The sequence below is a fragment of the Streptomyces sp. NPDC007164 genome, assembly GCF_040634135.1.
Taxonomy (GTDB): Bacteria; Actinomycetota; Actinomycetes; order Streptomycetales; family Streptomycetaceae; genus Streptomyces; species Streptomyces sanglieri.
Map to the genome: position 1 here is coordinate 114358 of NZ_JBEYFB010000008.1, position 56124 is coordinate 170481.

The following is a 56124-nucleotide window of genomic DNA, read 5'->3' on the forward strand; positions in this document are numbered from 1 at the left end:
CGCTTGATGCCCTCGGCATCGGCTACGGAGGAGCCTCCGTACTTCTGCACGACAAGGCCCACGTGCGCTCCTCGCTCAGTCCATTACTGCGGTCGGCTCAGTTTAACGAGCAGTCCGGAATCGCCCCGCTGATACCACATGGTGAGATGTCCCGCTCAGCACGTGATCATCGGCGTGTCGCTCCGGACCGCTCGTACAGGTGTGCTGCCCGCCGAATCGGCTCGCATGCCGTATGTGGTCCAGCCCACACGCCTGGCGGTCCGGCTCCACGATTCACCGGCCCCGCACCTCTAGCGTGAACCGGAACCCGACCATCCGCCCACCGGAGGCCCGCCATGCGCAAGCCGCTGCGCGCACTGCCCCTGTTCCTGGCCCTCGCCGCGCTCCCCCTGACCGCGTCCCCCGCCCATGCGGGCACCACCTGCTTCGCCACCCACGCCGACGCCCCGGTCTACGCGGGCGCCAACCCTGTCCCGACACCGTCCGACATCGTCGGCTACCTGGACCCGGGCATCCCGGTGAACGCCACCCGCCAGGGCGCGGACGAGCTGTGGCGCGTATCGCGCACGGACAACGGCGCGCCGCTGGGCTTCATGCGCGACGGCGACCTGCGGTGCGACGGGGGCTGAGCAGCCGTCCCGCGCTACTGCACCGGCCGCAGCCCCAGCGGTCCCGCGATCTCCTCGGCCATCACCCGGCCGGCCTCCTCGGCGAGGTCGTCGTCGAGGGTCTCCGTGTCGGTGTCCAGGCCGTCCAGCTCCTGGAGGGGCTGGTTGAGCCGGATGTGGGCGATCAGGGACTGGAGGGCGCGCAGGGTGGCGGAGGCGGTGGAGCCCCAGTTGGAGAAGTAGGAGAACTGCCACCACCACAGGGCCTCGGTGGTGCGGTCCTCCTCGTAGTGGGCCAGGCCGTGGCGCAGGTCGGTGACCAGGTCGGCCAGGTCGTCGGAGATCCGGGCCGGGACCGGGGCCTTGCGGGGCTCGTACGGGTCGAAGACCTCGGAGTAGACATCGATCGGCTCCAGCAGGGCGGCGAACCGCTCGCGCAGCCCGTCGGCGTCCGGCTCCGCGCCCAGGTCCGGCTCGTAGCGCTCGTCGGGGACGATGTCCTCGTACGCGCCGAGCCGGCCGCCCGCCAGCAGGAGCTGGGAGACCTGGAGCAGCAGGACGGGGACGGCCTCCTCCGGCTCCTCGACCTTGGACACCTCGGTCACCGCGACGATGAACGTCTTGATCTGATCGGCGATCTGGACGGCGAAGTCGTCCGGGTCCTGCGTGACGGAGTTCAGCGTGGCGTCAGACATCGAGGGGACCTCCCGTGGGCACGGTCGCGAACGGTGAGTAGAACATAGCGTCGCTGAACGTAAAGCCGCCGTGAGTCGCGAGAACGGTCCTCGAAACGGTCACGGGAAGAACATCGGAAGACGTAAAGGCGTCACACATCAAGCAGGCGTCACACATCGAGCAGGCGCCTCCCCTCGAAGGCGCGGCCCAGGGTGACCTCGTCCGCGTACTCCAGGTCGCCGCCGACCGGCAGACCGCTGGCCAGCCTGGTGACCCGCAGGCCCATCGGCTTGACCATCCGCGCCAGGTACGTCGCGGTGGCCTCGCCCTCCAGGTTGGGGTCGGTCGCCAGGATCAGTTCCGTGATCGAGCCGTCGGCGAGGCGGGCGAGCAGCTCGCGGATGCGCAGATCGTCCGGGCCGACGCCCTCGATCGGGCTGATCGCGCCGCCGAGCACGTGGTACCGGCCCCGGAACTCACGGGTCCGCTCGATCGCGACGACGTCCTTGGGCTCCTCGACGACGCAGATCACCGAGTGGTCCCGGCGCGTGTCCCGGCAGATGTTGCACTGCTCCTGCTGAGCGACGTTGCCGCAGACCGAGCAGAACCGGACCTTGTCCTTGACCTCCAGGAGGGCATGGGCGAGGCGGCGCACATCGGTCGGCTCGGCCTGCAGGATGTGGAAGGCGATCCGCTGCGCGCTCTTGGGACCGACGCCGGGCAGCCTGCCCAACTCGTCGATGAGGTCCTGAACCACGCCTTCGTACAACGGGAACGCCTTCCTTTCCTGTCCTTGGGAGCCGAGCCGGCCCTGTCCTTGGGAGCCGAGCCGGAGGATTCAGCGGGTCAGAAGGGGAGGCCGGGCATGCCGCCCAGGCCCTGGGCCAGCGGGCCCAGCTTCTGCTGCTGGAGCTGCTGCGCGTTCTCGTTCGCGGCCTGGACGGCGGCGACGACGAGGTCCGCGAGCGTCTCGGTGTCCTCCGGGTCGACGGCCTTCGGGTCGATCACCAGATTGCGGAGCTCGCCGGAACCGGTCACGGTCGCCTTCACGAGACCGCCACCCGCCTGACCCTCGACCTCGGTCCTGGCCAGTTCCTCCTGGGCCGCGGCGAGGTCCTGCTGCATCTTCTGGGCCTGCTGAAGCAGTTGCTGCATATTGGGCTGACCACCACCGGGAATCACGGTCACTCCTGGCAATTCGACGACAAAATGTTTCGGTACGCCGAGCCTACGTGGTCACCGGGCAGCTCGCCCCACCCACTGGCGGGCAACTCTTTCGAGTGAGTTTCAGGCAGCCCTTGCCGGCCTCCTATACCTGATCACAGGCCCTGCGCACCCGGGAATACCGCGTTTTCTACCCCATGGCCCACCATTCGGCGGTAGGAAGGGCGTGCACATCAGGTCACACAGGCGCACCGGTCGTCACGCAAGGTTACCTACGCGGGACTGTCGGCCACGCCGGAGAGCAGTGAGCACCCCGCCGTCGAAACACATCGCCGTTTCAGGCATCGCTACGCAGAATGCAGAGGAGTACCCGGTGAGTCAGCCGGAGATGCAGCCCGAGGGGCCGCCCCGCAACGAGCCCGGTCCGGCCGGCTCGACCGGTTCCTCCGGTTCGGACTCCGCCGCACGCGGCCGGGATACCCGGGGCGGGGGCGGCCGGGGCGGGGATCTGACCGGTAGGCCGTTCCCGCTCGGCGACTGGGGCGAACCCGCCGACCGCCTCGACGAGCTGTACCGCTGGGTCGAGGCCGACGCGCTGCGCACCGCCGACTGGTACCTGAACGACCGGGTGCGCAAGCGCCGCGGCGCCAGGGCGCTGCGGATCGGCACCGCGATCGGGACGGTCGCGGGCACCGCGCTGCCGTTGCTCGATCTGACCGGGGCGCTGCCCGGGGCGGCGGGCTGGGGCTATCTGTCGCTGCTGCTGGGCGCCGCGTGCATGGCGTGCGACCGGTACTTCGGTCTCACCTCCGGCTGGATAAGGAATCTCGCCACCGCCCAGGCCATCCAGCGGCGTCTCCAGGTGCTGCAGTTCGACTGGGCGTCGGAGTGCGTACGGGAGATGCTCGGCCCGACCGAGGGGACGGCCAGCGAGGCGGCCGAGCGGTGCCTGGGGGTGCTGCGGCGGTTCTCGGAGGACGTCACGGAGCTGGTGCGCACCGAGACCGCGGACTGGATGGTGGAGTTCCGGGCCGGGCCCGCGCCGATGGGGATGCAGGCGCTGTCCTCGGGCACCGGGAACAGCGGGCGTTCGGATCAGGGGGTGCTGTCGGGGCGGTTCCCGCTCCAGACGATGACCCGGCCGAACATGCCGCGCCAGCGCCCGCCGGAGTCACCGCGATGACCGCCGGGGCCGCCGCGATATCCGCCGGGGCCGCCGCGACGACCCCGGCGGACGCCGGTCGGACAGGACCGGGGCCGCGTCGGCCCCGGGACCTCAGCTGAAGATGATCATTGAGCCCTGGGCGAGGCTGCGGGTGGCCGCCGCGTGCAGGCCCAGCCAGACGTGGCGCTCGCGGGCGAACGGACTGTGGTCGTACGGGATCGGCGCCGCCGGTTCCTCCAGGGAGGTCGGTGCGGCGGGCGGCAGCGGGGCGGCCGGCGGGTTCGCCGGGTCGATTCCGATGGACGGGGCGACGTACTCCAGCTCCCGCAGCAGCCCGTGCGAGGAGCCGAGCGGGCCGCCGCCCGCGAGCAGGTCGTCGTTGGAGAGCGGGGCGGCGAAGTCCAGCGGGACGTACGCCCCGGCGTGGTCGTAGTGCCAGACCAGGTGGGACTGCTGGGCCGACGCCTCGAACATCTCCAGCAACTGCTCGTAGTCCCCGCCCAGTTCGCCGACCGGCGTGACGGCCAGTCCGCTGAGCTGGAGCAGGAAGGCGCGGCGCAGGAAGTGCAGGGCGTCGTAGTCGAAGCCCGCGACCGGGGCGACGTCGCCCGTGAGGCCCGGCATGTAGGCGTACACGGGGACGGGCGGCAGTCCGGCCTCGCCCAACGCCTTGTCGTAGACGGCGATTTCTTCGGCGAACGGGTTGTCGGGGCTGTGGCACAGCACATCGACGAGGGGGACCAGCCACAGGTCACAGGCCACGAATTCTCGCTCTCCCCTGGGTGTGCGTGGAACGTTCGGGATGGTCGGGACAGCGTAATGCGGTGGGCGCGTTGCGCACAGTGGCCGGTACGGACGAGGGGTGCAGGGGCGGGCTACGACTCCGGCGCCCCGGGGTCCGGCTCCTGTCCGCCGCGCCCCGGATGTTCGATCTCGCCGGCCGCGAGCCGGTCCGCCCAGTTCAGCGCGTGGGCGCTGTAGTCGTCCAGCACCGCGCGCACCGCGTCGTGGTCGCCGAGGGCGACCGCCGCGACCAGATCCGGATGACCGTGCCAGAGCCAGTCCCGGGCCCGCTCGTCGTGGCGCAGGTACGGCACCGCGAACACCCAGGCCTGGACACGCAGTCGGTGCAGGAAGTCGTTGATGTAGGCGTTGCCCACCAGGGTGCCCAGTTCGCGCCAGAACCGCAGGTCGTAGCCGATGAGGATGTCGAGGTCGCCGCCGCGCGCCGCGCGTGCGGCCTCTTGGGCCCTGCGGCGCACGGGGACCAGACAGTCGCGGTACCCCGTCAGCTGCGCGGTCGAGAGCGAGGGGCCGAAGAAGATGCCGCGGACGACTCCGTCGATGACCAGGCTGCGGGCCTCGACCAGTGACCGGTAGTCGGCCACCGTGAATTCCCGTACCCGGAAGCCGCGGTGCTGGTCTGATTCCAGCAGTCCCTGCGCGGAGAGGTCGAAGAGCGCCTCGCGCACCGGGGTCGCCGATACGCCGTACTGCTCGGCGATCTGCTTGACCGTGAAATCCCGGCCCGGTTGCAGACGCCCGGCAAGCACTTCGTCACGCAGCGCGTCCGCGATCTGCTGCCGCAGCGTACTGCGGGTCACAGCTCCGCTCGCGCCCATGGCGCCCCTCCCCGGTTTTTCGCTTCCGGTCACCTTAAGCCAGGGCCGCTGTGCCCGGATCCGGGCAGGGGAGGGGCGTCGTGCCGCGTGCGGGTGCTAAGCAGCCTGCGGCGTCCGGGTCACGCTGTGTGCTCGTCCGCGACCGAGAGCGCCGCGTCGAGGGCCGCGAGGCCCTCCTTGGCCTCGGCCTCGGTGATGTTGCAGGCCGGGACGGCGTGTGTGCGGTTCATGTTGATGAAGGGCCACAGGCCGTTCTTCTTGGCCGCGGCGCCGAAGGCCGCCATCGGTGCGTTGGCCTCGCCCGCCGCGTTGTACGGGACCAGCGGCTCGCGGGTCTCCTTGTTGCGGACCAGATCCAGCGCCCAGAACGCGCCGAGGCCGCGGACCTCGCCGACCGACGGGTGGCGCTCGGCGAGCTCGCGCAGGCCGGGGCCGAGGACCGTCTCACCGATGTGCGCGGCGTTCTCGATGACCTTCTCGTCCTCCATCACATGGATGGTGGCGACGGCGGCGGCGCAGGCCAGCGGGTGACCGGAGTACGTGAGTCCGCCCGGATAGGCGCGGGTCTCGAAGGTCGCGGCGATCTCGGCACAGATCGCGACACCGCCGAGCGGCACATAACCGGAGTTGACGCCCTTGGCGAAGGTCATCAGGTCCGGCACCACGTCGAAGTGGTCGGCGGCGAACCACTTGCCGGTGCGGCCGAAGCCGGCCATGACCTCGTCGAGGACGAAGACGATGCCGTACCGGTCGCAGATCTCCCGGACGCCCGCGAGGTAGCCGGGCGGCGGCGTCATGATGCCCGCGGTGCCGGGGATGGTCTCCAGGATGATCGCGGCGATCGTGCCGGCGCCCTCGAAGGCGAGGGTGTCCTCCAGGTGCTGGAGCGCGCGGGCGCACTCCTCGGCCTCGGTCTCCGCGTGGAACGGCGAGCGGTAGAGGAACGGCGCCCAGAAGCGGACGACGCCCGCCGAGCCGTTGTCGGACGGCCAGCGGCGCGGGTCACCGGTCAGGTTGATCGCGGTGGAGGTGGCGCCGTGGTACGAGCGGTAGGCGGAGAGCACCTTCGTACGGCCGGTGTGCAGCCGGGCCATCCGGACGGCGTTCTCGACGGCCTCGGCCCCGCCGTTGGTGAAGAAGATCTTGTCCAGGTCTCCGGGGGTGCGCTCGGCGATGAGGCGTGCGGCCTCGGAGCGCGCCTCGATCGCGAACGCGGGGGCGAAGGTGGCGAGCTTGCCCGCCTGCTCCTGGATCGCGGCGACGACGGTGGGGTGCTGGTAGCCGATGTTGGTGTAGACGAGGCCGCTGGTGAAGTCCAGGTAGCGGTTGCCGTCGTAGTCCCAGAAATACGCCCCCTCGGCGCCGGCGACGGCGAGCGGGTCGATCAGGCCCTGGGCGGACCAGGAGTGGAACACGTGCGCGCGGTCGGCGGCCTTCACGGCCGCGCCGGCAGCGGGGTCGACATGCGGGGCATGCGGGGCATGAGGGGTCATGCGGCGAGCGTAGGACGTGCCGGGAGCCGCCCGACATGGCCACCTTGTATGGCATGGGGCGCTCCGCTGGGCAGGGTGTCGGGTTCCCGGCATACGGGGCAGGCCCGGCCAAAGCCCGGGGCGGGGGGACGGGGCGGCGTGCGCGCGTTCCCGGCCGAAGCCCGCAACCGGCCCCGCCACGTGCTGCGTGGATCCCTATGATCGAGCGAGCCACGCCAGGCATCGCTCAGTTCGAACCCCGGGGAAGGACGTTCAGCGCCATGCAGAGCCTGACGCCACAGGATCCGCGTGCCATCGGCGCGTACCGGCTGCTGGGCCGTGTCGGCGCCGGCGGCATGGGCCAGGTCTATCTGGCCCGGTCCGACCGCGGCCGCACCGTAGCGATCAAGCTGGTACGGGGTGAACTCGCCGAACAGCAGGAGTTCCGCGACCGTTTCCGCCACGAGGTACGGGCCGCCCGGCAGGTCGGATCCGCCTGGACCGCCCCCGTGCTGGACGCCGACACCGAGGCCGCCGTGCCCTGGGTCGCCACCGGCTACGTCGCCGGGCCCTCCCTGCAGGCCACCGTCACCGGCCCGCGCACCCCCGCGGGGGCGGCCCCCGGAGCGTACGGTCCCCTCCCCGAGCGTTCGGTCCACATCCTGGGCTCCGGTCTCACCCATGCCCTCCAGGCGATCCACTCCGCCGGGCTCGTCCACCGCGACCTCAAGCCCTCCAACATCCTGCTGACGATCGACGGGCCGCGCGTCATCGACTTCGGCATCGCGCGGGCGCTGCACACCGTCTCCGACGGCGGAGTCACCCGCACCGGGGCCCTGGTCGGTTCGCCCGGCTTCATGTCGCCCGAGCAGGTGCGGGGCGAGCGGGTGACCCCGGCGTGCGACGTGTTCTGTCTCGGCTCGGTACTGGCGTACGCCTCGACCGGCCGGCTTCCGTTCGGTACGTCCGACAGCGGTGCGCACGCGCAGATGTTCCGGATCGCGCAGGAGGACCCGGACCTGACCGGTGTCCCCGTGGGCCTCGTGGAGCTGATCAGCGACTGCCTGCGGAAGGACCCGGCCGCCCGCCCGACGACGGACGAGCTCCTGGAGCGCCTGGCCGGCAGCGACACGGCGGAACCCTGGCTCCCCGGCGCCCTCATAGCCCAACTGGGCCGACACGCGGTCGAGTTGCTGGACTCGGAGGACCCGGAAGACCCGGAGGACTACCGGATCGCCCCGGCGCAGGCGGCGCCCGTACCGGACCCGACTCCCCCGGCGCCCACGACGGCCGCCACGACCGCCACACCCCCCACGGCCCCGCCCACGCACGTGCCCGCACCGGCACCCGGCTACGGCTACCCGCCCCACCCCGGCCAGGGCTTCGGCGCCCAGCAGCCCCCCGCACCCGCCGCCTACGGCTACCCGCAGCAGCCGTACCAGCCGCAGCAACACCAGCACCAGCAACCGGGATTCGGCCCCACGCCCCCGTACGGCCCGGCCTACCCCACCACCCCGCAGCAGCCCGGACCCGAACCGGCCCGCCGCCGACGAGGCTCCACCATCGCGCTGGTCGTCGTCGCCGTGCTCGTGGCCATAGGCGCGGGCGGCTCCGTGTACGCGCTCATGAACGGCAAGCCGCCGGGCTCCACACCGGGCCCCACCGGCTCCCCGTCCACCAAGGACACCTCGAAGGACTCCCCCACGGCCGACGACCCGTCCTCGCCGGACCCCTCCTCCACCGAGGACAAGCAGAACGGCGACGGCCCCGTCCCGTCCGGCTACCTCGGCACCTGGTCGGGCTCCATCGAGAACGCGTCCGGCCGCTCCACCCGCAAACTCGTCATCCAGCAGGGCACGGTCGGCCAGAACGTCCTCACCCTCACCGCCGACGGGCCGCTCGACACCGGCGGCTCGTACCACTGCGTCTTCCAGGCCGATCTGACCGCGGAGCCGTCCTCGGGCGGCCCCATGGAGATCGGCCCCTCCACGGTCACGGTCGGCGAGCCCATGACGTCCTGCACCGCGGGCGGGGCCACCACGCTGACCCTGCTCCCGGACGGCTCGCTGCGCCGCACGAACAACGACAGCGGCGACCAGCTCACGTACACGAAGGACGACTGACCACGCGCGATCAGCCCAGCAGGGCGGTCGCGGCATGCAGCAGCAGAAGCGTGTGGACGAACCGGCCCGGTGTCGTGGGCGGAAAGTGCCAGGCCAGCGGCCAGGTCCGGCCGCACAGCGCGGGGATCGGTACGTAACTGATCCGGCCCGCCGTCGCGTTGAGCGGCGTCGCTCCCGCCGGCCACGGTCTGCCCTCCGTGCTCCCGTCCGGGACGAGGAAGTACACCGCCCGCCGCCCGTTCGCCTCGGTGACGACGGGGCCGGGCTCGCCTCCCGTGAGCGCCTCCATCAGCCCGGCCAGCCGACGCCCTTCGTCCCCGTCCACGCGTACGGCGTCGAATTGCACGCCGGCTCTGCGCAGTTGAAATCCGGAGTACGGAATCCATTGGAGGTTCATTTCACTTTTCGACGCATTCACAGGACCAGTCTGGCCCTTGTTGGTTACCGTTCTACGTGACTGACGAGGGGCGTCGCATACCCGTTGACCTGCGCGAACTCCCCTGAAACTCAGTTGAGTTCGGCGGGGCTGGGTAGTGACCGGTTGAGACCGGTTGAGTCGAAAAGAGATCGCAATGGCGCGAGCGGAGAACAAGGAATCGGCGAGTCCGACGGCCAAGTTGGTTGCTGATGTGGCCAAGAGGGCACGGCTGCGGAAAAGGATGACTCAGGATCAGCTCGGAAAGCTCATCGGCTTCTCGGCCGCGGCGGTGAGCGCCATGGAGACGTGTGCGCAACCCGCGAGCGACGACATGCTGGTGGGACTGGAGCGGGTGCTCGGGGACAGCATGGGCATCTTCGAGCGGGCGCGGCTGTACATGCGGATGGAGGCATATCCGCCGCAGTTCAAGAACTACGCGCTGCTTGAACAAAACGCGGTCAGGCTTGAGCTGTACGCCGCGTTCGTGGTCCATGGGCTCTTCCAGACGGAGGCGTACGCGCGGGCGCTGATCGGGGGCGGCTACCCGGCGCTGTCCGACTCTCGGGTTGAGGAGCTGGTCGAGGCGCGGACAGCCCGCCGGGCACTGTTCGACCGAGAGCCGACGGCGCTGATCGAGTTGGTCCTGGAGGAGTCCGTCCTGACTCGGGGCATCGGCAGCGAAGAGATCATGCGGGACCAGATGCGGCACCTCGCGAAGTGCGCGCAACGCCGCAACGTCACGCTTCAGGTACTGCCGCTGGACTGCGGACTGAGCGGGGAGCACGCTGGAGACCGAGGAGACATCAACCTGGTCGAGACCCCGAATCACGAACGCCTGCTTTTTCTGGAAGTTCAGGACGAAAGCCTGCTGATCAGCGACCCCGCCGAGGTGAGCACGCGCGCCCAGCGGTGTGCGAAGATCCGGTCACAGGCCCTGGGCCCTCGTGAATCGCTGGGCCTCATCAAGCGGTTGGCAGGAGACGAGGAATGAGCGACACCCTTATGTGGTTCAAGTCCAGCTACAGCGACAGTGGCGGCGGCAACTGCATCGAAGTGGCCTTCGACTGGCGCAAGTCCTCGTACAGCAGTGACAGCGGAGGTCAGTGCATCGAGGTGTCCACCTGCCCCCACTCCGTTCACATCCGGGACTCCAAGGTGCCCGGAGGCCCCACCTTCGCGGTCGCTCCCGATGCCTGGACCACGTTCCTCACCTGGGCGGACTGACGTTTCGGCGGGCCGGGGAGGCGTCCTGCCCCGGCCCGGCAAATGTGTAGGAACTGTGGACGCCATGGCATACCCTGCGTTCGTGGGCCGCACCCCTCTCATCTCGGGTGCCACGGCCCTCTCTTACCGTGGGGGTACATCATTTTGCGTACGCGCAGAATCTCGGCCGCGACCTCGCTCGCGGTCCTCTTCAGCTCAGTGGTTCTGGTCGGCGGGGCGGCGAATCCGGCCGCCGCCGACTCCAGCAAGGTCCTTCCCGCCGCGTCGGTCGGCGACATCGTCGCGGACGGTGTGCACAAGCGGGTCTTCATCAGTGACCCGACCGGCGGCAAGGTGCTCGTCACCGACTACAACGGCGCCGTCGTCGGCACCATCGCCTCTCTGCCGGGTGTGACCGGCCTCGAACTCTCCGCCGACTCCGGCACGCTGTACGCCGCCGTGCCGGGCGCCGACGCGATCGTCACCATCGACACGGCCGGGCTCAAGGAGTCCGCCCGGTACGCGACCGGCGAGGGCACCGACCCGAAGCACCCGGCGCTGGCGGGCGGCAAGCTCTGGTTCGGTTACGGGGCGGCGGGCGAGGGCAACATCGGATCGCTCGACCTGTCCAGCGCCGAGCCGGTCGTCACCCTGGACCAGGACCAGGACCGCACCTGGTTCTCCGCGCCGACCCTGGCGTCCACGCCCGGCGCACCGGGCACGCTGGCCGCCGGCATCGAGACGCAGAGCCCGGCAGAACTCGCGGTGTACGACGTCGCCTCGGGGACGGCCACACGGACCGCGCACGCCTCCGTCGACGGCGGCAACATGCGCGACCTGGCGCTGAGCCCGGACGGCAAGCAGGTCGTGGTGGCCAGTGCGGCCCCGTACCAGCACCAGGCGTACAACACGGCGGACCTCACGCGGGGGGCCGCGTACCCGTCCGCCGCGTACCCCAACGCGATCGACATCGCCCCGAACGGCACGGTCGCCGCGGGATCGTCCGCCTGGTACGACCCGGACGTCTACGTCTACAAGCCCGGCAGCACCACCAAGCCGGTCCGTACGTACGAGTTCCCCAACACCGGGAACAGCAGCGGCGCGGACACCTTGTTGGACGCGGGACTGGCCTGGGCGCCGGACACCAGCAGGCTGTTCGCGGTCACCGCGAACAGCCTGGGCGTCCGTTCGCTCCGGGTGCTCACCGACGCCGTGAAGTCCGCGAGCACCGTCACGGTCAACGCCCCGGCGAAGTCGGCGCTCAACAAGAAACTGACCGTCACGGGTCGGGTGAAGTCCGAGGGCGCGTTCCCGGCGGGCGCGAAGGCCACGGTCACGCGTACCGACATCGAGTCGCCCAAGGGCAAGGCGCTGCCCCCGGTGAGCCTCAAGTCGGACGGCAGCTTCTCCTTCGCCGACACCCCGACCGCCGGTGGCCAGGTCACGTACAAGGTGTCGTACGCGGGCGACGCGACCCACTCCGCGGCCTCCGGCTCCGACAAGGTCGCCGTGCCCCGGACGGTCACCTCGCTGACCGTGAACCACAACAAGGCGCTGTACTCGTACGGCACCGACGTGACGTTCACGGCGCACCTCGGCAAGACGTACAAGAACCGCACCGTCGAGCTGTGGGTGGACCCGTTCGGTCCGGACAAGCCGAACAAGCTGGTGCGGACCGGCAAGGTCGACTCCAAGGGCAACCTGTCGACCAAGGTCGACATGACCCGGGACACCACCGTCACCGCGGTCTTCAAGGGCGACGGCCGGTACACCTCGAAGAAGGTCACGTCGACCGCGTACGCCAAGGTGAAGGTCTCGACCTCCATCTCGAAGCAGTACAGGACGGCGAAGATCGGCAAGACGTCGTACCGGTACTTCCACAAGAAGACCAACCCGGTCTTCACGACGTCGATGACGTACTACAAGAACCGCTCGCACAAGCTGTCCCTGGAGCTGTACTACCAGGGCAAGTGGTACGACGCGGGCTCGCAGTACTTCAAGCTCGGCACCGCCGGGAAGTCCATCGTGACGCTGAACGGCACCCATGACACGGGCTACCGGATGCGCGTCCGTGCCTCGTACGTCAACGGCACCTCGGGCGACACGGTGAACTCGACCACGCACGGCGCCTGGCAGTACTTCATCTTCACGAAGTAACCGCCCGGCGCCCCTGCCCCGCCCCGCGCTACACCAGTGGCCTCGCCGACATCAGAAGGTGCTGGTGAGCGGGGCGGCCGCCGTCCGGCTGCGCGTCCCCGGCAGCCGGACGGCCGGTCACCATCGCCCGCTGCCCCGGGCCCATCAGCTCGAACCGGATCACGGGGTCGTCGAACGATCCCAGCGCGTCCATCAGATACGCGGGGTTGAAGGCGACCGTCAGGTCCGCGGCGCCCTCCAGCACCGCGGGCAGGCGCTGGGAGGCGACGTCGTCCTCATAGCCCGCCTGGAGCAGCACCGAGCCCTCGGAGAAGGCCAGCTGGAGCGGACTGCCGCCCTCCGCGACGACGGCGACCCGCTTGACGGCCTCGACCAGGGGCGCCCGGTCCGTCTCGGCCGTGACCGCGCCGGTCATCGCGAACAGCTTGTCGTGGCGCGGCAGCCGGCCGTCGAGCAGCCGCACCGTCGTACGCGTCCCGGCCTGCTCGAAGCCGGCCGAACCGCCGTCCAGGGCCAGGCTGACCAGGCCGCCCCGGCCGAAGGAGCGGGCGATCTCGGTGAGCCTGCGGGCGGACACCACGACATCGGCCGACACGTCGTCCCGGCCGGGCTTCCAGGAGAGAGTGCGCACCGCGAAGCGGTAGCGGTCCGTGGCGGCGAGCGTCATCGAGTCGCCGTTCAGCGCCAGCCGGATGCCGGTCAGCGTCGGCAGCGTGTCGTCCCGGCCCGCCGCCACCGTCACATGGGCGACGGCCGCCGCGAACTCCTCCGCGTCCACCGCTCCGAGCACCTCCGGCAGCGACGGCAGCGACGGGTAGTCGTCGAACGGCAGCACCGAGAGACCGAACCGGGCACCATCACTCGCCAGCGAGAACCGTGAGCCCTCGACGGCGCACTCCACCACCTTCTCGGGCAGCACCTTGCAGACGTCGAGCAGCCGGCGGCCCATGACCAGGACCTTCCCGGCCCGTACGGTCTCCGCCGCCACCTCGATACGGGCGGACGCCTCGTAGTCCAGCCCCGAGATGCTCAGCCGGCCGTCCGCCGCCTCCAGCAGCAGCCCGCCCAGCACGGGGACGGGCGAGCGCGTGGGCAGCACCCGGGCGGCCCAGGCCACGGCATCGGTCAGTGCGCTGCGCTCAATGCGGAATTCCATGGCGGCGGCCTCTCCCGGTCGACTCCGACCGCGAACGCGGTCGTGAGCCGACACTAGGGGCCGCCGCTGACAACGGAAGAAGTTGAACGGTTGCGGCCGACGCGACAGCGGCCACCCCCGTGAGCCGCTGCTGTCGCCCCCTGCCCCTCCCCCGAGGGTGCCGCAACCGTGTTCGGACTCTAGGTCTTCGGGTACGTACCCGAAAGCTTCAATTCGCACTGTGTGGACGGTCGTGGGTATCAGCCCGCACAATCAAACCGGTAGCCTTGATTCCGGTTTTTTGGCAGGAGTGGAGGACTTGTGCGCGCGCGGGAACGGGCCGATGACGTACTGCGGATGTACCGGATGGCCCGGTCCGGCGGTTCCCAGGAGCTGCTGCACTGGGTGTCCGGCCGGGCCGCGGGCTGGGCCGGGCTGGTCGACGGGGACGGCACGGTGCTGCACGGCGTGACCCGGAGCCAGGACGGCACGGGCGTGGAGGCGGCCGCGCTGGCGCGCGAGTACGCGAAGAAACTGCCGGGGCTCGACGCCCGGTCCTTCTCCTTCGACCGGGGCACGCACACCGCGCTGCTGTTCCCGCTGGACGGACCGCCGGACGCCGCCGCCCCGATCCTGGCCGTGGTCGCGCCCCGTCCGCTGCCGGACGGGCTCGCCGTCCTGCTCGCCGACGTGGCGATGCCGCTCGCCATGTGCTGGGCGGCGGAGGCGGTGGAACGCAAGCGGCGCCGCGTCGACCTCGCCGAGTCCCGCAGCCGGGAAGCGGTGCTGCATCTGCTCATGACGGGTCAGCTGTCCATCGCCCACCAGGTGGCGGGCGCCCTGAAGCCCACCCTGCCCGACCCCGTCCGGGTGTACGTCGTGGAGTGTCCGGCCGGCCGCCGCGACGAGGTGGCGCGGATCTGCGCGGAACTCTCCGGCGGCCGGTCCTGGATCGTCCGGTGCCCGGTCTACGCCCGCCATCTGATCCTCGTCGTGCCGGCCGACGCGGGCATCGCCGAACAGCAGCTCGGCATCCGGGTCGCCGAGGCGGTCACCGAGTGCGTCGCGGGGGTGAGCGAGGACGTCCCGCTGGCCGACACCGCGACCGGCTACCGCCAGGCGTTCCACGCACTGGCCGTGGCCCGCGGGCTGTCCGCCCGGCACGCCCGCTTCGGCTCGGCGCCGGACCCGGCCGTGGCCGCCGGAGCGGCCGGGGCGCGATGGGCGGACGAGCTGCTGCACCCGCTGATCACCCATCTCCCGCGCCGCAGCCAGGACCCGGGCAGCCAGGAGCTCGCGGCGACGCTCACCTCCTGGCTGGCCTTCTCCTCGCACGCGACCCAGCATCTGAAGATCCACCGCAACACCCTGGCCGCCCGGCTCCGGCTGATCGGCGAACTGCTCGGCCTGGACCTGAACCGGGTCGGCGACCAGGCCGCCCTCGACCTGGCCCTGCGGATCCGCGCCACCCCCACCGCACCCGGCAGGACCGGCCGGGACCGGCGGGCGGCCCGGCCGCCGCTCGGCCTGGACGACATCCTGGACGTGACGGCCGTACGGGAATGGGCGGCCCAGCAACTGCGCCCGCTCACCGGCCCCGGCGCGTCGAAGAGCTCCGCAGACCCGCGGGAAACCCTCCGTACCTGGCTGGAGTGCGAGGCCCAACTCGCCCCGACCGCCGAATCGCTGGGGATCTCGGTGCCGGGTGTCCGCAAGCGCCTCACCCGGCTCGAATCGGTCCTGGGCCGTTCGCTGCTCCAGACGCCCAGCGCCCGTTACGACCTGTGGCTCGCCTTCCGGGCCCTGGACCTCGCGGAGCCCGCCGCCGCCCGCTGAACCCGAAAGGGGGCGTGTCCGGCCGGAGCCGGGCACGCCCCCGCCGGGTGGGGGACAACGGGAGCCGCGGGTCAGCAGCTCAGGTTGGAACCGGGGGTGGTGCCGAGGATCTGCACGAACGCCTGGTAGCGGTCGATGCGGCTCTGGACCTGGGAGGGGTTGCCTCCGTTGCACTCCAGGGTGCCGTTGATGGAGCGGATGGTCTCGCCGAACCCGGCGCCGTTCACCATGGCGTTGTGGGCGGTCATCGTGCCGGGGCCGTTCTGGGTGTTCCAGTACCAGAGGCCGGTCTTCCAGGCGACCGAGGCGTTCTGCTCGACCAGGTACGGGTTGCCCAGCAGATCGATGCCGAGCGCGTCACCGGCGGCCTTGTAGTTGAAGTTCCAGCTGAGCTGGATCGGACCGCGTCCGTAGTACGCGGCCTGGCCGGCCGGGCAGCCGTAGGGCTGGCTGCTGTCGCAGTAGTGCGGGTAGTTGGACGTGTTCTGCTCGACCACGTACACCAGACCGCCGGTCTCGTGGCTGACGTTGGCGAGGAACGCCGCCGCCTCCTGGCGCTTGACGGTGTCGCTGCCGGTGTTCGCGAAGCCCGGGTACGCGCTCAGGGCCGCGGTCAGCCCCTCGTACGTGTAGAACGAATTCCGGTTCGGGAACATCTGGTTGAACTGCGCCTCGCTGACGACGAAGCCGGACGGAGTGCCCGGGTCCGTGCCGCCGCCACAACTGCCCTGGTCCGCCCAGACGTCGGAGCTGCCGGGGGTCTCGTTCTGGGTCCACCACTTGGCGGTCCAGTTGTGTCCGTTGTAGGAGGCGGATCCGCCCCCGGTGTAGACGGACGAGGAGTTCCAGGGAGTCGCGCAGGCGGCCGCCGCGGCGGCGTTGGCGGCGGTGACCGCAGGGAGGAAGACGATCGTTGCGGCGACCGCGGCCAACGCGGTCAGCAGGCCCATGAAGCGCCTGATCATGCGATCACTCCTTCGGTGCGGCGCACCGGTCCGAGCGGTGCGCCGCCATGGGGGGTTGCCCGTCACTCAAGCGGCACTGGTCTGAACCTGTCAAGGTCTAGACCAAAAGAGCCGTCCGTGCAGGGAAGCATCCGGGGGCGCACGGACGGCGCATCGCGCACATCGCGCACATCGCGTGGCAGCGAGCGGCGGCCGCGTCGAGGCATGTGGCAGCGTGTGGCGGTGCGTTGAGGCATGCGGCAGAGTGTGGCGGCGCGTCGAGGCATGCGGCATGCGTGTGGCGACACGTCAGCAGGTCAGTCCGGAGCCCGGTGCCGTACCGAGGACGGACGTGATCCGTTCGTACTTGGCGACCCGGGCCGCGACGGAGGCGGGGTTGCCGCCGTCGCACTCCAGGGCCCCGTTGAGCGAACGGATCGTCTCACCGAAGCCCGCGCCGCCGACCATCGCCTCGTGCGAGGTCATCGTGCCGGGGCCGTTCTGGGTGTTCCAGTACCAGAGCGCGGTCTGCCAGGCGACGGACGGATCCCGCTCGACGAGCCAGGGGTCGTCGAGCAGATCGAGGCCGAGCGCGTCGCCCGCGGCCTTGTAGTTGAAGTTCCAGCTGAACATGATCGGGCCCCGGCCGTAGTACGCCTTCTGCCCGGCCGGACAGCCGTACGGTTGGCTGTAGTCGCACTTGCGCCAGTAGTTGTCCTCGTTGATCTCCTTCACGTACTGGAGCCCGACCGACTCGAAGTCCGCGTGGGTCAGGAACGCCGCCGCCTCCCGGGCGCGGGTGGCCGGTGTGCCGGTGTTGGCGAAGCGCGGGTAGGCGTGCAGGGCGTCGATCAGGCCCTGGTACGTGTAGAAGGGGTTGCGGTCCGGGAAGATCTCGTCGAACCGCGCCTCGCTGACGACGAAGTCCGAGACCCCGCCCGTACAGGCCCCCCGGTCGTCCCAGGCGCCCGTGGCGCCCGGATTCTCGTTCTGCGTCCACCACTTGGCCGTCCAGTTGCGGCCGTGGTGCGAGACCGTGCCGCCGGCCGCGTAGGCGGTCGACGCACTCCACACGGGCGCGCACGCTGCGGCCGGCCGGGCGGTGGAGGCCGTGGTCGTGGCGGCGGTGGCGGTGGCGGTCGGGATGAGGGCGGCCGTCGCGAGGACGGAACCCAGCACGACCAGAAGGCTCTTGATCCGTGTCGTCTTCAGCGCTGCTCACTCCTTCGACAGGGCACGCCGAACCCCTCGGCGGGCCGTCCGGATGTCCCGCCACTCAAGCCCCACTGGTCTGGACCTGTCAAGGTCTGGACCAGCCGGCGAACAACGGGCGAACACCACCCGACAGGACCCTCCCGACGCCCCCAACTCCCTTGCCCCGTACGTACGGTGGCCAAAGGTTCCCTCAAGGGGGTGCGAGGACCGTGGCGTGGCTCAGCGCTGAGAACATCGTGGCCGTGGCGACCGCCGTACTGGGTGTCCTGGCCTCCGTCGGGGTGCTCTGGTACGAGCGCCGGGTGCCCCGCCGCAAGCGGATCGGCTACCGCGTCCAGATGGACACACCGATCGGCAGCGAGGCGGGCCTGGGGCGGGCCAATGTGCGGCTCGGCCTCTTCGGCGAGACGCCGGACATGGACGATGCCACGCTCGTCCTGCTCCGGATCGAGAACGACGGCTCGCAGTCCATCGCCGACAACGACTACACCGGACGCGGACTCCACGGGCTGACCGCCGAGTTCACCGGCCGTACGGTTCACAGCGTCGCGGTCACGCACGCGCCCGGCGCCGACCATCTGATGGAGCACTTCACCCCGGACGGCGGGCTGCGCCAGAGCGGCTCACGGATCCGGCTGCCGCGCGTACCGCTCAACCGGGGCGAGCACTTCAAGCTGCTGGTGCTGCTCACCGGGGCGGCCGTGGACAGCCCCATCCGCATCATCGGCGGCATCCAGGACGGTGAGGTCGGCCCCAACCGGGCGGTCCGCCCCGACGACAAGCCCCCGCTGTTCGGCCCGGCCGCCCGGCTGATCACCGTCGCGCTGACCGTCTGCGTCGTCACGCTGGCCTCGATCATCCTGGTGCGCGACGACACCCCGCCCCCGATGGGCTGCCGGCGTGGCACGCTGGTCGTGACCGGCTCCACCGCCTTCAGGCCGGCTCTGCTGGACCTGGCGAAGAAGTACGAGCAGGAGTGCGAGGGCTCCGACATCCGCGTGCAGGTGCACGGCAGCAACGCCGGGATACGGGACCTCGCGGACCGGGGCGCCGAGGCCGGGGGGTCCGGCGCCCCGGCCGTGATCGCCTTCTCCGACGGGCCCGGGCCGGACGGCTTCCCGCAGCTGCGCGAGAGCCGGGTCGCCGTCTCGCTCTTCCGCCTAGTCGTCAACGACCGGGTGGGGCTGAAGAATCTGAGCCGCACCGACGTCCGGCGGATCTACCAAGGCGAGATCCGCAACTGGAAGACCCTCGGCGGCCCCGACCTGCCCGTGCTCCTGGTCAGCCGGGACGCCAACTCCGGTACCCGCGAGGTCTTCCAGCGCCGCGTGCTCGGCCACAACGAACCGGCCCAGTCCTCCCGCGACTGCATCACCAAGGACGACCCGGGGGCCCGGGTGGTCCGCTGCGAGCTCGACTCCACCGAACAGGTCCTGGCCATGGTCGGCCGGCGCGACGGCGCGATCGGCTACAGCGAACTGCGCCTGGGCACACCGCTGCGCGGAGCCCACCCGCTCGCCATCGACGCGGCCACCCCGTCCGTCGACACGATCGGCTCCGGCACGTACCCGTACCGCGAGATCGAGTACGCCTACACCTACGGCCGCCCGCCCACCGGCTCGCTGACCGCCGGCTTCCTGGGCTACCTCACCCGGGGCAACGGCCAGGACGTGATCCGCGCCCGCGGCCACCTGCCGTGCGCGACTCCGGAGGCGCTGCGGATCTGCGGCGAGGGGTGAGCGCGCGAACGCGAAGGGGCCGGGGCGGCTCTTGCGGACCGCCCCGGCCCCTTCGTTCCGTCTCGCCTGCTGTCCCGCCTACAGGAAGGAGTTGATCTCGATGGTCTCGGTGCGGCCGGGGCCGACACCGATCGCGGAGATCGGGGCGCCGGACATCTCCTCCAGCGCCTTCACGTACGCCTGCGCGTTCTTCGGCAGGTCACCGAAGGTCTTGGCCTTCGTGATGTCCTCCGACCAGCCCGGCAGCATCTCGTAGACCGGCTTCGCGTGGTGGAAGTCGGTCTGGCTGTACGGGAGCTCCTCGACGCGCTTGCCGTCGATCTCGTACGCCACGCACACCGGGATCTGCTCCCAGCCGGTCAGCACGTCCAGCTTGGTGAGGAAGAAGTCGGTGAGACCGTTGACCCGGGTCGCGTACCGCGCGATGACCGCGTCGAACCAGCCGCAGCGACGGTCACGGCCGGTGGTGACACCGCGCTCGCCACCGATCCGGCGCAGCGCCTCGCCGTCCTCGTCGAGCAGCTCCGTCGGGAACGGACCGGCGCCGACGCGGGTGGTGTACGCCTTGAGGATGCCGATGACCCGGCTGATCTTCGTCGGGCCCACGCCGGCACCGGTGCAGGCGCCGCCCGCGGTCGGGTTCGACGAGGTGACGAAGGGGTACGTGCCGTGGTCGACGTCGAGCAGCGTACCCTGACCGCCCTCGAAGAGGACGACCTTGCCCGCGTCGATGGCGTCGTTCAGGATCAGCGTCGTGTCGGCGACGTAGGGCTTGATCTGCTCCGCGTACTGGAGCATCTCTTCGACGATCTTGCCGGACTCGATGGCGCGGCGGTTGAAGACCTTGGCGAGGAGCTGGTTCTTCTGCTCCAGGGCCGCGTCGACCTTCTGCTCCAGGATCGACTCGTCGTAGAGGTCCTGGACGCGGATGCCCACCCGGTTGATCTTGTCGGCGTACGTCGGGCCGATGCCACGGCCGGTCGTGCCGATCTTGCGCTTCCCGAGGAACCGTTCCGTCACCTTGTCGATCGTGACGTTGTACGGGGTGATCAAATGGGCATTACCGCTGATCAGCAGCTTGGACGTGTCCACGCCGCGGTCGTTCAGCCCACTCAGCTCGGAGAGCAGGACGGCCGGGTCGACGACGACACCGTTTCCGATGACCGGGGTACACCCCGGCGAAAGGATTCCGGAGGGGAGGAGATGCAGTGCGTACTTCTGGTCGCCGACGACCACCGTATGGCCGGCGTTGTTGCCACCTTGGTAACGCACCACATAGTCCACGGATCCACCGAGGAGGTCGGTGGCCTTTCCCTTGCCCTCGTCACCCCACTGAGCACCGAGCAGCACAAGTGCGGGCACAGGCGTACACCCCTTCCGGGCGGGGCATGTCCAAGGTCAGGGGGCGTACGTAAACGTCGTACATGCCGTACGACGATGTACGACAAGGCCTGAACCGTCGAACCGGGTGCCCCGGAATAGACGAAGCCCCTGGCGCAATAGCGCAAGGGGCTCTTGCACCAAGATGCTACCCGAGGAAGGACCGAGGTGTCGGCTGCCCAGCCCCCCGGCGACGGTGCGCACCAGCTGCTGGTGGTCATCGACCCGGTCGCCCGCCGGACCGACGGCGAGTCCGTGCGTATCGCGAAGGACGTGCTGAGCGCCGGTTCGCACGCCAAGATCTGCCTGCCCGACGGGCCCGAGGAATTCGCCAGGGCCCTGTCCCGCCGGGGTGGCCGGCGGCCGGTGGTGGTCGGCGACGACCGTGCGCTGCGGCGGGCGGTGGCCCAGCTGCACCGGGAGCGGGAGCCGGCCGGGAGCGTGCTCTCACTGATCCCGGTCGGCACCTCGGCCGCGCTGGAACTGGCCCATTCGCTCGGCGTGCCCATGGGGGCGGTGGCGGCGGCGCGCACCGCGCTGGACGGCGCCGTGCGCAGGCTCGACCTGCTGGTCGACGACAGCGACGGCGTGGTCCTGGGCGCGCTGCACATCCCGGCGCTGAGCACGCTGCCGGGCGCGGCGGCCGCGCACACGGGCGTCACGGCGGTCTGGGACACCTGCCGCAACCTGGTCCGCACCCTGGTGCGCCCCGCCCCGCAGGCGCCCGCCACGCCGCCGCCCACGCACCGCCTGCGGGTCGAGGCCGACGGCGTGCTGCTGAACGACCTGGACCACCCGGTCGAATCGGTGACGGTGACCTCGCGGTGCGGGGACGAGGGCCTCGCGGAAGTGGTGATCCGCCCGCCTTCGGCCGATCCGGTGACGACGGAGGCGAAGGCCGTCACGGTCTCGGGCGCGGACTTCCGCTACCGGGCGGATATACAGGTCGGCGGCCCGGTCCGGACGAGGACGTGGACGGTGCGGGCGGGGGCCTGGGGGCTGATGCTGCCGGTGGCGGAGTAGCGGTGCGGGGCGGGGGCCGGGGCGGGACTGATGCTGCCGGTGACGACATGGCGGCCGGGGGCGGCGCCCTCGCCCTCGTCTGTCGCCGCGCCTGGTTCTGTGTCTGCGTCTGGCTCCGCGTCCACGCCTTCGTCCTCGTCTGCTTCTGCGTCCGTCGGGTACGGGGCCGTGGCCGCCTTGGCGCAGTCGCAGGCCGGGCGGCGGGCCCCGGCCACGGCGAGGCCGCGGCCGGTGGGCGATGTGCGGGCGGGCGGTGACCTGGTGGCGGGTGCCCATGCTCCGGCGGATCAGCGGGATCGGGCGGGCCTCGGGGTTGCTCGGGTACACCGTTGTCGTAGCCGTCGTGTGCGCGACCATGGGGGCCGACTCGGTCCCGGGCGCGCCGAGGGCCCTCGCGGTCCTGACCGGGATCGTGGGCGCCTACTGGATCTGGCGGACGTTCACCTCGGGCATCCCGGCAGCACGCCGGACGGCCCGTGCCGCCACTGCTCCGGAGCCCCGGACGCGGCGGTACGCGCTGCTGTTCGACGTGGGCGACGCGGCCGAGGGGGCCCTGCTGGTGATCTTCCCGGCCGAAGGGTCGGACGCGCTGCCGGAGGGGCTGGCGCGGATCGTGCCGCCGGGGCCGGACAAGTGCCCCTGGGCGGGGCTGCCCGCGCCGACCGGGACCGTCGAGCTGCGCGGGTGGCTGGACGCGGAGCGGGTGGTCGTCGCCTGGATCGAGGGGCGGCCGTACTGGCCGCAGGACGTGTACCAGGACGTCGACCCGTCCGACCCCGAAGCCCTCGAAGCCGTGGCGGAGCTGCTCCCCGGCCCGATGTGACGGTCACACGGGGCGGTTCGGGAGGTCGAGCGTCTTGCGGTGCTCGTGCCAGCGGCCCATCATCCCGACCAGCTCCGCCTGCAGGAACTCGAAGAACGCCACCGTCTCGGCGATCCGGGCACCGGCCGGGGTGTCCTCGCCCAGGATGCGGACGCCCTCCTTCAGGGTGTTCTCCCAGCGGGTCAGCACCCGGTCCCGGCTGGCGAAGGTGGAGAACCAGACCTCGTCGATCAGGCGGTAGCGGTCGCGGCGCGAGCCCGGGTCGCGCTCGCGGCCGACCATGCTGACCTGTGTGAGGTAGCTGACCGCGCCGGACACGGCCGCCGGGCTGATCTGCAGCGCCACGGCGAGCTCGGCGGAGGTCATGGACCCGTCGTCGTCCGCGAGGAGCGCGGCGAAGACCCGGGACGCCATCCGCTGCATCCCCGCCTCGGTCATCTCGGACGCGAACCGCTCCACGAACCGTGACACGGCCTCCTCGTCACGCCCGGAGCGCGTGTTCTCTTCGGTCTCGCTGGTCATCGCCCGATCGTCTCCCCTGATTTCCGGCCCCCGGTCTTTCGGCCCCGCCGTGACATCAACTTTATACGCTTCCTTAACTTCACAAATTTGTGAAACTAGCGTAGCTTCAAAACATGACGAAGGCGATTACGGTGGCCGGACTGCACAAGTCGTTCGGTCGCACACACGCGCTGGACGGCCTCGACCTCACCGTCGAGACCGGCGAGGTCCACGGCTTCCTCGGGCCCAACGGATCCGGGAAGTCCACCACCATCCGGGTGCTGCTGGGGCTGCTGCGGGCCGACTCCGGCGCCGCCCAGCTGCTCGGCCGCGACCCGTGGCACGACGCGGTGGAGCTCCACCGAAAGGTGGCGTACGTCCCGGGTGACGTCACGCTGTGGCGCAATCTCTCCGGCGGCGAGGTGATCGACCTGTACGGGAGCCTGCGTGGCGGCCTCGACCGGACCCGGCGCGCCGACCTCGTCGACCGGTTCGAGCTCGACCCGACCAAGAAGGGGCGTACGTACTCCAAGGGCAACCGCCAGAAGGTCGCCCTGGTCGCCGCCTTCGCCTCCGATGTGGATCTGCTGATCCTCGACGAACCCACCAGCGGACTCGACCCGCTGATGGAGGAGGTCTTCCAGGACTGTGTGGCCGAGGAGCGTGCGCGCGGGCGGACGATCCTGCTCTCCAGCCACATCCTCAGCGAGGTCGAGACGCTCTGCGACCGGGTCAGCATCATCCGCCAGGGGCGGACGGTCGAGACGGGATCGCTCGCGGACATGCGCCACCTGACGCGTACGAACATCAGCGCCGAGCTGGCCGCCGCGCCCGACGGACTCGCCCGGCTGCCCGGCGTCCACGACCTCGATGTGCAGGGCCTGCGGGTCACGCTCCAGGTCGACACGGACAAGCTGGACGCCGTCCTCAAGTCGCTCACCGCCTCCGGCGTACGGACGCTGACCAGCACTCCACCCACCCTGGAGGAGCTGTTCCTGCGCCACTACGCGTCGGACACCACGGACGACATCGGAAGCATCGGAAGCGGCGAGGGTGCGGGGGTGGTGGCGCGATGACCGTGACCATGACCACCCCGGCCGGTGCCCGGCGCCGGACCGGGGCCACGGCCGGGCAGCTCGCCGGGACGTGGCGGCTGCTGCGGCTGGCGCTGCGGCGCGACCGGATCATGATGCCGGTCTGGGTGCTCGTGCTCGGCGGCTCCTTCGCCTCCGTCGCCGGCTCCTTCACCTCGATCTACGGCACCGCCGGACAGCGCGCCGAGCTGGCCGCGTCGATGAACGGCAACAGCTCGCTCCGCGCCATGTACGGACCGGTCTTCGGCGACTCGGTCGGCGGGCTCGTGAGCTGGCGGATGGCCGCCTTCGGAGCGGTGCTGGCGGCCGTGATGAGCCTGATCGTCGTCGTCCGGCACACCCGGGAGGAAGAGGAGACCGGCCGTCAGGAGATGCTCTCCTCCGCGATGGTGGGGCGCCGTGCCCCGCTGACCGCCGCTCTGCTCGCCGCCGTGATCGCCAACGCGGCACTGGCGCTGGTCATCGCGGCGGGTCTGGCGGGATCGGGCGCGGGCGGTGCCGGGGCGGTGGCGCTCGCCCTGGGGGTCGCCGGGACGGGTGTGCTGTTCGCCTGCACGGCGGCGATCGCCGCACAGTTCACCGAGAGCGCCCGGCTCGCCAAGGGGGTCACGGCGGCGGTGATCGGTGCCGCGTTCGTCCTCAAGGCGGCGGGCGATTCGGCATCGGACGACGGCTCGTCCGTGCTGACCTGGCTCTCCCCCGTCGGCTGGGCGGAGAACGTCCGGGCGTACGCGGACGAGCGCTGGTGGGTGCTGCTCGTCTTCGCGGCGGCCGTCGCGGTGCAGGCCCTTCTGGCGTACGGGCTGGCCGGGCGGCGCGATGTCGGGATGAGCTTCCTGGCGACGAGACCGGGGCCCGCGCAGGGGCGGATCTCCACGGCGTTCGGGCTCGCGCTGCGGCTCCAGCGCGGTGCGCTGACCGGGTGGACGCTCTCCTTCGTGGTGGTCGGGGTCGCCTTCGGCGGGCTGACCGGCGGGGCGGCCGATCTCGTCGGCGACAACGCGAAGACCCGGGAGATTTTCGAGCGGATGGGCGGACAGGCCGGGCTGACCGACGCGTTCCTCGCCGCGATGGTCTCCGTGCTCGGGATGGTCGCGGCGCTGTACATCGTCGCGTCGGTGCTGCGGCTGCACGGCGAGGAGACCGCCGGGCGCGCCGAGCCGGTGCTGGCGGGCGGGGTGGGGCGGAGCGGCTGGGCGGCCGGCCATCTGGTCATCGCGTTCGGCGGGGCGGCCCTGCTCATGGCGGTCGGCGGCCTCGGTCTGGCCGTGGGCTACGGCCACGAGTTGCCGGCCGTGCTGGGTGCGTCGCTGGTGCAGCTGCCGGCGATCTGGCTGCTGGGCGGGGTGACGGTCCTGCTGTACGGGGTGTTCCCGAAGGCGGCGGTGGCGTCCTGGGGCGTCGCCGGGATCTGCCTGGCGCTGGGATGGCTCGGGCCCGCGGTCGACATGCCGCAGGTGGTGATGGACGTATCGCCGTTCACGCATCTGCCGAAGCTGCCGGGCGGCACGGGAATGGAATGGGGCCCGGTGCTCGCGCTCACCGCCGTCGCGGTGGTGCTGGTCGGGGCCGGGGTGGGGGCATTGCGCAGGCGCGATGTCCTGACGTGACGGTGACGCGGGGGCGGGAGTCCCACGGATGTGCCGGGGCCGGCACCCGGGGTGCAACCTCGCTGTGGCGTCCCCGCGTCACTCCATTCGTGGAGAACCGAAGCGGAACCGTCCGTGAAGCCGTCCGTGGGATCGCCGGATGCCTGGTCGTCGCCGGGGGCGCGGCCTCCGGGATGCTCGTCTGGGCGCCGTACGGCAGGCGCGGCTTCTTCGGCGGCTTCGAGGGTGCGACGGAGTGGAGCGTGCTCTGGCTCGGGCTGCCGGTCATGACGCTCGGCGGCATCACGGCCGGGCTCACTCTCGTCGCCCTCGGGGGCCGGAAGTGGCGGCGGGCACTCGGGGCGGCGACGGCACTCGCCGCCCTCACCGGTTTCGGGATGGCCTTCAACGTACTGGAGGGCCCGCCCCTGGCCTGTGGGCCGGTGTGCTGAGCGGGGAGCGGACCGGGAGCGGACCGGGGGAGCGGGCCGGGAGCAGATCAGGGAGTGGGTCGGGGGTCGGATCGGGGGACGGATCGGGGGCTGAGCGCCCGGCCCGTGCCCCGGCCCGCTCCCCGCTCCCCGTTCAGCACACCGGCCCGTCCCCCGGTCCGCTCCCCGCTCCCCGCTCCCCGCTCCCCACTCAGCGCACCGGCCCGCTCACAGCTCCACGCGGAGTTCCTTCAGGCCCCTGATCACATAGCCCGGGTTCCACTCCGGCTCGGCCGCCAGCCGCATCCCGGGGGCGCGGCGCAGCAGTTCGCCGAAGGACGCGGCCAGTTCGACCCGGGCCAGCGGGGCGCCCAGGCAGAAGTGGATGCCCGCGCCGAAGGTGATGTGCGGGTTGTCCTGCCGGGCCAGGTCCAGGGTGTCCGGGTCGTTGAAGCGGGCCGGGTCACGGTTGGCGGAGCCGAAGAGCAGGGCCACCTCCGAGCCGCGCGGGATGACCGTGCCGTCGATCTCGATGTCGTCGAGTACCCAGCGCTCGAACATCTGCAACGGGGTGTCGTACCGCATCAGCTCCTCGACCGCCGTCGGCAGCAGCCCGTGATCGGCCCGCAGGGCCGCCAGCTGTTCGGGGTGGCGCAGCAGCGTCCACCAGCCGTTCACGGTGGTGTTGACGGTCGCCTCGTGGCCCGCGTTCAGCAGCAGCACACAGGTGGAGATCATCTCCTGCTCGCTCAGCCGCTCGCCCTCGTCGTGGGCGGCGATGAGCGCGGAGATCAGATCCGTACCGGGGTTCTTGCGCCGCTCCTCGATCAGCTCGCGCAGATACCCGGAGAAGTCGAGCGAGGCGCGGACGGCGGCCCGGGCGGTCTCCTCGGACGGGTTCAGTTCGAACATGCCGCAGATCGCCGCCGACCAGGGCCGCAGCGGGCCCCGGTCGGACTCCGGGATGCCGAGCATCTCGGCGATGACGGCCACCGGCAGCGGCTCCGCGACCGCCGAGAGCAGATCGCCGCCGCCCGCCTCGACGAAGGAGTCGACCAGCTCGGCGGCCAGCCGCCGCACGGTCGGGACGAGCTGCTCGACCGTACGCGGGGTGAACGCCTTGGAGACCAGGCGCCGGATCCGGGTGTGGTCGGGGGCCTCCAGATCGAGGAGCCCCTGCCCGTTGAGGGTGTGGAAGGGCTCGTGCTCGGCGGGCGGCGGAGTGCGGCCGAACTCCTCGTGGGTGAAGCGGTGCAGATACGTGCGGCCGAGGCGGCGGTCGCGCAGCAGCGCGGACACATCCGCGTGGTGCGGGACGAGCCACTGGTCGGTCGGCTCGAAGCGGTGCACCCGGCCGGTGGCGCGCAGTGCGGCGTAGGCGGGGTACGGGTCGGCAACGAAGGCCGGTGACCAGGGGTCGAAGGGGGCATCGGCCGCGGAACGGGGAGACGGGTGCATAGCCGGACGCTAACCGCACCCCGCACCCGCCGACCACCCCTCACGCCCGGCTCAGGACGGCGTGACCAGCCGGGCCTCGTACGCGAAGACGGCCGCCTGGGTGCGGTCGCGCAGCCCCAGCTTCACCAGGATCCGGCTCACATGCGTCTTGATGGTGGACTCGGCGACCACCAGATGCGAGGCGATCTCGGCGTTGGACCGGCCCTGCGCGATGAGGACGAGCACCTCCGTCTCGCGTTCGGTGAGGTCGCCGACCCGGGCCAGCGCGGGCGAGCGCGGGACCTCCGCGAGCTTCGAGAACTCGTTGATCAGACGCTTGGTCACGGTCGGCGCGAGCAGCGCCTCGCCCGCGGCCACCACCCGTACCCCGTCCGCGAGCTGGCGCGCGGAGGCGTCCTTGAGGAGGAAGCCGGACGCCCCGGCGCGCAGCGCCTGGTACACGTACTCGTCGAGGTCGAAGGTGGTCAGCACCAGGACCTTGGCGTCCGCGTCGGCGGCGACGATCTCGCGGGTGGCCTCGATGCCGTTGAGTTCCGGCATCCGGATGTCCATCAGGACCACGTCGGGGCGCAGCGCCGCGACCTGTGCGATGGCCTGCCGGCCGTCGACGGCCTCGCCGACGACCTCGATCCCCGGCATGGCGTTGAGCAGCACCGAGAAGCCCTCGCGGACCATCATCTGGTCGTCCACGATCAACACCCGGATGGACGGGGCGGCGGGAGTACTCATGCCAGGTCCGCCTGTTCCCGGGGCTCGGAACCGGCCTGTACGGGGATGAACACCGTGATCTCGTACCCGCCCTCGGTGGTCGCGTCGGCCGTCATGTTCCCGTCCAGCATCGCGACCCGCTCCCGCATCCCGGTTATCCCGTGACCGGCCCCCGGCGAGGGCTTCACCGGGCCGGTGGGCGGCCCGTTGACGACGCGCAGGCCGAGCCCGCCCAGCACATAGCCGATCTCCACCTTGGCGGCGGCACCCGGTGCGTGCCGCAGCGTATTGCTGAGGGCCTCCTGAATGATCCGGTACGCCGACAGCTCGACCCCCTGCGGCAGTTCGCGCACCGCACCGGTGATGGTCTTCTCCGTCGTCAGCCCCGCCTCGCTCACATTGGCGAGGAGCCCGTCGAGCTGGGCGAGCGTCGGCTGCGGTGCGTCCGGCGCCTGGTAGTCCTCGGCCCGTACGACACCGAGGACCCGGCGCAGCTCGGTGAGGGCGGCGACGGCGTTCTCCCGGATCGTGACGAAGGCCTGTTCCAGCTCGGGCGGCGGATTCTCCACCCGGTACGGGGCGGCCTCGGCCTGGATCGCGACGACCGACATGTGGTGCGCGACCACGTCGTGCAGCTCACGGGCGATCGTGGTGCGCTCCTCCAGCAGCGTGCGCCGGTCGCGCTCGACGGCGGTCACGGTGCGCTGCACCGTCACCTCGCGCTCCGCGTCGCGGCGGATCTGCACCATGGAGACCACCAGCAGGGCGAACGCCGAGGTCAGGGCCATCCCGAAGGTGGTGGTCCCGGGCCGCCAGACGAGGTTCTCCATGACCACACCGAGCAGTACGGTCAGGCCCCACATCCAGGCGGCGGTGCGTCGGCCGGTCCTGGCCGCGACGGCGATCAGCACGACCAGATGCGCGAAGAACGTGACCGGCCCCCACGGCCACCCGTCCTCGCCGAACACCGCGGTCACCGGGGTCAGCAGCAGCGACAGCCAGAACGCGCCGACCGGCCTGACCAGCGTCATCAGCACGCTGATGGCCGGGAACAGCGCGACCAGCTGGGTGAGCGGATGGTGTGTCGAGGAGATCCCCAGCAGGAAGGTGATCAGCGCGACCAGCACCACGAACGCGTGCACCGCCCAGGTGGCGCGCTCCCGCACCCGCTTCGGCAGGCTGCGGATCACCGGCGCGTCGGTCCGCAGCCGGGGCAGCGGACGGTAGGCGAACGCATCGTGGAAGAGGGCCTGCCGGAGGCCGCCTATCGCCCCCGCCGCCAGCTGGAACTCCGGGGTTCTGCTCTTGGTCTCGGTCACGGTTCCACGTTAGGCGGCGGGCCGAACCCGGTCGTCAGCAGTGATACGGATTCCGGGCCGTCCATCGCAAGTACTACGGACTCCGCCGAGCGGCCCGCCCCGCGCTCACCAGGCTCACCAGGCGAGCTGTGCGAGCTCCTCCGCCACCACCGCGCAGGCGTCCGCGGCCGGGTCGATCAGCGGGTAGTGGCCGACGTCCGGCAGCAGGGTCAGCCCCACCGTCTCGCCCGCCTTCGCCGCCGCGTCGACGAACGCCTCCGGGACCGCCTGCGGCACATCGACGTCGGTGGTGCCCTGCACCACGGTGGTCGCGATGCCGGTGGGCAGCAGCGCGGCCGGGTCGGCGAACCGGGAGCGCTCCGCGAAGTCCTCCTCGCCGCCCAGGAGTTGACCGACCGCGCCGGAACACACGTCCAGCCCGACGGCGGTGGCGAAGTCCGCGATCGGCGCGAGGGCGACGACGCCCCGCAGCCGCGGCGGCGCGGGCAGCCGCCACGGCGAACCCTCGGGCAGTACGTGCCGGGCGGCGGCCCACAGCGCCAGCTGCCCGCCCGCCGAGTGCCCGGTCACCACGATCCGCCGGGCATCGGCCGCCGGGAGTTCCCGGGCCAGCAGCGCCGGCAGCGCGTCCATCGCCGCCGCGACATCGTCGAAGGTCTCCGGCCAGCGGCCCGCGACCGGGCCGGCATCCCGCTGCTGCGGGATGCCGCTGCCGCGCCGGTACTCGACGCTGGCGACGGCGAACCCGCGCCGGGCCAGGAAGTCCGCGAACGGCGACACATGCTGCCGGTCGTACGGCGCCCGCCACGCCCCGCCGTGCAGGACGACCACGACCGGTGCCCCGGTCCGCCCGTCGCGCGGGGCGTAGAAGTCGATCAGCTGGTCGGGGTGGCTGCCGTAGGCTGCGGAAGCGTCGGGGGCGACCGGTGGATGCGAGAGGGCCGACTCGGTCTCGGCTGCGTCCCGATCACGCGCGGCAGAATCCGACATGCTGCTCCAACCGTCCTGTAGCTGAGCCCAACTGGCCTGACCTGCGGGGACGGTACCAGTACGGAAGGTTCCCGTCCCCGCCCAGGATCAGGGCGCTACCGCCGGGCGACCACCTCGCCCAGCACCCGCGCCGCCCGCTCCACGTCCGCGAAACCGACGTACAGCGGAGTGAACCCGAACCGGAGCACGTCCGGCCTGCGCAGGTCCCCGACGACGCCCCGGGCGATGAGCTCGCTCATCACCGGCTCCGCGTCCTCGCAGCGCAGCGCGACCTGGCTGCCGCGCTCGGCGTGCGCGACCGGGGTCACCGGGACGGCCCGGTCCTCGGGCAGGTACTGCGCGACGCACTCCAGGAAGAAGTCCGTCAGCGCCAGGGACTTGGCCCGTACCGCCTCGATGGGCACCCCGTCCCACACGTCGAGGGCCGCTTCGAGCGCCAGCATCGAGAGGATGTCGGGGGTGCCGACCCGGCCTCGTACCGCGCCGTCGGCCGGGGTGTATCCGGGGGTCATGCCGAACGGGTCGGCGTGCGACGTCCACCCCGGCAGGGGCGAGTCGAAGGCCGCCTGGTGGCGCTCGGCGACGTAGATGTAGGCGGGCGAACCGGGGCCGCCGTTCAGGTACTTGTACGTGCAGCCGACCGCCAGGTCCACGCCGTGCTCGTCGAGGCCGACGGGCAGGGCGCCCGCGCTGTGGCACAGGTCCCAGATCGCGATGCCGCCCGCCGCGTGCACGGCGGCGGTGAGTCCGGGCAGGTCGTGGAGCCTGCCGGTGCGGTAGTCGACGTGGTTGAGCAGCACGGCCGCGGTACGGGGGCCCAGCGCGCCGGGCACCTCGGCCGGGGTGACCGGGACCAGCCGGTGGCCGGTCATCCGGGCCGCGGACTCGGCGATGTACCCGTCCGTGGGGAAGGTCGTCGCGTCGACGAGGATCTCGTCGCGCTCCCGGGGCGCCAGCCGGCTCGCGGCGACGACCGCCTTGAAGATGTTCACGCTGGTGGAGTCGCCCACCACGATCTGCCCGGCGGCGGCCCCGACGAGCGGGGCGATCCGGTCACCGATCCGTTCCGGCGCGGTCCACCAGCCGCTCTCATCCCAGGACCGGATGCGCAGCTCGCCCCACTCGCGGGTGAGGACCTCCTGCACCCGGGCGGGCACGTGCGCGGGCAGCGCGCCGAGCGAGTTGCCGTCGAGGTAGACGGTGTCGTCCAGGGTGAACAGCTTCCGCCGGTCCGCGAGCGGGTCGGCGGCGTCGAGTGCCGCGGCCCGCGCGGCGAGGTTCTCGGACATGGACGCGGAGGTCTCGGACACGGCTGCGGAGTTCTCAGACATGGCTGCGCGCCGTCCACAGTTCGGGGAAGACGTTCTTCGTGGCCCGCTTCTCCAGCCAGGCGACGCCGGCGGAGCCACCGGTACCGGTCTTCGAGCCCATCGCGCGCCGGGTGGCGACCAGATGGTCGTTGCGCCAGCGCCACACCAGCTCGCCGACGTCGGTGAGCGCCTCGCCGAGCCGGACCAGCTCGTCGTGGTGCTCGGGGTCCGCGTAGATCTCCGCCCAGACCGCCTCGACCTCCGGGGACGGCTCGTACTTCCGCGTCAGGTCCCGGCCGAGCACGGCCTGCGGTATGGCGAAGCCGCGCCGGGCGAGCAGCGCCAGCGTCTCGTCGTACAGCCCCGGCTCGGCGAGCGCCTTCTCCAGCTCGGCGTGGACACGGGGCGCGCCCCGGTGCGGCACCAGCATGGACGCGGCCTTGTCCCCGAGCAGGAACTCCATCCGCCGGTACATCGCCGACTGGAAACCGGAGCCCTCGCCGAGCGCGGAGCGGTAGGAGTTGAACTGGGCGGGGGTGAGCTGGGCGAGCGGGGTCCAGGAGGCGTTGAGCGCCTCCAGCTCCCGCACCGACCGCTTGAGCGCGTCGCGCGCGACGTTCAGCCGGTCCTCGCGCAGGGCGTGCGCGGCGGTCTCCCACTCATGGACGATGACGGTGAACCACAGCTCCATGACCTGGGTGGTGACCAGGAAGACCATCTCGCCCGGATCGTCGGAGCGAGGGTGCTGGAGATGGGTCAGGACATCCGCCTGGACATAGTCCTCGTACGGGGTCGTTCCCGCGAAGTCGAGGTGCGGGGTCTGCGCACCGGTGGCTTCGGGGTCGGGGTGGATCGTCGACATTGCTGTCTCCTCGACACGAGCTTCCGGGTAGCGGTCCGCCCCTTCCGTGAGGTGGTGGAGCTCCGGTCCCCTGTCGGCATCCTAAACGGACGCCCCACAAGCGCGCAGACCCCGCGGACGTACCACCGTCCACGGGGTCCGGACCGTCCGGCCCGCCGGACAGGCCCCAGGGCCTCTCGTTTGGATCATGCCGGGCTCGCGTGCCCCGGTGCCTGATCCGACCTGATCCAAACGAAAGACCCTAGCCGAGCGTCTCGGCCGCGGTGGGCGAGGAGTCGCGCAGGAACGCCGAGCAGCGCTCGTACTCCTCCTGCTCGCCGATCGCCCGCGCGGCCCGTGCCAGGGCGTGCAGGGCGCGCAGGAAGCCGCGGTTCGGCTCGTGCTCGAACGGCACCGGGCCGTGGCCCTTCCAGCCGGCCCGGCGCAGCGCGTCGAGGCCGCGGTGGTAGCCGGTGCGGGCGTAGGCGTACGACTCGACGACGCGGCCGCCGTCGTACGCCTCGTCGGCGAGCTGCGCCCAGGCCAGGGAGGAGGTCGGGTACTTCGCGGCGACATCGGCGGGGGCCGTGCCGTTCGCCAGCAGCTCGCGCGGCTCCGGGTCGTCGGGCAGATGGGTCGGGGGAGGTCCCCCGAGCAGGTTCTCGTGGATCGACATGGGTTCAAGTGTGCCTGGCGCCCACCCGCCCGGGGTACCCGGGCGCCGGTGTGCGCGGTCAGCTCGCGCCCGGCTTTCGCTCCTCCTCGTGCGCCGGTTCCAGGGGCGGTGCGACGATCCCGCAGTGCACCGTGCACTCGGGCCGCGCCTGCTCCTCCTCGTCCACCGTGACCAGGGGTCTGCGTACGGTCGCCCAGGCGATCGCGGCCCCCAGCACCAGCAGCCCGGCACACATCGGCATGGCCCGGCGGAAGGTCGCGGCGAACTCGCCGGCGTTCCGGTACGCCTCCGGGCCCATTCCGGCGAGCAGCGGCAGCGCGGCCACCGCGATCAGCCCGGCGGCGCGGGCGGCCGCGTTGTTGATCCCGCTGGCCAGACCGGCCCGTGCGGTGTCCACGGAGGCCAGGACGGTCGCGGTGAGCGGTGCGACCAGGGTGACCAGCCCGACGCCGAGCACGGCTACCGCGGGGAGCACGTCGGTGAGGTAGCCGGACACGGAGTTCGAGCCGGGCCCGACCCGCAGCATCAGCAGCATTCCGGCGGCGGCGACCAGCGGACCGGCGGTGAGCGGGATGCGGGGGCCGATGCGCTGGCCCAGTTCGCCCGAGGAGGCCGAGAAGAGCAGCATCAGGACGGTCGTCGGCAGCAGCGCCGTGCCCGCGCCGAGCGCCGAGTACCCGGCCACCACCTGGAGCTGGATCGCGGAGAGGAAGAAGTAGCCGCCGAGCGCCGCGTACACGCAGAGGGTGATCACATTGACGGCGGTGAACTGCCGGGACGCGAAGACCGAGGGCGGCAGCATCGGTTCCGCCCGGGTGCGTTCCACCCGTACGAAAACTGCCCCCAGCAGCACCCCGCCGACAGCCGTCCCGATCACCGCCCCGGACGCCCCCTGCGCCGGCGCCTCGATCAGCGCATAGGTCACCAGGGCGAGGGCCAGCGCCGCGAGCACGGCGCCCAGCACGTCGAAGCGCCCGTGTGCGCGCGGGTCACGCGATTCCGGTACGTGGCGCAGCGCCACCGGCACACAGACCGCGGCGAGCGGCACATTGAGCAGGAACACCCACCGCCAGCCCGGCCCGTCGACCAGATATCCGCCGACGAACGGCCCGACGGCGGCCCCGACCCCGCCCAGCCCCGACCACAGCCCTACCGCGCGGGCCCGGTCGTCGGGGTGGAAGCTCGCCTGGATCAGGGCCAGCGAACCGGGCGTGAGGAGCGCCCCGCCGATGCCCTGGAGGGCGCGGGCGGCGATCAGGACGACGGCGTTCGGCGCCAGTCCGCACAGCACCGAGGCGGCGGCGAACCAGACGACCCCGACGACGAAGACCCGCCGCCGCCCGTACCGGTCGCCCAGGGCGCCGCCGAGGAGGATCAGCCCGGCGAGGGTCAGCATGTAGGCGTTGACGGTCCACTGGAGGGCGGCCAGATCGGTGCCGAGGTCCTTGCCGATGCGGGGCAGCGCGACGTTGATGACGGTGGAGTCCAGCATGGCCATGCTGGAGCCGAGGACGGTGGTCAGGACGATCCAGCGCCCGGCGGCGGAGGCGACGCGGACGGCTCCCGGGTCCGCCGCACCGGCTGGCTCTGCTGCATCGGCTGCGTCAGGCATACGAGCAGCATCCCCGCTCCGCTCCGGGAGGGCCATCGGGCGGTGGCCCTCTCCGCAGCGGGTCAGCCGGCCAGGTCGACGGACGGGCGGCTGTCGCCCGCGCCGTTCCAGTCGACCCGGAAGCCGGCTTCGCGGAACGCCCCCACGACGAGCTCTCCGGCCTGTTCCGTCTTCCGGGTGGAGCCGTCCGGCGCGCCCCAGAACGCCAGGAGGAGGCGCCCCGTCGCACGGGCGTGCTCGGCGTCCTGGCCCGTGTAGTAGCAGAAGCCCACCAGGCCGTCCGGGCCGGAGTCCCGCCCCTCGGCGGCCTCGGAGCAGTCGTCGAAGCCGTCGGACTGGGTGGTGCCCGCGTCGGCGAGCGCGACGAACCCGGCCGCGTCCAGCCCGTCCAGCACCTTCCCGATCCGCTTCCTCGCCGCGCGCCACTGCGCCCGCGACAGCTTCCGCTCCGGCGCGGAAACCTCCTCGCCGGGTGCCGACGGCTCGATCCCGGCGGCGGCCGCCAACAGCGCGGCGACCTCCGGAGCCCAGGCGTTGACGGTGATGTGGTTGCCGTGACCGTCGGTGATGTCGGGGTCCGCCCCGCGGGCGATCAGCAGCTCGACCGCTTCGGGCGACTGCGAGAACTCGGCGGCGAGGTAGAGGGCGGTGCGCCCGTCGCCGCCCGGATGCTCGACGGGCGCACCGGCGTCCAGCAGCGCGGCGAGCACGGCGGCCGCACGGGCCGGGTCCGCCTCCGCGCCCATCGCGGCCCGGTGCAGCAGGCTCCACCCCTGCGCGTCGACCGCGGCGGCGTCGAATCCGGCCTCCAGCGCGGCCCGTACGGCCGCGAGATCGCCGTTGTGCGCGGCCTCGAACACATCCATCGGCGGCCCGCCTACGACGCCCGTGCCGTCACCGCCCGCACACCCCGGATCAGCGCCTCCACCCCGGCCTCCGCCTTGGCCCGCGGGCACCCCACGTTCAGCCGGACGAAGCCCTCCGCGCCGTACACCCCGCCCGGCATCACCGCGACCTTCTCCTGCTCGATCAGCACCCGCTGCAACGCCTCGTCGTCCTCGATCCCGGCGGGCCGCAGATCGATCCAGGCCAGATAGCCGGCCTGCGGCGGCCGCCACCCCAGCTCCGGGAACGCCTCGTCCAGCCGTCGTGCGACCAGCACCAGATTCCCGGCGACGTACTCCCGCAGCGCGTCCAGCCACGCCGCCGACTCCCGGTACGCGGCGATGTGCGCGGTCAGCGACAGCACCGCCGGGGAGGCGAGCCCCTCGGCCGTCTCCATCCGGCGCAGGAACTCCGTCCGGTCCGCCGGATCACCGATCAGCCCGTACGAACCGCTCAGCGCCGGGAAGTTGAACGCCTTGGATCCGGAGGTGATCAGCGCCCAGCGGCCGTCGCCCGCGACCCGGGTCCACGGCACATGCACATGCCCCTCGTGCACGAAGTCCGCGTGTATCTCGTCGCTGATCACCGCGACCCCGTACCGCGCGGCGAGCGACGCCGTCTCGTCCAGTTCGGCCGCCGTCCACACCCGGCCGGTCGGGTTGTGCGGGGAGCACAGGACCAGGACCTTGCTGTCGGGGCGGGCCAGCTCGCGTTCCAGCGCGGCCCGGTCCCCCACCGGCACGCCCCGCAGCTCACGCCCGAGCCCGGTGACCGCCTTGCGGAAACCGTCGTACGTGGGGGTGTGGACGACCACGCCCTCGCCCGGCGACGTCCACATCTGCAACAGCTGGGAGAGCTGGCTGAGCACGGAGGGCGCGTAGACCAGCTGCCCGGTGTCCACCTCCGTGCCGTACCGGGTCGAGTACCAGTGGGCTATCGCCGAACGGAAGTCGTCCTGCCACCAGTCGGTGTAGCCGAACACCCCGTGGTCGAGACGGGAGCGCAGCGCGCCCAGCACCTCCGGGGCGGTCTCGAAGTCCATGTCGGAGATGGTGAACGGCAGCAGCCCGTCCACCCCGAACCGGTCCGCCACCCCGTCCCACTGGACACACCAGGTACCCCGGCGGTCGACGACGGTGTCGAAGTCATAGCGCGCGCTGGAACTCACAGCGACCCCTTGAATATGCGTCTGTCGTAGATCGGACATGTGTCTGCCGGACAATGCCGTGGGCCCGGCACCCCGAGGGGTACCGGGCCCACGGCCACACACTTCGTACCGGCTGCTACTTCAGCTTGGTGCCGGTGGAGCGCAGGTTGGCGCAGGCCTCCGTGACGCGCTCGGCCATGCCCGCCTCTGCGGACTTGCCCCAACTGCGCGGGTCGTAGACCTTCTTGTTGCCGACCTCGCCGTCGACCTTCAGCACACCGTCGTAGTTGCGGAACATGTGGTCCACGATCGGGCGGGTGAAGGCGTACTGGGTGTCGGTGTCGAGGTTCATCTTCACGACGCCGTTCTCCAGCGCGGTGGCGATCTCCTGCGCGGTGGAGCCGGAGCCGCCGTGGAAGACGAAGTCGAACGGCGACGTCACGCCGTACTTGGCGCCGACGCCCTCCTGGAGGTCCTTCAGCAGCTCGGGACGGAGCACGACGTTGCCCGGCTTGTAGACGCCGTGGACGTTGCCGAAGGAGGCGGCCAGCAGGTAGCGGCCCTTCTCCCCCAGGCCGAGCGCCTCGGCGGTGCGCAGCGTGTCGTCGACGGTGGTGTACAGCTCGTCGTTGATCTCGTGCGTGACACCGTCCTCCTCGCCGCCGGTCGGGGTGATCTCGACCTCAAGGATGATCTTGGCGGCGGCGGCCTTGGCCAGCAGCTCCTGGCCGATGGCCAGGTTGTCGGCGAGGGTCTCGGCCGAACCGTCCCACATGTGGCTCTGGAACAGCGGGTTCTCACCGCGGGCGACGCGCTCGGCGGAGATGTCGAGCAGCGGACGCACATAGCCGTCCAGCTTGTCCTTGGGGCAGTGGTCGGTGTGCAGCGCGACCGTGATGTCGTACTTGGCGGCGACGATGTGCGCGAACTCGGCCAGGGCGACGGCGCCGGTGACCATGTCCTTGTTGTACTGGCCGCCCAGGAACTCCGCCCCACCGGTGGAGATCTGGACGATGCCGTCGCTCTCCGCCTCCGCGAAGCCGCGCAGTGCAGCGTGCAGGGTCTGGGTCGACGTCACATTGATGGCCGGGTAGGCGAACTTCCCTGCCTTCGCCCGGTCGAGCATCTCGGCGTAGACCTCGGGGGTTGCGATGGGCATCTGACCGCTCCTTGGGATATGCGGGTGTGCGTGCTGGTTCCCTGACCTGGGGGCGACGTCATCGTCGCCCCCATCTTCCCAGACTCTCGCTCCGGCTCCACTCGGCCCTTCGGCCCGGCTCCTGGGGGCGCGGTGCGCGGGCACGCGAAAGGGGTGGGCCGTTTCACGTGAAACCACCCACCCCCGGAAGAAACCGCAGGTCAAAGCCTAAAGTCGGCTCAGGCCAGGTCGAGATCGGCCACCGAGTAGACGTGGACGTACGGCAGCCCGGCCTCGGCGACGGCCCCAGCCGCACCCCGCTCCACGATCACGGCCACGGCCACGACCTCGCCACCGGCCTCGCGCACCGCCTCGACGGCCGTCAACGGCGAACCACCGGTGGTGGAGGTGTCCTCCACCACCAGGCAGCGGCGGCCCTTCACATCCGCGCCCTCGATCCGGCGCTGCATCCCGTGCGCCTTCTGCGCCTTGCGGACGACGAACGCGTCCAGCTCCTGCCCGCGCGCGGCGGAGGCGTGCAGCATCGAGGTGGCGACCGGGTCGGCGCCCAGGGTCAGCCCGCCCACGCAGTCGTAGTCCAGCTCGGCGGTGGCGTCGAGCATGACCTGACCGACCATCGGAGCGGCCTTGCCGTCCAGCGTGATGCGGCGCAGGTCGATGTACCAGTCGGCCTCAAGACCCGAGGAGAGGGTCACCTTGCCGTGTACCACGGCCTTGTCCTTGATCTGCTGGAGCAGCTCAGCACGTACGTCACTCATGGCTACGAGCTTAGAGGCTGTCCGGCGGGCCGCCGCCGGGGCCGGAGCCGGGGTCAGAGCCGGCGCCAGCTCCACGTCGTCGCGATCTCCAGCGGATCGATCGGGGTGACGTAGCGGGGCGCGGTGTTCAGCCCGTTCGGCGGGCCGGACTGCGGCTCCACACAGACCGCCTCGTCCTGCTCGTCGTAGATCACGACCCACTCGGTCCGGCTCTTCACGGTCAGCTCCAGCTGCTCCGGCCAGGTGAGTGTCACCTCGACACCGTCCGGCATTCCGAAGCAGTCGTCCCAGGGGCCGTTCAGGGGCGGGATGCGGCGGCCGGTCGGCAGATGGTCCTCGCCCCGCTCCTCCTGCCAGGCCGCGTCGAAGGCCAGCTCCACGTCCTTGCCGCCACCGCCGAGGTTGCGCAGGAACCACGGGTGCCAGCCGGCCTGCGCCGGGAACGAGTCCCCGTACGTCTCGATGCCGAAGGCGAGGGTGAGCGAATCCTCGGCCAGCTCGAAGGTCTGGGTCACCCGGCCCGGGTACGGCCAGGGCTCGGCGAGGTCGTAGTAGAACGACGCCTCCCGCTCCCCCAGCCGGGCGGTGTGCCAGGCGGTGTCCCGGCCGGTGCCGTGGATGGCGTGCGGCGGGGAGTTCAGCGGCAACCGGTGCGGGACGTCGCCGTTGTGGAACAGCCCGTTCCCGGTGCGCCCGCACCACGGCACCATCGGGAAGCAGCCGTACCGCTCCCCCTGCCGCAGCAGTTCGGTGCCATCGATCCGCAGGCTGTCGATGCGACAGCCGTTGGCGGGATTCACGGTCAACTCTGTGTCGCCGACCGACAGCCGGACGTCCTTCTCGCTGCTACTCACCCGACCGACACTACTGGCGCGAGGGCTACCGTCGCCGCCTCAGCGCCCGGGTCACCACCACGGCGGACGCCAGCGCGAGCGCGGCGGCCGGGGCGACCCAGCGGAGCGTGGCGCCCGCGGTGGTCGAATCGGGTGACGGGACGGGGGCGTACCGGCCGCGCGGCGGCGCGTGGTCGACCTCCTCGGCGCTGCGGCCGATCATCGTCCGCCTGGCGTGCGCGGCCTCCGCCGGGAGGTCGTCGGAGTCGGTAAACTCCGTCTCGGACACCGGGTCGAGCGACGGCGGGGGCACGGGCGCGTCGAAGACGGAGCCGGTTCCCGGCGGGTTCCCCGGGGCCTCGGGCTCCCCCGCCGCAGGCGCCTCGTCGGCCGTGGCGTCATGGGTGGGCGGTACGTCGTCGATGTCGCCGGACTCCGGGACGGCGTCGCGGGCGGTGGCCGCGCCGGTCGTGTCGGCCTCCTCGGCCGCCTCCTCGATGGCCTGCTCCACGGCCTCGCCGAGCGGCCCGTCCGGTTCACCACCGGTCGCCAGCGTCTCCGTCACCAGCTGCTGGGCGAAGCGATCCAGCAACCGGTGGGCCGCGGCGAGCGCCGCCGCCGCGTCCAGCTCCAGGAACCGGCCGTCACCGCTCGCCGTACCCGTGAAGCCGATCGCCGTACCGCCGTCGCGCGCGGTCAGGCCGATCGTCAGGCTCAGCCTCAGCGAGCCGCTGCCCCGGGCCTCGGCGCCCTCGCCCGTCACCAGGATCTGCGCCCCGGCCCCGGGCGCACCCTCCGGGCCGTCCTGCGTCGCATCGGTGAGCCGCAGGACACCGCGGTAAGTGATCGTGTGGCCGTCGACCCTGATCCTGAGCCGGCCGGACAACGGGCCCGCGGACGCGTCGGCGTCCTGCTGCAGACCCGGCACACAGCGCGCGACGCGGGCGGGGTCACCCAGCGTCCGCCTCAGGGACGGGACCGGAACCGGTACGAACACCTCATGCTCCATGGAAACCGAGCCTACTCAGCCCCGGGCCGTCACGTCAGCGGTTCCGTCCTCCGAGGCCCCCGCCGGCCCGCGTCGCCACCGCTCGCTCACCGGTCCTCCCAGTACCGCGGATGCACCAGCGTCGACGGCGGCAGCCCCGGCATCCGGTCGCGCTCCGTCCGCCGCCCCGCGTCGCCCAGCTCCGGCTCCGTCATCGACCGCAGCACCGGCGCCTTCGGGGCAAGGCCGAGCTCCGGCGTCCTCCCCGGACCGGCGAGGACGAAGCCCCAGCCGTGCGCGCGCTGCGCCCGGTGCGTGGCCCGGTCGGGTCCGGCCGCGGAATCGGCCAGCCGGCCGGTGATCCGGTACGGGCGGGTACGCAGGCCCGCCGCCCGCATCGACGCCTCGACCGTCCAGAACGTGCGCGGCCGGGACACCGAAGGGCCCCCGTGCACCACCACGCGGCCGCCGGGCGCGAGCGCCTCGGCGACCAGGCCGTAGAACTCCGCCGAGTAGAGCTTCGTGCTGGTGGAGATCCCGGGGTCGGGCAGATCGGAGATCACCACGTCGTAGCCGCCGCGCGCCGCCCGCAGCCAGTTGAAGGCGTCGGCGGTGACGGCGGTGAGCCGGGGATCGCGGAGCGCGTGGCCGTTCAGCTCCGAGAGCGCCGGGTCGGTACGGGCCAGCCGGGTGACTCCCCGGTCCAGCTCGACCACGGTGACGCCGCGTACGTCCGGGTAGCGCAGCACCTCCCGGGCGGCGAGGCCGTCACCGCCGCCCAGGATCAGCACCCGGGCGTGCGGCCCGTTCATCGCGGGGTGCACCAGCGCCTCGTGGTAGCGGTACTCGTCGTGCCCGCTGACCCGCAGCCGGCCGTCCAGATACAGGTCCAGGGAGCTGCGGCCCGCCCCCGTCAGCACCACCTCCTGGACCTCGGTCTGCACCGCGACCCGCACCGCGTCCCCGTACACCGCGCGCCGCGCCGCCCGCTCGAAGTCGTCGACCAGCGCGGTGGCGACCGCCAGCACCGCGATCACCGCCACGTTGAACACGATCAGCAGCCAGCGCGAGCGCGGGCTGAGGTCCCGCCGGAACACCCACAGCACCAGCGCCCCGCCCGCCGCCGCGTTGACCGCGCCGGTGAAAAGCGCCCCGGTGAGCTGCCCGAGCACCGGCAGCAGCAGGAACGGGAAGGCGAGCCCGCCGACCAGCGCGCCCACGTAGTCGGCGGCGAAGAGATCCGCGACGGCGCCGCCCGCGTCCTGCCGGTCGACGCGCTGGATCAACGTCATCAGCAGCGGGATCTCCGCACCGATCAGGATCCCGATCGTGAGCGAGAACCCGACCAGGGCGTACCGCGACTCCCCGATCCAGGCGAACGACGCGTACAGCACCAGCGCCGAGGAACCGCCGACGAGCGCGAGCGCCGCCTCGATCAGCCCGAAACCCACTGCGGCACGGCTGCGTAAACGTTTCGCGAGAAGCGAGCCGACGCCCATCGCGAAGACCATCACGGACAGCACGACCGAGGCCTGGGTGACGGAATCACCGATCAGATACGAGGCGAGCGCCACCAGTTCGAGCTCGTACACCAGGCCGCAGGCGGCACAGACGAAGACAGCGGCGAGCACGAGATACCGACAGGTCCTCGGCCGTACGGGAAGACACGCCGCGCCCCCTCGCAGCGACACCTGCTGGTCGATCATGATGCGAACGCTACGTCACGATTACGTGGCAGCCTGTCACCCACAAGGGTGTAAGTGGCGTGCTCACAATGGAGTTGGGACTACTCAGAACGCAGCCGTCGGCATCCGCACTCCCACTCGGGTGCGCGTCACCACCAACTGCCCCTCCTGCGGGTACGCGTGCCAGGTGCGCCACCGCACCTGGCCCTCGGTCCGCTGGGCGAGCATGGCGGTGAAGGCGTGCGGACTGCCGGGGAACGTCCCGGCGAGACCGTGCGGATGGTCAGCCACCAGCGCGAGCAGCTCCTGCGCGCGCCCCGCGAACGAGCCCTCCGAGAGCGTCTCGACGCGCGCCGCGAATTCGTACTCCCATTCCCCGAGCCGCTTGGAGACACCGAGCGGGAGCGGGGTGCTGCTCCCGGGGATGCAGGCGACGGTTTCGGAGCAGGTGCCGCGCTCCTCTTCGAGAAGCACCTGGTGGGAGGCGCCGAGCAGGCGCATCTGAAGCCCGGCACCCGCGAGATCGAGATCGAGCACGGCCAGGGCGGGGAGCGGTTCGCGCCCCAGCGCCCAGGCCAGATCGGCAGCACGGGTATCGGAATAAGCCGTCTGGAGGGTCGTGAGCATGGGTCGGCTCCGCAAGCAAGCATGGACACATGGACAGGGGACGCCCCCGGCGCGATGCGCGTGGGAGGTGGGTAGCGCCCGATCAGGTCCAACTGGGGTCCGAGGGCTGAATGTTCTCTCAACCGAGGGAACCACGAATAGGCCGCATCCACAGCGTTTTTACCCAACTTGCCGTGGTTTCCATCCCCTCGGGGGCCTCTCGGTTCATCTGTTCACCGGCAACTCACCAAATGCCCAACAAAAAGGTGCCCGGCGGGAGTTCACCCGCCGGACACCTTCGGAACCAGCCGTCCGGATCAGCTTCCTCCGCCGCATCCGCCCCCGCCGCCGCACGAGGAACCGCCGCCGCACGAGGAGTGTCCGCCGCCGCAGGAATGACCACCGGAGTGCCCGCTTCCGCAGGACGAACCACCGCCGCCGTCACCCCCCGCCCACCAGCCGCCCCCCGCGCTGCCGCCGGCGGCCCCCCGCCGCACACCGCGCCTGCCCGCCTTCGACCGGTTCCCGGCGCGAACCAGGACCGAGACGAACAACACGATCAGAACGACCGCGATCACCGCACCGACAAGAAAAACACTCACCGACCTCACGCCCTTCCATCCCCCGAAGCGAGGTCCCCCCGCTTCCATGCGCTTCCTGCGTGTGTGTGGGGGATGCCCCGCCCCCGAACGGCCAAAGCAGACTTGAGCAACTCCAGAGCTTTTGCGCAGGATGGCAGCCATGACACAGGGACGACCGCTGCTCAACCGCCGCCTCGCCGAGTTCGGTACCACGATCTTCGCGGAGATGTCGGCGCTCGCCGTACGGACCGGCTCCATCAACCTCGGCCAGGGCTTCCCCGACACCGACGGCCCCGAGGAGATCCGCGAGGCCGCGGTCCGGGCGCTGCGCGACGGGCACGGCAACCAGTACCCGCCGGGCCCCGGCATCCCCGAACTGCGCACCGCGATCGCCGACCACCAGCAACATCGCTACGGCCTCGCCCACGACCCCGACACCGAGGTCCTGGTCACCGCCGGGGCCACCGAGGCCATCGCCGCGACCCTGCTGGCACTGCTGGAGCCCGGCGACGAGGTCATCGCCTTCGAGCCCTTCTACGACTCCTACGCCGCCTGCATCGCCATGGCGGGCGGCCGTCGCGTACCGCTGACCCTCCGCGCCCCGGGCTTCCGCCCGGACCTCGACGCCCTCCGGGACGCGATCACCCCACGCACCCGGCTGCTGCTGCTGAACAGCCCGCACAACCCGACCGGCATGGTCCTCACCCGCGAGGAACTCACCACGATCGCCGGACTGGCGGTGGAGCACGACCTCCTCGTGGTCACCGACGAGGTCTACGAACACCTGGTCTTTGAGGGCGAGCACATCCCGCTGATCTCACTGCCCGGCATGCGCGACCGCACGGTCTCCATCTCGTCCGCCGGCAAGACCTTCTCGTACACCGGCTGGAAAGTCGGCTGGGTCACCGCGAGCGCCCCGCTGGTCGCCGCCGTCCGGACCGCCAAGCAGTATCTGACCTACGTCAGCGCGGGCCCGTTCCAGTACGCCGTCGCCGAGGCGCTGCGCCTGCCGGACTCCTACTTCGAGGGCTTCCGCGCCGACCTGCGACGCAAGCGCGACCTGCTCGGCGACGGGCTGCGCGCGGCCGGGTTCGAGGTCCACCAGCCCCAGGGCACGTACTTCATCACCACCGACATCACGCCCTTCGGCGAGAAGGACGCCTACGCCTTCTGCCGCGCGCTGCCCGAACGCTGCGGCGTCGTCGCCGTCCCCAACTCCGTCTTCTACGACGACCCGGACGCCGGCCGCAGCCAGGTGCGCTTCACCTTCTGCAAGAAGGAGGACGTCCTGCGGGAGGCGGCCGGCCGGCTGCGGCGCCTGGCGCCCTGAAACCGGCACACCCCGGGGCTGCGGTCGTGAGGACCGCCGCCCCGGGGTGTGGTGTCACCGCCGTACGAGGGCTCAGGCGCCCGGGGGGACCGGGTCGCCGCCCTCCGGCGCCTTCTCCTCGGCCGGGGCCAGGCCCAGGCGCTCCAGCAGCCACTTGTCGAACTCGATCGAGGCGCGCACCCAGCTGACCGTCGACGAGACGAAGTGCTCCAGGCTGACGCCCGTACCGATGAGCATCTGCGCCTCACCGATCAGACGGACCGAGACCTCGGTGTCCTCGGAGCCCTCCTCGGGCTCGTGGGTGTGCGTGTAGACCTTGGGCCACAGGGTGCGGCGGTTCCAGTCGTCGATCGCGTCGAGCAGGACCGGGCGCTGGTCCGCGGCGTGCGGGCGGTCGTAGAACGTACGGACCGAGAAGACCTGCTGCTCGTCCTCGCCCCGGAACATGAAGTACGTCCGGAAGTCCTCCCACGGCGCCGCGAGGTCGCCCTCGTCGTCGACGACGTACTTCAGCTCCATCTGTTCGAGGAGCTGCTTGACGAGGTCCTGGTCAGGGACAACGGGGCCCTCGGGTCCTGCCGCCTGCGGTTCGGGCTGGCCCCCGAAATTCGGAATCGAGGACGGATCGATAGACATCGCTGGGTACTCCTGTGGATCGCACGTGGTTTCCTGCCGACGACCCTAGCCGCGTTTCGTGGCCAGGGGGTCTTCCAGGGCCCGTCCGGCCGTGATCCGCCGGACCGGCCCAAGGGGTGTGTCCGGCGGATCGGCGCCGGCCACGGATCGGGGCGGGACACCGATCGGGCCGGACACGCCCTAAGCACTTCGGGGGCTCAGCTGCGTATCGGCCACCCGCGCCCGCGACCAGGCGGCGGCGGCGAGAATCGCGCACAGCACCCCGAGGAGTCCGGACGCGCCGATGGTGTTCGCCGACGAGCCGGACAGCTCCGTCGCCACACCGCCCACCGCGACACCGATCCCCTGCACGGCGGTCACCCCCGACCTGGCGAGCCCCAGTGCCTGGCCACGCCGGTCGACCGGGGTCAGGAGCACGAAGGTGGCCCCGGCGGTGATCTGGTACGCGGAGCACACCCCGGCCACCAGCAGCAGGAACATGGCCACGGCCACACTCGGGTCGAGCCAGTAGGCCATCAGCGGCAGATTCGCGCCGATCGCCAACGGCCCGAGCAGTCGGCGCCGCAACTCGTCACCGACCTTGGCCCGCCCCAGCAGCGCCGCCCCCAGCACCATTCCCGCCGGATGCGAGGCGAGCAGGAGTCCCACCGAGTAGGCGCCGCCGCCGGCCTCGTCCGCGAACGGGGCGGCCAGCCCCTCCGGCAGGACGACGAAGCCCGCGAGCCACCCCAGCGCCAGCAGCGACCGGAGCCTGCGGTCCGACCAGATCAGCGCGGCGGCGCCCCCGACCTGTGCGCCGAGCCGCGTCCTGCGGGCGTCTTCACTCGCCGTGGGACGGGCCTTCACGCCGATCCTGATCAGGGTCGCCGAAAGCAGGAAGGTCGCCGCGTTCACGCCCAGGGAGAGATTGCTGCCCAGCCACGCGGCCAGCAGACCTCCCCCGGCGAAGCCGACCAGCTGCCCGACCTGGTGGGTGATCTGCATGACCCGCTGGCCGCGTTCGTACTTCTGCGGGCCGAGCACGGTGGGCAGCAGCGCGCCCTGGGCGGCGCCGAAGGGCGCCTCGGCCAGCTGCGCCAGCACCAGCAGCCCGGCCAGCAGCGGCAGGGGCATTCCGGGCAGGGCCATCAGCCCGACCAGCACCATCCGCACCAGGTCGCAGCTGATCATGACCGTACGCCGGGGGAACCGGTCCGCCAGGCCGGACAGGAGCACCCCGGACAGCAGCGCGGGCAAGGTGGTCAGCGCATACGTCGCCGCGGTCCACCCCGGCGAATCGGTGCGTTCGAACACGAGCAACGACAGGGCCACGCGTGCCAGTTGGTCACCCAGGATCGACTGAGCATAGGCAGCCCAGAGGGTACGGAATTCGCCAAGGTGAAAGAGATTGTCAGATCTGGGCTTTTTGATCCCCGGATTTATCTCATCGCCCATCCGCTCGTTCATGCGGGCACGCTACCGACTGTCGAATTCGGCCCCCAACCCAGCTCGCGAGCAGGCCACGGAGGACGTCCCGGGGTGTCCTGATTATTCGTACACCGCCGGGCGGGCACTGTCCCTACCCGCACAGAACTCCCTTGTCATGGGCGGGGGATGCGGCCCCGGAAGGAGCCGGTCCGGGTGAGTTCACCCCCGGTGCGGAGCCAGGCGTTTGGCGCAATATCGATGCTGAACAATGGATCACCAATGGCGGCGATGATTCCCTCTCATCCCGTTCCTTGCGGAATCACCGCTTTCTCGCGGAATCGCCGCGATGTCTCCCCTCCCGCCCGGCGGCGCCGACGGCAGGGCCCCGGCCGGGACGCCTGGTCCTCCGGCCGGGCCGAGTGCCGTCTACGCGGTGGTGCCCGGGGTCACACGGTGCCGCCCGGGGTCACACGGTGCCGCCCGGGGTCACGCGGTGCCGCCCGGGGTCACAAGGCGCTGTCCGAGGTCGCGGGGCCGACGAGCAGGTCGTCACCGACCCGGTCCACCCGTACGGTGTCCCCGTCCGTCACCTCGCCGGAGAGGATCTCCTTCGCCAGCCGGTCACCGATCGCCGTCTGGATGAGGCGGCGCAGCGGCCGCGCCCCGTACGCCGGGTCGTTGCCCTCCTCGGCCAGCCAGGCCAGGGCGGCCGGGGTGATGTCGAGCGTGAGCTGCCGGTCGGCCAGCCGCTTGGCGAGCCGGTCGATCTGGAGCTTCGCGATGTGCGCGAGTTCGTCGCCGGACAGGGCGGAGAAGACCACCAGGTCGTCGAGCCGGTTGAGGAACTCCGGCTTGAACGAGGCCCGTACGACCTCCAGGACCCGTTGCTTCTTCTCCTCGGGCTTGGTCAGGGGGTCGACCAGGAACTGGCTGCCGAGGTTGGAGGTCAGGATCAGGATGGTGTTGCGGAAGTCCACCGTCCGGCCCTGCCCGTCGGTGAGCCGGCCGTCGTCGAGGACCTGGAGCAGGATGTCGAAGACCTCGGGGTGCGCCTTCTCGACCTCGTCCAGCAGCACGACGCTGTACGGGCGGCGGCGGACCGCCTCGGTGAGCTGACCGCCCTCCTCGTAGCCGACGTAGCCGGGCGGGGCGCCGACCAGTCGGGCGACGCTGTGCTTCTCGCCGTACTCGCTCATGTCGATGCGGACCATGGCCCGCTCGTCGTCGAAGAGGAAGTCGGCGAGCGCCTTGGCGAGCTCGGTCTTGCCGACACCGGTCGGCCCGAGGAAGAGGAACGAGCCGGTGGGCCGGTCGGGGTCGGCGATTCCGGCGCGGGTGCGGCGTACCGCGTCCGAGACGGCCTGCACGGCCTCGGTCTGGCCGATCAGGCGCCGGCCGAGCTCCTCCTCCATGCGCAGCAGCTTCTGGGTCTCGCCCTCCAGCAGACGTCCGGCCGGGATGCCGGTCCAGGAGCCGACGACGTCGGCGATGTCGTCGGGGCCGACCTCCTCCTTGACCATCGTGTCCTTCGCGGCCTCCTGCTCGGCCTCGCTCGCCTCCGCCAACTCCCGCTCCAGGCCGGGGATCTCCCCGTACAGCAGCTTGGAGGCGGTGTCGAAGTCGCCGTCGCGCTGGGCGCGTTCGGCCTGGCCGCGCAGTTCGTCGAGGCGCTCCTTCAGCTCACCGACGCGGTTGAGGCCCTGCTTCTCCTTCTCCCAGCGGGCGTTGAGACCGCGCAGCTCCTCCTCCTTGTCGGCGAGGTCGCGGCGGAGCTTCTCCAGGCGCTGCCGGGAGCCGGGGTCGGTCTCGTTCTTGAGGGCCAGCTCCTCCATGTGGAGGCGGTCGACGGCGCGCTGGAGCTCGTCGATCTCGACCGGCGAGGAGTCGATCTCCATGCGCAGCCGGGACGCCGCCTCGTCGACCAGGTCGATCGCCTTGTCGGGGAGGAAGCGGGAGGTGATGTAGCGGTCGGAGAGGGTCGCGGCGGCCACCAGCGACGAGTCCGCGATGGAGACCTTGTGGTGGGCCTCGTAGCGGCCCTTGAGCCCGCGCAGGATCGCGATGGTGTCCTCGACGCTCGGCTCGGCCACCAGCACCTGCTGGAAGCGGCGCTCCAGGGCGGGGTCCTTCTCGATCCGCTCGCGGTACTCGTCGAGCGTCGTGGCGCCGACCATGCGGAGCTCGCCGCGGGCCAGCATCGGCTTGAGCATGTTGCCGGCGTCCATGGCGGAGTCGCCGCCGGCGCCCGCGCCCACGACGGTGTGCAGCTCGTCGATGAAGGTGACGATCTGCCCGTCGCTCTCCTTGATCTCGGAGAGGACGGTCTTCAGCCGCTCCTCGAACTCGCCGCGGTACTTGGCGCCCGCGACCATCGCACCGAGGTCGAGCGAGACGAGCCGCTTGTTCTTCAGGGACTCGGGGACGTCGCCCTTGACGATGCGCTGGGCGAGGCCCTCGACGACGGCCGTCTTGCCGACGCCGGGCTCACCGATGAGCACGGGGTTGTTCTTGGTGCGGCGGGAGAGCACCTGGACGACCCGGCGGATCTCCTGGTCACGGCCGATGACCGGGTCGAGCTTGCCCTCGCGTGCGGCGGCGGTGAAGTCCGTGCCGAACTTCTCCAGCGCCTTGTACTGGCCCTCCGGGTCGGGTGTGGTCACCCGGCGCCCTCCCCTGCTCTTCTCGAATGCGTCCAGCAGCCTCTTAGCACTGGCGCCCTGCCCACCGAGGATCTCACCGGCGCGGCCGCCCTCGGCCGCGATGCCGATCAGCAGGTGCTCGGTGGAGATGTAGTCGTCGCCGAGCTCCTTCGCACGCTGCGCGGCGTCGGCGATGACGGCGAGCAGCTCGCGGTTGGGCTGCGGCGGGGCGACGGTGGACCCGGTGACGCTGGGCTGGGCGCCCAGCAGCCGCTCGGTCTCGGTGCGTACGGCGATCTGGTCGGCCTCGACGGCGGCGAGCAGATCGGTGACGTTCTCGTTGTCCTCGCCCGCGAGGAGGGCGAGCAACAGATGCCCGGGGGTCAGATCGGGGTGCCCGTCCTTCACGGCCCTGTTGGTGGCCGCGTTGATGGCGTCCCGGCTCTTGTTGGTCAGCTCGGCGTCCACGTGCGCTTTCTCCTCCTTGCGGCGACTGCCCTCTCGACAACACTGACTAGATCGACGTGCGTAAAGTTGAGTCTACCCCACTCAAGCCAATATTGAGTCCACCCCACTCAACTTGATGCCGGGGGCGCCCCGGGTCCGATTCCGCCGATTCCGGTGCTTCCGTCGATTCCGGTGCGTCCGCCGATTCCACCGATTCCGGTGCTTCGAGTGAACCGGCCGGCCCGGCCCTCCGCCACCGCGGCGGGGGCGGCGGGCCGGCCGGCGCCCGCGCTGCCTACGCTGTCCGCATGGCAGTCGACGTGACGAACCCCGGCCCCGAGTACCTCGCCTTCTGGCGCGCGCGGCATGTGTGCACCCTGACCACGCCCCGCCCCGACGGCACGCCGCACGTGGTGCCGGTGGGCGTGACGTACGACCCCGAGACGAGGCTGGCGCGGGTCATCACCGGAAAGAACACCAGGAAGGCCGCCAACGTGCTGGCCGCGGGCCCGGACGGGGCACGGGTCGCGGTCTGCCAGATCGACGGGCGCCGCTGGGCGACGCTGGAGGGGCGCGCGACGGTGCGCACGGAGCCGGAGGCGGTGGCCGAGGCGGTACGCCGCTACGCGGAGCGCTACGAGCGCACGCCGGCGCCCAACCCGGACCGGATCGTCATCGAGATCGCCGTGGACCGGGCGCTCGGCAGGGCCTGAGCACGGCTCCGGACCGTACCCGGCCGGAGAAAGCACAACGGCGCCATCGTGTTCAGGTCACGATGGCGCCGTTGTGTGGGGGAGTGACTGAGCGACATGGAACGACGGGGGATCGCTCAGGCACTGCGGGGGGTGGCGGAAATAGTCTCTGGCTCGAACAGCTGGTGGTCACGCCGGTCGAGGTTGACGAAAATCATGTCGTACCGGATCGCACAGCGAACGGGCTGCGGGGCTCCACGCGGCTTGCGGAGGCATCGGTAGGCACGTACTTCGTCGTCTTCTTCACGTGCGACAACGATGGGGTCGCCGAACAGAGTGACCATCAACGAGTCGCCACAGTGGGGGATGGCGGTGACGAGATCGATGAAATGCCAGCCTGATCGGTAGGCCGTGGCCATCTCGCGCCGGAAGGTCCGGTCGTCCGGCGGGATGGTCATGCGCCCGGCTGGGCCGTGGCGGAGCCGATACGGGCGGGCGAGACCCAGCCGATGTCGGACGACTTGGCAGGTGCGACCCACCCGATGTCGGACGACTTGGCAGGTGCGACCCAGCCGATGTCGGACGACTTGGCGGGCGCGACCGGCCACCCGATGTCACCGTCGGCCGAGGCCTGGACGACCCACCCGATGTCGGACGACTTGGCAGGTGCGACCGGCCACCCGATGTCACCGTCGGCCCCGGCCCGGACAGCCCACCCGATGTCGCCACCGGCAACACTGTCCTCGCTCCAGCCAATGTCGCTGCCGCCCAGCAGCCCGATGCCCAGGGCCGCGACGAACGAGACGGCAAGCGCCGAGCGATGCATTCGCTTATACATAGTCGGCTTCGTCCTCACTTGTGGATTCTTCTCCCCCGCACCTAAGACGATGTCTCACCTGGGCACGCGAGCACCACTGAGTAGATGCATCATGTTCCTGCATGTTCAGGAACCTGGGGGGTGACGATATGACTACAAGCAACACAAAGCCGACACATTCTCATGGGATCACCGAACTGTGCGACGCGGGGGCACGCCTTTACGCCAGCGCTTTGCGGTTGGGACGCATCGCCCGCGCCGAAGTGGAACCGGCGCCCTGCCTGATGGAGTTCGCGCTACTGCATCCCGATCCGGACGACCCGGACTGGCTCCGGCCCGTTCCGCCGACCACCGCTCTCGCGCAACATCTGCATCCCATCGAGCGCGAGATCCTGGAGCGGCGCCGGCACTCGGTCGAACTGACGGAGTCGTTCGAGCCATTCATGGACATCAGCACTCTGGGGCCGCCCAGCACCCACGCCATCACCGTGCTGGAAGGCGCGAACCGGATCAACGCGGCCCTCGATCTCGCCACCGCAGAGTGCCGCACCGAAGTGCTCACCGTCCAGCCCGGCGGCGGCCGGACCGAGGATCGTCTCAGCAAGTCGCTGGAGCGCGGCCTGTCCGTGATCCACCGCGGCGTCGGCATGCGCACCCTCTACCAGCACACCGCGCGCCACAGCCCCAGCACACTCGCGTACGCGGAGCGCATGACCGACGACAACGTGGAGATACGCACGCTCGAAGAGCTGATCGACCGCCTGATCGTGTTCGACCGGACCGTCGCCTTCATCCCGGCCAGCGACGACGACCAGGTCGCCCTGGAACTCCGCCATCCCGGGCTCGTGCAGTACCTGGTCAACGTGTTCGAGCAGTTCTGGACGAGGGCGGCTCCGCTGCGGGAGGAGGTCAAGTACGAACCGACCTCCCTGGGCATCAGCGGGGTTCAGCGCTCCATCGCCCAGCTCCTCGTGGAGGGCCACGTGGACGACTCGATCGCCCGCAGGCTCGGCATGAACGTCCGCACCTGCCGCGCCCACGTCGCCAAGCTCGCCGCCACACTCGGCAGCAACAGCCGGGCCCAGCTCGGCTACCTGATAGCGCGGTCGGGAATCCTGGAAGAGGAGCAGAACTGACCGGCCCCGCCACACACACCGCACACACAACACACGGCGCACACGGCGCACGGCACGGCCGTACACCACTGACACCGCACCGCACCGCACCGGCGTACGGCAAAGGGCCGGGGAACCGACCCGTGAGTCGACTCCCCGGCCCTTCACCGTCAGCTCAGTCCTTCGGCCGCTTCGGCCGCCAGACCACCAACGCGCTGGTCTGCTGTACGTCCTGATACGGCACCAGGTCGCGCCGGTAGGAGGCGTGCACCTGGGCCTCGCGCTGCTGCATGGCCTGTGCCGCGCCGTCCACCGTCGCCGACAGCTCGGCGACGCGCTGCTGGAGCGCGGCCACCTGGTGCTCCAGCTCGATGATGCGCTTGATGCCGGCGAGGTTGATGCCCTCGTCCTGCGACAGCTGCTGCACGGTGCGCAGCAACTCGATGTCGCGGGCCGAGTAGCGTCTGCCGCGCCCGGCCGTGCGGTCGGGCGAGACGAGGCCGAGACGGTCGTACTGGCGCAGTGTCTGCGGGTGCAGGCCCGAGAGCTGGGCCGCGATCGAGATCACGTACACCGGGGACTCGTCGGTCAGTTCGTACGGATTGCGTCGTCGGCCGTCCACCTCAAGCTCCCTTCGCTGCCTGGAACAGCTCCGCCCGCGGGTCCTGGCCCGCGGTCGCCTTCCGGTAGGCCTCCAGGGCGTCCCTGGCCTCATTGCTGAGGTCGCCCGGCACCTTCACCTCGACGGTGACCAGCAGGTCGCCCCGGGTGCCGTCCTTGCGTACGGCGCCCTTGCCGCGGGCGCGCATCGTACGCCCGTTGGGAGTGCCGGCGGGCAGTTTCAGCGTGACGGGCGGGCCGCCGAGCGTGGGCACCTTCACCTCGCCGCCGAGCGCCGCCTCCGTGAAGTCGACGGGCACGGTGACCGTGAGGTTGTCGCCCTTGCGGCCGAAGACCGGGTGGGCGTCGACGTGGACCACGACGTACAGATCGCCGGCCGGTCCACCGCGCTCGCCCGGTCCGCCCTTGCCGCGCAGCCGGATCCGCTGGTTGTCGGAGACGCCCGCCGGAATCCTGACCTGCATGGTCCTGGAGGACTTCGCCCGTCCGCTGCCCTTGCAGACATCGCACGGGTCCTGGGCGATGAGGCCCCGGCCCTTGCAGTCCACGCAGGGGTCGGTGAGCGAGAAGCCGCCGCCGGTGCCGCGCGACACCTGGCCGGTGCCGAGACAGGTCGGGCAGACCCTGGGGGTGCCGTTCTTGTCGCCGGTGCCGGAGCAGGCCTTGCAGGGTGCCTGGCTGGACATCCGCAGCGGGACCGTGGCCCCCTCGACCGCCTCGGTGAAGCTGAGCGTCACCTCGGACTCGATGTCCTGGCCGCGCCGCGGCTGCACCCGCGTCCCCGTGCCGCCCCGGTTGAACAGGCCGCCGAAGACGTCGCCCAGACCGCCGCCGCCGAAACCGCCGGCCGCGCCGCCCTGGCCCCCGCCCTGGGTGCCTCCGAAGAGGTCGCCCAGGTCGAAGTTGAAGTTGCCTCCGGCGCCGCCGGGTCCGGCCCGGAAGCCGCCGTTGCCGAAGAGGGCGCGTGCCTCGTCGTACTCCTTGCGCTTCTTGCTGTCACCGAGGACGTCGTTCGCCTCGGAGATCTCCTTGAAGCGCTCCTCGGCCTTGTCGTCGCCCTTGTTGGCGTCCGGGTGGAACTCGCGGGCGAGCTTCCGGTACGCCTTCTTGATCTCGGCGTCGGTGGCGTCCTTGGGGACGCCGAGGACCTTGTAGTAGTCCTTCTCGACGAAGTCCTTCGTGCTCATCGACGTCCCTCCTTCCGGACGATCGGCCATGCGACCGGCCCGTTGGCCGGTCGCATGGCCGGGCGGTGGGCCGCGAAGTGGTCGGACGGAATGTCAGACCTCCTCGGTGCCACCGCTCTCCTCGTCGGTTGCCTTCTCTTCCTTCGCTGCGGCCGGCGTCGCACCCGGCTGGGGTTCGGCCACCGCCACCCGCGCGGGGCGGATGGTGCGCTCGCCGATCCGATACCCCGGCTGCAGGATCGCCACGCAGGTCGTCTCGGTGACATCCGGCGCGTACGAGTGCATCAGGGCTTCGTGGATCGTCGGGTCGAAGGGCTCGCCCTCCTTGCCGAACTGCTGCAGGCCCAGCTTGGCGACGACCGTCTCCAGCGACTCGGCCACCGACTTGAACCCGCCCACGAGCTCGCCGTGATCGCGGGCCCGGCCGACGTCGTCGAGCACGGGCAGGAGCTCGGACAGGAGACCCGCGACTGCGATCTCCTTGACCGTGGCCCGGTCCCGCTCGACGCGGCGGCGATAGTTCTGGTACTCGGCCTGGAGCCGCTGGAGGTCGCCCGTGCGCTCGTTGAGCGCGGTGCGGACCTGGTCCAGCTGGGCTGTCAGGCCGACTGTCTGTACTCCGTCCCCGGCCGGGGCCGCCCCCTCCTCCGAAGAGGGAGAGGCGTCCTTCGGCTCAGCTCCGTCAGGGGTGGCGCCGGAGGGGACGTCGGGCTTCTCCTCGAAACCCGGAGTCTCCTCGGTCACACCGCACCGCCCTTGGCGTCCTTCTCGTCGTCCACGATCTCGGCGTCGACGACATCGTCATCGGCCTTGGCCTGCTGGGCACCCGGCTGCGGGTCGCCCTGCGGGGCGCCGTCGGTCGGGGCGTTGGCGTACATCGCCTGGCCGAGCTTCTGCGAGACGGCCGCGACCTTCTCGGTGGCGGTACGGATCTCGGCGGTGTCCTCGCCCTTGAGCTTCTCCTTCAGCTCGGTGAGCGCGGTCTCCACCTCCGTCTTCACGTCGCCGGGGACCTTGTCCTCGTTGTCCTTGAGGAACTTCTCGGTCTGGTAGACGAGCTGCTCACCCTGGTTGCGCGACTCGGCGGCCTCGCGGCGGCGGTGGTCCTCCTCCGCGTACTGCTCGGCCTCCTCACGCATCCGGTTGACCTCGTCCTTCGGCAGCGAGGAGCCGCCGGTGACGGTCATCTTCTGCTCCTTGCCGGTGCCGAGGTCCTTGGCGGCGACGTGCATGATGCCGTTCGCGTCGATGTCGAACGCGACCTCGATCTGCGGGACGCCACGCGGGGCCGGCGGCAGGCCGGTCAGCTCGAACATCCCGAGCTTCTTGTTGTACGCCGCGATCTCGCGCTCGCCCTGGT

The 56124-nt window shown here is 71.3% G+C and carries 54 protein-coding genes (2 of these 54 cut by a window edge); 16 read left to right on the forward strand and 38 right to left on the reverse strand.

Annotated features, from left to right (window positions below; all coding sequences use genetic code 11):
* A protein-coding gene (locus ABZ622_RS14145) for an aspartate kinase (protein WP_266915004.1) crosses the window boundary here: on the reverse strand, positions 1-62 show its beginning. It extends 1210 nt beyond the left edge of the window; only the first 62 of its 1272 coding nucleotides appear in the window; its start codon is at positions 60-62; its stop codon lies off the left edge, out of view.
* Between the two features lie 273 nt (positions 63-335).
* Between ABZ622_RS14145 and ABZ622_RS14150 the strand changes: the two genes are divergently transcribed.
* A complete protein-coding gene (locus ABZ622_RS14150) occupies positions 336-629 on the forward strand; it encodes a hypothetical protein (RefSeq protein WP_360542800.1) in 294 nt (97 codons plus the stop codon).
* A 14-nt stretch (positions 630-643) separates the two neighbouring features.
* Here ABZ622_RS14150 and ABZ622_RS14155 read toward each other — a convergent pair whose 3' ends face one another.
* From ABZ622_RS14155 to ABZ622_RS14165, 3 genes are all read right to left on the reverse strand, one after another.
* Complete coding sequence (locus ABZ622_RS14155; protein ID WP_266731732.1) at positions 644-1303, reverse strand: DUF5063 domain-containing protein; 660 nt, start codon at positions 1301-1303, stop codon at positions 644-646.
* Positions 1304-1452: 149 nt separating this feature from the next.
* Positions 1453-2052, reverse strand: a complete 600-nt coding sequence (gene recR, locus ABZ622_RS14160; RefSeq protein ID WP_266915002.1) for a recombination mediator RecR — start codon at positions 2050-2052, stop codon at positions 1453-1455.
* Between the two features lie 77 nt (positions 2053-2129).
* A complete protein-coding gene (locus ABZ622_RS14165; protein ID WP_072487886.1) occupies positions 2130-2465 on the reverse strand; it encodes a YbaB/EbfC family nucleoid-associated protein in 336 nt (111 codons plus the stop codon).
* Positions 2466-2820: 355 nt separating this feature from the next.
* On the opposite strand from ABZ622_RS14165, the gene ABZ622_RS14170 reads away from it, so the two are divergent.
* The gene (locus ABZ622_RS14170; protein ID WP_360542803.1) at positions 2821-3630 is read left to right on the forward strand and encodes an SLATT domain-containing protein; all 810 of its coding nucleotides are present in this window, start codon (positions 2821-2823) and stop codon (positions 3628-3630) included.
* Between the two features lie 93 nt (positions 3631-3723).
* Here the strand turns inward: ABZ622_RS14170 and ABZ622_RS14175 are convergent, their stop codons facing one another.
* The 3 genes from ABZ622_RS14175 to ABZ622_RS14185 form a co-directional block, all read right to left on the reverse strand.
* Positions 3724-4374 carry a hypothetical protein gene (locus tag ABZ622_RS14175; RefSeq protein WP_360542805.1) on the reverse strand — a complete coding sequence of 217 codons (651 nt, stop codon included), beginning with the start codon at positions 4372-4374 and terminating at the stop codon, positions 3724-3726.
* 113 nt (positions 4375-4487) lie between these two features.
* Positions 4488-5234, reverse strand: a complete 747-nt coding sequence (locus ABZ622_RS14180; protein WP_360542807.1) for a GntR family transcriptional regulator — start codon at positions 5232-5234, stop codon at positions 4488-4490.
* Positions 5235-5353: 119 nt separating this feature from the next.
* Positions 5354-6727, reverse strand: coding sequence for an aspartate aminotransferase family protein (locus ABZ622_RS14185; protein WP_360542809.1), 1374 nt, complete (start codon positions 6725-6727; stop codon positions 5354-5356).
* 260 nt (positions 6728-6987) lie between these two features.
* Between ABZ622_RS14185 and ABZ622_RS14190 the strand changes: the two genes are divergently transcribed.
* Positions 6988-8829: a serine/threonine-protein kinase gene (locus ABZ622_RS14190; protein WP_360542810.1), complete on the forward strand. Its 1842-nt coding sequence runs from the start codon at positions 6988-6990 to the stop codon at positions 8827-8829.
* A 10-nt stretch (positions 8830-8839) separates the two neighbouring features.
* Here ABZ622_RS14190 and ABZ622_RS14195 read toward each other — a convergent pair whose 3' ends face one another.
* The gene (locus tag ABZ622_RS14195; RefSeq protein WP_360542812.1) at positions 8840-9226 is read right to left on the reverse strand and encodes a hypothetical protein; all 387 of its coding nucleotides are present in this window, start codon (positions 9224-9226) and stop codon (positions 8840-8842) included.
* A gap of 175 nt (positions 9227-9401) precedes the next feature.
* Here ABZ622_RS14195 and ABZ622_RS14200 point away from each other — a divergent pair, with 175 nt between their 5' ends.
* The 3 genes from ABZ622_RS14200 to ABZ622_RS14210 all read left to right on the forward strand — a co-directional run bounded on the left by ABZ622_RS14200 (position 9402) and on the right by ABZ622_RS14210 (position 12607).
* Complete coding sequence (locus ABZ622_RS14200) at positions 9402-10238, forward strand: helix-turn-helix transcriptional regulator (protein ID WP_360542814.1); 837 nt, start codon at positions 9402-9404, stop codon at positions 10236-10238.
* The gene (locus ABZ622_RS14205; RefSeq protein ID WP_360542816.1) at positions 10235-10471 is read left to right on the forward strand and encodes a DUF397 domain-containing protein; all 237 of its coding nucleotides are present in this window, start codon (positions 10235-10237) and stop codon (positions 10469-10471) included. The genes ABZ622_RS14200 and ABZ622_RS14205 overlap by 4 nt, the downstream gene beginning before the upstream one ends.
* Positions 10472-10615: 144 nt before the next feature.
* The gene (locus ABZ622_RS14210) at positions 10616-12607 is read left to right on the forward strand and encodes an Ig-like domain repeat protein (RefSeq protein ID WP_360542818.1); all 1992 of its coding nucleotides are present in this window, start codon (positions 10616-10618) and stop codon (positions 12605-12607) included.
* 28 nt (positions 12608-12635) lie between these two features.
* Here the strand turns inward: ABZ622_RS14210 and dnaN are convergent, their stop codons facing one another.
* The gene (gene dnaN, locus ABZ622_RS14215; RefSeq protein WP_360542820.1) at positions 12636-13763 is read right to left on the reverse strand and encodes a DNA polymerase III subunit beta; all 1128 of its coding nucleotides are present in this window, start codon (positions 13761-13763) and stop codon (positions 12636-12638) included.
* 336 nt (positions 13764-14099) lie between these two features.
* On the opposite strand from dnaN, the gene ABZ622_RS14220 reads away from it, so the two are divergent.
* Positions 14100-15578 (forward strand): helix-turn-helix domain-containing protein, encoded by a 1479-nt coding sequence (locus ABZ622_RS14220; protein WP_360542981.1) that lies wholly within the window; start codon positions 14100-14102, stop codon positions 15576-15578.
* A gap of 71 nt (positions 15579-15649) precedes the next feature.
* On the opposite strand, the gene ABZ622_RS14225 is transcribed toward ABZ622_RS14220, so the two are convergent.
* Both ABZ622_RS14225 and ABZ622_RS14230 read right to left on the reverse strand, forming a co-directional pair.
* Positions 15650-16543: a glycoside hydrolase family 19 protein gene (locus tag ABZ622_RS14225; protein WP_360542822.1), complete on the reverse strand. Its 894-nt coding sequence runs from the start codon at positions 16541-16543 to the stop codon at positions 15650-15652.
* Between the two features lie 288 nt (positions 16544-16831).
* Entirely contained in the window at positions 16832-17698 is an 867-nt protein-coding gene (locus ABZ622_RS14230; RefSeq protein ID WP_360542983.1) for a glycoside hydrolase family 19 protein, read from the reverse strand.
* 248 nt (positions 17699-17946) lie between these two features.
* On the opposite strand from ABZ622_RS14230, the gene ABZ622_RS14235 reads away from it, so the two are divergent.
* Entirely contained in the window at positions 17947-19476 is a 1530-nt protein-coding gene (locus ABZ622_RS14235; RefSeq protein ID WP_360542824.1) for a substrate-binding domain-containing protein, read from the forward strand.
* Between the two features lie 78 nt (positions 19477-19554).
* Here ABZ622_RS14235 and ABZ622_RS14240 read toward each other — a convergent pair whose 3' ends face one another.
* Complete coding sequence (locus tag ABZ622_RS14240; RefSeq protein WP_093547661.1) at positions 19555-20838, reverse strand: adenylosuccinate synthase; 1284 nt, start codon at positions 20836-20838, stop codon at positions 19555-19557.
* 186 nt (positions 20839-21024) lie between these two features.
* On the opposite strand from ABZ622_RS14240, the gene ABZ622_RS14245 reads away from it, so the two are divergent.
* Positions 21025-21879, forward strand: coding sequence for a diacylglycerol kinase (locus ABZ622_RS14245; protein ID WP_360542826.1), 855 nt, complete (start codon positions 21025-21027; stop codon positions 21877-21879).
* A gap of 274 nt (positions 21880-22153) precedes the next feature.
* Positions 22154-22702, forward strand: coding sequence for a hypothetical protein (locus tag ABZ622_RS14250; protein WP_360542829.1), 549 nt, complete (start codon positions 22154-22156; stop codon positions 22700-22702).
* Between the two features lie 3 nt (positions 22703-22705).
* Here ABZ622_RS14250 and ABZ622_RS14255 read toward each other — a convergent pair whose 3' ends face one another.
* Positions 22706-23224 carry a MarR family transcriptional regulator gene (locus ABZ622_RS14255; RefSeq protein ID WP_124719597.1) on the reverse strand — a complete coding sequence of 173 codons (519 nt, stop codon included), beginning with the start codon at positions 23222-23224 and terminating at the stop codon, positions 22706-22708.
* A 113-nt stretch (positions 23225-23337) separates the two neighbouring features.
* Between ABZ622_RS14255 and ABZ622_RS14260 the strand changes: the two genes are divergently transcribed.
* The 3 genes from ABZ622_RS14260 (at position 23338) to ABZ622_RS14270 (ending at position 26338) form a co-directional block, all read left to right on the forward strand.
* Positions 23338-24279, forward strand: coding sequence for an ABC transporter ATP-binding protein (locus ABZ622_RS14260; protein ID WP_360542831.1), 942 nt, complete (start codon positions 23338-23340; stop codon positions 24277-24279).
* Complete coding sequence (locus ABZ622_RS14265) at positions 24276-25907, forward strand: ABC transporter permease (protein WP_360542833.1); 1632 nt, start codon at positions 24276-24278, stop codon at positions 25905-25907. The genes ABZ622_RS14260 and ABZ622_RS14265 overlap by 4 nt, the downstream gene beginning before the upstream one ends.
* An 89-nt stretch (positions 25908-25996) precedes the next feature.
* A complete protein-coding gene (locus ABZ622_RS14270; RefSeq protein WP_360542835.1) occupies positions 25997-26338 on the forward strand; it encodes a hypothetical protein in 342 nt (113 codons plus the stop codon).
* Positions 26339-26545: 207 nt separating this feature from the next.
* On the opposite strand, the gene ABZ622_RS14275 is transcribed toward ABZ622_RS14270, so the two are convergent.
* The 16 genes from ABZ622_RS14275 to ABZ622_RS14350 form a co-directional block, all read right to left on the reverse strand.
* Positions 26546-27775, reverse strand: coding sequence for a cytochrome P450 (locus ABZ622_RS14275; protein ID WP_360542837.1), 1230 nt, complete (start codon positions 27773-27775; stop codon positions 26546-26548).
* Between the two features lie 51 nt (positions 27776-27826).
* Positions 27827-28504, reverse strand: coding sequence for a response regulator transcription factor (locus ABZ622_RS14280; protein ID WP_360542839.1), 678 nt, complete (start codon positions 28502-28504; stop codon positions 27827-27829).
* Positions 28501-29802: a histidine kinase gene (locus tag ABZ622_RS14285; RefSeq protein ID WP_360542841.1), complete on the reverse strand. Its 1302-nt coding sequence runs from the start codon at positions 29800-29802 to the stop codon at positions 28501-28503. The genes ABZ622_RS14280 and ABZ622_RS14285 overlap by 4 nt, the downstream gene beginning before the upstream one ends.
* Positions 29803-29916: 114 nt before the next feature.
* Positions 29917-30792, reverse strand: a complete 876-nt coding sequence (locus ABZ622_RS14290) for an alpha/beta hydrolase (protein WP_360542843.1) — start codon at positions 30790-30792, stop codon at positions 29917-29919.
* A 95-nt stretch (positions 30793-30887) separates the two neighbouring features.
* Positions 30888-32123 (reverse strand): kynureninase, encoded by a 1236-nt coding sequence (gene kynU / locus ABZ622_RS14295; protein ID WP_360542845.1) that lies wholly within the window; start codon positions 32121-32123, stop codon positions 30888-30890.
* The gene (locus tag ABZ622_RS14300; RefSeq protein ID WP_259927947.1) at positions 32116-32964 is read right to left on the reverse strand and encodes a tryptophan 2,3-dioxygenase family protein; all 849 of its coding nucleotides are present in this window, start codon (positions 32962-32964) and stop codon (positions 32116-32118) included. Before ABZ622_RS14300 ends, kynU begins: the two co-directional genes overlap by 8 nt.
* Positions 32965-33205: 241 nt before the next feature.
* Positions 33206-33619, reverse strand: coding sequence for a DUF3151 domain-containing protein (locus ABZ622_RS14305; protein WP_360542847.1), 414 nt, complete (start codon positions 33617-33619; stop codon positions 33206-33208).
* A gap of 58 nt (positions 33620-33677) precedes the next feature.
* A complete protein-coding gene (locus ABZ622_RS14310) occupies positions 33678-35231 on the reverse strand; it encodes an MFS transporter (protein WP_360542849.1) in 1554 nt (517 codons plus the stop codon).
* Between the two features lie 62 nt (positions 35232-35293).
* Positions 35294-36097: an ankyrin repeat domain-containing protein gene (locus ABZ622_RS14315; protein ID WP_360542851.1), complete on the reverse strand. Its 804-nt coding sequence runs from the start codon at positions 36095-36097 to the stop codon at positions 35294-35296.
* A gap of 11 nt (positions 36098-36108) precedes the next feature.
* Entirely contained in the window at positions 36109-37323 is a 1215-nt protein-coding gene (locus ABZ622_RS14320; protein WP_360542853.1) for a MalY/PatB family protein, read from the reverse strand.
* A gap of 76 nt (positions 37324-37399) precedes the next feature.
* A complete protein-coding gene (gene fbaA / locus ABZ622_RS14325) occupies positions 37400-38422 on the reverse strand; it encodes a class II fructose-bisphosphate aldolase (protein ID WP_360542855.1) in 1023 nt (340 codons plus the stop codon).
* Between the two features lie 218 nt (positions 38423-38640).
* Entirely contained in the window at positions 38641-39180 is a 540-nt protein-coding gene (gene pyrE / locus ABZ622_RS14330; protein WP_360542857.1) for an orotate phosphoribosyltransferase, read from the reverse strand.
* Between the two features lie 53 nt (positions 39181-39233).
* Positions 39234-40034 carry an aldose 1-epimerase gene (locus ABZ622_RS14335; RefSeq protein WP_360542859.1) on the reverse strand — a complete coding sequence of 267 codons (801 nt, stop codon included), beginning with the start codon at positions 40032-40034 and terminating at the stop codon, positions 39234-39236.
* Positions 40035-40059: 25 nt separating this feature from the next.
* Entirely contained in the window at positions 40060-41022 is a 963-nt protein-coding gene (locus ABZ622_RS14340) for a carbon monoxide dehydrogenase (protein WP_360542861.1), read from the reverse strand.
* Between the two features lie 86 nt (positions 41023-41108).
* Positions 41109-42707, reverse strand: coding sequence for a polyamine aminopropyltransferase (locus ABZ622_RS14345; protein WP_360542863.1), 1599 nt, complete (start codon positions 42705-42707; stop codon positions 41109-41111).
* An 84-nt stretch (positions 42708-42791) separates the two neighbouring features.
* A complete protein-coding gene (locus ABZ622_RS14350; RefSeq protein ID WP_360542865.1) occupies positions 42792-43313 on the reverse strand; it encodes a DUF2617 family protein in 522 nt (173 codons plus the stop codon).
* Between the two features lie 711 nt (positions 43314-44024).
* Here ABZ622_RS14350 and ABZ622_RS14355 point away from each other — a divergent pair.
* A complete protein-coding gene (locus ABZ622_RS14355) occupies positions 44025-45203 on the forward strand; it encodes a pyridoxal phosphate-dependent aminotransferase (RefSeq protein WP_360542867.1) in 1179 nt (392 codons plus the stop codon).
* A 72-nt stretch (positions 45204-45275) separates the two neighbouring features.
* On the opposite strand, the gene ABZ622_RS14360 is transcribed toward ABZ622_RS14355, so the two are convergent.
* The 3 genes from ABZ622_RS14360 to clpB form a co-directional block, all read right to left on the reverse strand.
* Positions 45276-45839 (reverse strand): YbjN domain-containing protein, encoded by a 564-nt coding sequence (locus ABZ622_RS14360; protein WP_360542869.1) that lies wholly within the window; start codon positions 45837-45839, stop codon positions 45276-45278.
* A 180-nt stretch (positions 45840-46019) separates the two neighbouring features.
* On the reverse strand, positions 46020-47285 hold the full coding sequence (locus ABZ622_RS14365) for an MFS transporter (protein ID WP_360542871.1): 1266 nt from the start codon (positions 47283-47285) through the stop codon (positions 46020-46022).
* A gap of 467 nt (positions 47286-47752) precedes the next feature.
* Positions 47753-50353: an ATP-dependent chaperone ClpB gene (gene clpB, locus ABZ622_RS14370; protein WP_360542873.1), complete on the reverse strand. Its 2601-nt coding sequence runs from the start codon at positions 50351-50353 to the stop codon at positions 47753-47755.
* Between the two features lie 287 nt (positions 50354-50640).
* Between clpB and ABZ622_RS14375 the strand changes: the two genes are divergently transcribed.
* Positions 50641-51045: a TIGR03618 family F420-dependent PPOX class oxidoreductase gene (locus ABZ622_RS14375; protein WP_266914967.1), complete on the forward strand. Its 405-nt coding sequence runs from the start codon at positions 50641-50643 to the stop codon at positions 51043-51045.
* A gap of 116 nt (positions 51046-51161) precedes the next feature.
* On the opposite strand, the gene ABZ622_RS14380 is transcribed toward ABZ622_RS14375, so the two are convergent.
* A complete protein-coding gene (locus ABZ622_RS14380) occupies positions 51162-51482 on the reverse strand; it encodes a (2Fe-2S)-binding protein (RefSeq protein ID WP_072487853.1) in 321 nt (106 codons plus the stop codon).
* On the reverse strand, positions 51479-51862 hold the full coding sequence (locus ABZ622_RS14385) for a hypothetical protein (protein ID WP_360542875.1): 384 nt from the start codon (positions 51860-51862) through the stop codon (positions 51479-51481). Before ABZ622_RS14385 ends, ABZ622_RS14380 begins: the two co-directional genes overlap by 4 nt.
* A 128-nt stretch (positions 51863-51990) precedes the next feature.
* Between ABZ622_RS14385 and ABZ622_RS14390 the strand changes: the two genes are divergently transcribed.
* On the forward strand, positions 51991-52977 hold the full coding sequence (locus tag ABZ622_RS14390) for a helix-turn-helix transcriptional regulator (RefSeq protein WP_360542877.1): 987 nt from the start codon (positions 51991-51993) through the stop codon (positions 52975-52977).
* Between the two features lie 154 nt (positions 52978-53131).
* On the opposite strand, the gene ABZ622_RS14395 is transcribed toward ABZ622_RS14390, so the two are convergent.
* The 4 genes from ABZ622_RS14395 to dnaK form a co-directional block, all read right to left on the reverse strand.
* Entirely contained in the window at positions 53132-53578 is a 447-nt protein-coding gene (locus ABZ622_RS14395; RefSeq protein ID WP_360542879.1) for a helix-turn-helix domain-containing protein, read from the reverse strand.
* Position 53579: 1 nt separating this feature from the next.
* Entirely contained in the window at positions 53580-54764 is a 1185-nt protein-coding gene (gene dnaJ, locus ABZ622_RS14400; RefSeq protein WP_360542881.1) for a molecular chaperone DnaJ, read from the reverse strand.
* A 93-nt stretch (positions 54765-54857) separates the two neighbouring features.
* Positions 54858-55508: a nucleotide exchange factor GrpE gene (grpE, locus tag ABZ622_RS14405; protein WP_124719625.1), complete on the reverse strand. Its 651-nt coding sequence runs from the start codon at positions 55506-55508 to the stop codon at positions 54858-54860.
* A protein-coding gene (dnaK, locus tag ABZ622_RS14410; protein WP_360542883.1) for a molecular chaperone DnaK crosses the window boundary here: on the reverse strand, positions 55505-56124 show its final stretch. Its footprint extends 1234 nt past the window's final position; only the last 620 of its 1854 coding nucleotides appear in the window; its start codon lies off the right edge, out of view — the gene reads right to left on this strand; its stop codon occupies positions 55505-55507. Before dnaK ends, grpE begins: the two co-directional genes overlap by 4 nt.

What these genes read in the sequence shown, in the direction of transcription:
- ABZ622_RS14260 (WP_360542831.1), top strand. Translation starts at nt 23,338, where the DNA reads ATGACGAAGGCGATTACGGTGGCCGGACTGCACAAGTCGTTCGGTCGC.
- ABZ622_RS14345 (WP_360542863.1), bottom strand. Translation starts at nt 42,707, where the DNA reads ATGATCGACCAGCAGGTGTCGCTGCGAGGGGGCGCGGCGTGTCTTCCC.
- ABZ622_RS14185 (WP_360542809.1), bottom strand. Translation starts at nt 6,727, where the DNA reads ATGACCCCTCATGCCCCGCATGCCCCGCATGTCGACCCCGCTGCCGGC.
- ABZ622_RS14195 (WP_360542812.1), bottom strand. Translation starts at nt 9,226, where the DNA reads ATGAACCTCCAATGGATTCCGTACTCCGGATTTCAACTGCGCAGAGCC.
- ABZ622_RS14310 (WP_360542849.1), bottom strand. Translation starts at nt 35,231, where the DNA reads ATGCCTGACGCAGCCGATGCAGCAGAGCCAGCCGGTGCGGCGGACCCG.
- pyrE (WP_360542857.1), bottom strand. Translation starts at nt 39,180, where the DNA reads ATGAGTGACGTACGTGCTGAGCTGCTCCAGCAGATCAAGGACAAGGCC.
- ABZ622_RS14180 (WP_360542807.1), bottom strand. Translation starts at nt 5,234, where the DNA reads ATGGGCGCGAGCGGAGCTGTGACCCGCAGTACGCTGCGGCAGCAGATC.
- ABZ622_RS14350 (WP_360542865.1), bottom strand. Translation starts at nt 43,313, where the DNA reads ATGCTCACGACCCTCCAGACGGCTTATTCCGATACCCGTGCTGCCGAT.
- ABZ622_RS14380 (WP_072487853.1), bottom strand. Translation starts at nt 51,482, where the DNA reads ATGACCATCCCGCCGGACGACCGGACCTTCCGGCGCGAGATGGCCACG.
- ABZ622_RS14265 (WP_360542833.1), top strand. Translation starts at nt 24,276, where the DNA reads ATGACCGTGACCATGACCACCCCGGCCGGTGCCCGGCGCCGGACCGGG.
- ABZ622_RS14280 (WP_360542839.1), bottom strand. Translation starts at nt 28,504, where the DNA reads ATGAGTACTCCCGCCGCCCCGTCCATCCGGGTGTTGATCGTGGACGAC.
- ABZ622_RS14225 (WP_360542822.1), bottom strand. Translation starts at nt 16,543, where the DNA reads ATGATCAGGCGCTTCATGGGCCTGCTGACCGCGTTGGCCGCGGTCGCC.
- ABZ622_RS14305 (WP_360542847.1), bottom strand. Translation starts at nt 33,619, where the DNA reads ATGTCGATCCACGAGAACCTGCTCGGGGGACCTCCCCCGACCCATCTG.
- ABZ622_RS14365 (WP_360542871.1), bottom strand. Translation starts at nt 47,285, where the DNA reads ATGAACGAGCGGATGGGCGATGAGATAAATCCGGGGATCAAAAAGCCC.
- ABZ622_RS14375 (WP_266914967.1), top strand. Translation starts at nt 50,641, where the DNA reads ATGGCAGTCGACGTGACGAACCCCGGCCCCGAGTACCTCGCCTTCTGG.
- ABZ622_RS14290 (WP_360542843.1), bottom strand. Translation starts at nt 30,792, where the DNA reads ATGTCGGATTCTGCCGCGCGTGATCGGGACGCAGCCGAGACCGAGTCG.
- ABZ622_RS14320 (WP_360542853.1), bottom strand. Translation starts at nt 37,323, where the DNA reads ATGTCCGATCTACGACAGACGCATATTCAAGGGGTCGCTGTGAGTTCC.
- ABZ622_RS14340 (WP_360542861.1), bottom strand. Translation starts at nt 41,022, where the DNA reads ATGGAGCATGAGGTGTTCGTACCGGTTCCGGTCCCGTCCCTGAGGCGG.
- ABZ622_RS14220 (WP_360542981.1), top strand. Translation starts at nt 14,100, where the DNA reads ATGTACCGGATGGCCCGGTCCGGCGGTTCCCAGGAGCTGCTGCACTGG.
- ABZ622_RS14300 (WP_259927947.1), bottom strand. Translation starts at nt 32,964, where the DNA reads ATGTCGACGATCCACCCCGACCCCGAAGCCACCGGTGCGCAGACCCCG.
- ABZ622_RS14255 (WP_124719597.1), bottom strand. Translation starts at nt 23,224, where the DNA reads ATGACCAGCGAGACCGAAGAGAACACGCGCTCCGGGCGTGACGAGGAG.
- fbaA (WP_360542855.1), bottom strand. Translation starts at nt 38,422, where the DNA reads ATGCCCATCGCAACCCCCGAGGTCTACGCCGAGATGCTCGACCGGGCG.
- ABZ622_RS14390 (WP_360542877.1), top strand. Translation starts at nt 51,991, where the DNA reads ATGACTACAAGCAACACAAAGCCGACACATTCTCATGGGATCACCGAA.
- ABZ622_RS14200 (WP_360542814.1), top strand. Translation starts at nt 9,402, where the DNA reads ATGGCGCGAGCGGAGAACAAGGAATCGGCGAGTCCGACGGCCAAGTTG.
- ABZ622_RS14150 (WP_360542800.1), top strand. Translation starts at nt 336, where the DNA reads ATGCGCAAGCCGCTGCGCGCACTGCCCCTGTTCCTGGCCCTCGCCGCG.
- ABZ622_RS14250 (WP_360542829.1), top strand. Translation starts at nt 22,154, where the DNA reads ATGCTCCGGCGGATCAGCGGGATCGGGCGGGCCTCGGGGTTGCTCGGG.
- ABZ622_RS14275 (WP_360542837.1), bottom strand. Translation starts at nt 27,775, where the DNA reads ATGCACCCGTCTCCCCGTTCCGCGGCCGATGCCCCCTTCGACCCCTGG.
- dnaJ (WP_360542881.1), bottom strand. Translation starts at nt 54,764, where the DNA reads ATGAGCACGAAGGACTTCGTCGAGAAGGACTACTACAAGGTCCTCGGC.
- ABZ622_RS14315 (WP_360542851.1), bottom strand. Translation starts at nt 36,097, where the DNA reads ATGGATGTGTTCGAGGCCGCGCACAACGGCGATCTCGCGGCCGTACGG.
- ABZ622_RS14205 (WP_360542816.1), top strand. Translation starts at nt 10,235, where the DNA reads ATGAGCGACACCCTTATGTGGTTCAAGTCCAGCTACAGCGACAGTGGC.
- ABZ622_RS14355 (WP_360542867.1), top strand. Translation starts at nt 44,025, where the DNA reads ATGGCAGCCATGACACAGGGACGACCGCTGCTCAACCGCCGCCTCGCC.
- ABZ622_RS14155 (WP_266731732.1), bottom strand. Translation starts at nt 1,303, where the DNA reads ATGTCTGACGCCACGCTGAACTCCGTCACGCAGGACCCGGACGACTTC.
- dnaN (WP_360542820.1), bottom strand. Translation starts at nt 13,763, where the DNA reads ATGGAATTCCGCATTGAGCGCAGCGCACTGACCGATGCCGTGGCCTGG.
- ABZ622_RS14190 (WP_360542810.1), top strand. Translation starts at nt 6,988, where the DNA reads ATGCAGAGCCTGACGCCACAGGATCCGCGTGCCATCGGCGCGTACCGG.
- kynU (WP_360542845.1), bottom strand. Translation starts at nt 32,123, where the DNA reads ATGTCTGAGAACTCCGCAGCCGTGTCCGAGACCTCCGCGTCCATGTCC.
- ABZ622_RS14360 (WP_360542869.1), bottom strand. Translation starts at nt 45,839, where the DNA reads ATGTCTATCGATCCGTCCTCGATTCCGAATTTCGGGGGCCAGCCCGAA.
- ABZ622_RS14385 (WP_360542875.1), bottom strand. Translation starts at nt 51,862, where the DNA reads ATGTATAAGCGAATGCATCGCTCGGCGCTTGCCGTCTCGTTCGTCGCG.